Origin of the sequence: Cohnella sp. GCM10020058 (assembly GCF_042683485.1) — a bacterium.
GTDB lineage: Bacteria > Bacillota > Bacilli > Paenibacillales > Paenibacillaceae > Cohnella.
In genome coordinates this window covers 460,578-507,213 of the sequence record NZ_JBHUJV010000004.1, presented here as the reverse complement: position 1 = coordinate 507,213, position 46,636 = coordinate 460,578, and the positions used below count along the sequence as shown (strand labels likewise).

General features: G+C 60.5%; 39 protein-coding genes, 1 other RNA gene, 1 pseudogene, 1 riboswitch and 1 other annotated feature (1 of these 43 running past the window's edge). Of the genes and pseudogenes, 10 read left to right on the top strand and 31 right to left on the bottom strand.

Translation table 11 applies throughout. The features are described from left to right. Positions 1-315: 315 nt before the first annotated feature. From ACFSR7_RS08600 to rpoE, 16 genes and pseudogenes are all read right to left on the bottom strand, one after another. A complete protein-coding gene (locus tag ACFSR7_RS08600; protein ID WP_378160539.1) occupies positions 316-582 on the bottom strand; it encodes a pro-sigmaK processing inhibitor BofA family protein in 267 nt (88 codons plus the stop codon). After that, positions 579-869, bottom strand: a complete 291-nt coding sequence (locus ACFSR7_RS08595) for a DUF2508 domain-containing protein (protein ID WP_378160537.1) — start codon at positions 867-869, stop codon at positions 579-581. The genes ACFSR7_RS08600 and ACFSR7_RS08595 overlap by 4 nt, the downstream gene beginning before the upstream one ends. A gap of 165 nt (positions 870-1,034) precedes the next feature. Then, positions 1,035-1,634, bottom strand: a complete 600-nt coding sequence (gene recR, locus ACFSR7_RS08590; RefSeq protein ID WP_378160535.1) for a recombination mediator RecR — start codon at positions 1,632-1,634, stop codon at positions 1,035-1,037. A 16-nt stretch (positions 1,635-1,650) separates the two neighbouring features. After that, positions 1,651-1,962: a YbaB/EbfC family nucleoid-associated protein gene (locus ACFSR7_RS08585; RefSeq protein ID WP_378116509.1), complete on the bottom strand. Its 312-nt coding sequence runs from the start codon at positions 1,960-1,962 to the stop codon at positions 1,651-1,653. A 13-nt stretch (positions 1,963-1,975) separates the two neighbouring features. After that, complete coding sequence (gene dnaX, locus ACFSR7_RS08580) at positions 1,976-3,781, bottom strand: DNA polymerase III subunit gamma/tau (RefSeq protein WP_378160533.1); 1,806 nt, start codon at positions 3,779-3,781, stop codon at positions 1,976-1,978. Between the two features lie 36 nt (positions 3,782-3,817). Continuing rightward, positions 3,818-4,996, bottom strand: a complete 1,179-nt coding sequence (locus ACFSR7_RS08575; protein WP_378160531.1) for a two-component system sensor histidine kinase NtrB — start codon at positions 4,994-4,996, stop codon at positions 3,818-3,820. Between the two features lie 157 nt (positions 4,997-5,153). Further along, positions 5,154-5,417: signal recognition particle sRNA large type (ffs, locus tag ACFSR7_RS08570), an RNA gene on the bottom strand. A gap of 92 nt (positions 5,418-5,509) precedes the next feature. Continuing rightward, positions 5,510-5,929 (bottom strand): hypothetical protein, encoded by a 420-nt coding sequence (locus tag ACFSR7_RS08565; protein WP_378160529.1) that lies wholly within the window; start codon positions 5,927-5,929, stop codon positions 5,510-5,512. A 72-nt stretch (positions 5,930-6,001) separates the two neighbouring features. Beyond that, entirely contained in the window at positions 6,002-6,199 is a 198-nt protein-coding gene (gene rpmE, locus ACFSR7_RS08560) for a 50S ribosomal protein L31 (RefSeq protein WP_090117667.1), read from the bottom strand. Positions 6,200-6,311: 112 nt separating this feature from the next. Beyond that, positions 6,312-7,580, bottom strand: coding sequence for a radical SAM family protein (locus ACFSR7_RS08555; protein WP_378160527.1), 1,269 nt, complete (start codon positions 7,578-7,580; stop codon positions 6,312-6,314). Between the two features lie 1,458 nt (positions 7,581-9,038). Next, a pseudogene (gene rho, locus ACFSR7_RS08550) lies at positions 9,039-10,367 on the bottom strand (transcription termination factor Rho); the annotation flags it as partial. Between the two features lie 69 nt (positions 10,368-10,436). Continuing rightward, entirely contained in the window at positions 10,437-11,687 is a 1,251-nt protein-coding gene (locus ACFSR7_RS08545; protein WP_378160525.1) for a UDP-N-acetylglucosamine 1-carboxyvinyltransferase, read from the bottom strand. A 191-nt stretch (positions 11,688-11,878) separates the two neighbouring features. Next, positions 11,879-12,733: a class II fructose-1,6-bisphosphate aldolase gene (fba, locus tag ACFSR7_RS08540; RefSeq protein WP_378160524.1), complete on the bottom strand. Its 855-nt coding sequence runs from the start codon at positions 12,731-12,733 to the stop codon at positions 11,879-11,881. A gap of 192 nt (positions 12,734-12,925) precedes the next feature. After that, complete coding sequence (locus ACFSR7_RS08535; protein ID WP_378160522.1) at positions 12,926-13,324, bottom strand: response regulator; 399 nt, start codon at positions 13,322-13,324, stop codon at positions 12,926-12,928. A gap of 134 nt (positions 13,325-13,458) precedes the next feature. Beyond that, positions 13,459-15,066: a CTP synthase gene (locus ACFSR7_RS08530; protein WP_378160520.1), complete on the bottom strand. Its 1,608-nt coding sequence runs from the start codon at positions 15,064-15,066 to the stop codon at positions 13,459-13,461. Between the two features lie 298 nt (positions 15,067-15,364). Further along, a complete protein-coding gene (rpoE, locus tag ACFSR7_RS08525; protein WP_378160518.1) occupies positions 15,365-15,955 on the bottom strand; it encodes a DNA-directed RNA polymerase subunit delta in 591 nt (196 codons plus the stop codon). A gap of 465 nt (positions 15,956-16,420) precedes the next feature. Between rpoE and ACFSR7_RS08520 the strand changes: the two genes are divergently transcribed. Then, positions 16,421-17,620, top strand: coding sequence for a S8 family peptidase (locus ACFSR7_RS08520; RefSeq protein WP_378160516.1), 1,200 nt, complete (start codon positions 16,421-16,423; stop codon positions 17,618-17,620). Positions 17,621-18,166: 546 nt separating this feature from the next. Here the strand turns inward: ACFSR7_RS08520 and argS (ACFSR7_RS08515) are convergent. Continuing rightward, entirely contained in the window at positions 18,167-19,840 is a 1,674-nt protein-coding gene (gene argS / locus ACFSR7_RS08515) for an arginine--tRNA ligase (protein ID WP_378160514.1), read from the bottom strand. A gap of 4 nt (positions 19,841-19,844) precedes the next feature. Further along, positions 19,845-20,240, bottom strand: coding sequence for a DUF1934 family protein (locus tag ACFSR7_RS08510; RefSeq protein WP_378160512.1), 396 nt, complete (start codon positions 20,238-20,240; stop codon positions 19,845-19,847). Positions 20,241-20,370: 130 nt separating this feature from the next. Further along, positions 20,371-20,624, top strand: a binding site (T-box leader). A gap of 62 nt (positions 20,625-20,686) precedes the next feature. On the opposite strand from ACFSR7_RS08510, the gene argS (ACFSR7_RS08505) reads away from it, so the two are divergent. Beyond that, positions 20,687-22,399, top strand: a complete 1,713-nt coding sequence (argS, locus tag ACFSR7_RS08505) for an arginine--tRNA ligase (RefSeq protein ID WP_378160510.1) — start codon at positions 20,687-20,689, stop codon at positions 22,397-22,399. Positions 22,400-22,874: 475 nt separating this feature from the next. Here the strand turns inward: argS (ACFSR7_RS08505) and ACFSR7_RS08500 are convergent, their stop codons facing one another. After that, positions 22,875-25,100: a methyl-accepting chemotaxis protein gene (locus ACFSR7_RS08500; RefSeq protein ID WP_378160508.1), complete on the bottom strand. Its 2,226-nt coding sequence runs from the start codon at positions 25,098-25,100 to the stop codon at positions 22,875-22,877. A gap of 190 nt (positions 25,101-25,290) precedes the next feature. Next, positions 25,291-26,118, bottom strand: a complete 828-nt coding sequence (gene speE / locus ACFSR7_RS08495; protein ID WP_378160573.1) for a polyamine aminopropyltransferase — start codon at positions 26,116-26,118, stop codon at positions 25,291-25,293. A 245-nt stretch (positions 26,119-26,363) separates the two neighbouring features. On the opposite strand from speE, the gene ACFSR7_RS08490 reads away from it, so the two are divergent. Then, positions 26,364-28,463, top strand: coding sequence for a transglycosylase domain-containing protein (locus tag ACFSR7_RS08490; RefSeq protein WP_378160571.1), 2,100 nt, complete (start codon positions 26,364-26,366; stop codon positions 28,461-28,463). A gap of 362 nt (positions 28,464-28,825) precedes the next feature. Here ACFSR7_RS08490 and ACFSR7_RS08485 read toward each other — a convergent pair whose 3' ends face one another. Both ACFSR7_RS08485 and ACFSR7_RS08480 read right to left on the bottom strand, forming a co-directional pair. Further along, entirely contained in the window at positions 28,826-29,341 is a 516-nt protein-coding gene (locus ACFSR7_RS08485; RefSeq protein WP_378160506.1) for a YwhD family protein, read from the bottom strand. Positions 29,342-29,850: 509 nt separating this feature from the next. Further along, a complete protein-coding gene (locus ACFSR7_RS08480; RefSeq protein ID WP_378160504.1) occupies positions 29,851-30,687 on the bottom strand; it encodes a hypothetical protein in 837 nt (278 codons plus the stop codon). 193 nt (positions 30,688-30,880) lie between these two features. Here ACFSR7_RS08480 and ACFSR7_RS08475 point away from each other — a divergent pair, with 193 nt between their 5' ends. The 3 genes from ACFSR7_RS08475 (at position 30,881) to ACFSR7_RS08465 (ending at position 34,781) form a co-directional block, all read left to right on the top strand. Continuing rightward, positions 30,881-32,995, top strand: coding sequence for a M1 family metallopeptidase (locus tag ACFSR7_RS08475; protein ID WP_378160502.1), 2,115 nt, complete (start codon positions 30,881-30,883; stop codon positions 32,993-32,995). A 16-nt stretch (positions 32,996-33,011) separates the two neighbouring features. Then, positions 33,012-33,830, top strand: a complete 819-nt coding sequence (locus tag ACFSR7_RS08470; RefSeq protein ID WP_378160500.1) for a hypothetical protein — start codon at positions 33,012-33,014, stop codon at positions 33,828-33,830. Positions 33,831-34,164: 334 nt separating this feature from the next. Continuing rightward, a riboswitch (cyclic di-AMP (ydaO/yuaA leader) is annotated at positions 34,165-34,308 on the top strand. Between the two features lie 5 nt (positions 34,309-34,313). Further along, positions 34,314-34,781, top strand: a complete 468-nt coding sequence (locus tag ACFSR7_RS08465) for a C40 family peptidase (RefSeq protein WP_378160498.1) — start codon at positions 34,314-34,316, stop codon at positions 34,779-34,781. Positions 34,782-34,967: 186 nt separating this feature from the next. Here ACFSR7_RS08465 and ACFSR7_RS08460 read toward each other — a convergent pair whose 3' ends face one another. From ACFSR7_RS08460 to ACFSR7_RS08435, 6 genes are all read right to left on the bottom strand, one after another. After that, positions 34,968-36,269, bottom strand: a complete 1,302-nt coding sequence (locus tag ACFSR7_RS08460; RefSeq protein WP_378160496.1) for a hypothetical protein — start codon at positions 36,267-36,269, stop codon at positions 34,968-34,970. Then, positions 36,266-37,387: a DUF58 domain-containing protein gene (locus ACFSR7_RS08455; RefSeq protein WP_378160494.1), complete on the bottom strand. Its 1,122-nt coding sequence runs from the start codon at positions 37,385-37,387 to the stop codon at positions 36,266-36,268. The genes ACFSR7_RS08460 and ACFSR7_RS08455 overlap by 4 nt, the downstream gene beginning before the upstream one ends. Before the next feature lie 3 nt (positions 37,388-37,390). Beyond that, positions 37,391-38,353, bottom strand: a complete 963-nt coding sequence (locus ACFSR7_RS08450; RefSeq protein WP_378160492.1) for an AAA family ATPase — start codon at positions 38,351-38,353, stop codon at positions 37,391-37,393. A 475-nt stretch (positions 38,354-38,828) separates the two neighbouring features. Beyond that, on the bottom strand, positions 38,829-39,689 hold the full coding sequence (locus tag ACFSR7_RS08445; RefSeq protein WP_378160490.1) for an ABC transporter ATP-binding protein: 861 nt from the start codon (positions 39,687-39,689) through the stop codon (positions 38,829-38,831). 101 nt (positions 39,690-39,790) lie between these two features. Continuing rightward, the gene (locus tag ACFSR7_RS08440; RefSeq protein WP_378160488.1) at positions 39,791-40,594 is read right to left on the bottom strand and encodes a polysaccharide deacetylase family protein; all 804 of its coding nucleotides are present in this window, start codon (positions 40,592-40,594) and stop codon (positions 39,791-39,793) included. Between the two features lie 74 nt (positions 40,595-40,668). Continuing rightward, complete coding sequence (locus ACFSR7_RS08435; protein WP_217595695.1) at positions 40,669-40,875, bottom strand: DUF1657 domain-containing protein; 207 nt, start codon at positions 40,873-40,875, stop codon at positions 40,669-40,671. A gap of 197 nt (positions 40,876-41,072) precedes the next feature. Between ACFSR7_RS08435 and spoVAC the strand changes: the two genes are divergently transcribed. The 3 genes from spoVAC to ACFSR7_RS08420 are packed head-to-tail and all read left to right on the top strand — an operon-like array spanning position 41,073 to position 43,453. After that, positions 41,073-41,546, top strand: coding sequence for a stage V sporulation protein AC (spoVAC, locus tag ACFSR7_RS08430; protein ID WP_378160486.1), 474 nt, complete (start codon positions 41,073-41,075; stop codon positions 41,544-41,546). Between the two features lie 10 nt (positions 41,547-41,556). Next, entirely contained in the window at positions 41,557-42,588 is a 1,032-nt protein-coding gene (gene spoVAD / locus ACFSR7_RS08425) for a stage V sporulation protein AD (RefSeq protein WP_378160569.1), read from the top strand. A gap of 4 nt (positions 42,589-42,592) precedes the next feature. Beyond that, positions 42,593-43,453 carry a DUF421 domain-containing protein gene (locus ACFSR7_RS08420; protein ID WP_378160484.1) on the top strand — a complete coding sequence of 287 codons (861 nt, stop codon included), beginning with the start codon at positions 42,593-42,595 and terminating at the stop codon, positions 43,451-43,453. Between the two features lie 29 nt (positions 43,454-43,482). On the opposite strand, the gene ACFSR7_RS08415 is transcribed toward ACFSR7_RS08420, so the two are convergent. From ACFSR7_RS08415 to ACFSR7_RS08405, 3 genes are all read right to left on the bottom strand, one after another. Further along, a complete protein-coding gene (locus ACFSR7_RS08415; RefSeq protein WP_378160567.1) occupies positions 43,483-44,478 on the bottom strand; it encodes an ABC transporter ATP-binding protein in 996 nt (331 codons plus the stop codon). Between the two features lie 70 nt (positions 44,479-44,548). Further along, positions 44,549-45,340, bottom strand: a complete 792-nt coding sequence (locus ACFSR7_RS08410) for an ABC transporter permease (protein WP_378160482.1) — start codon at positions 45,338-45,340, stop codon at positions 44,549-44,551. Further along, complete coding sequence (locus ACFSR7_RS08405; RefSeq protein WP_378160480.1) at positions 45,337-46,113, bottom strand: ABC transporter permease; 777 nt, start codon at positions 46,111-46,113, stop codon at positions 45,337-45,339. Before ACFSR7_RS08405 ends, ACFSR7_RS08410 begins: the two co-directional genes overlap by 4 nt. Positions 46,114-46,578: 465 nt before the next feature. On the opposite strand from ACFSR7_RS08405, the gene ACFSR7_RS08400 reads away from it, so the two are divergent. Beyond that, positions 46,579-46,636: the beginning of a DUF975 family protein gene (locus ACFSR7_RS08400; protein ID WP_378160478.1), read on the top strand. The gene runs 575 nt beyond the window's last position; the window shows 58 of its 633 coding nt (coding positions 1-58); the start codon lies at positions 46,579-46,581; the stop codon falls past the right edge of the window.

The window sequence follows — 46,636 nt, the reverse complement described above, 5'->3', positions numbered from 1 at the left end:
AGGGTAGTTCGACTTGCTCAATTCAATGCTGGTATAACTTTTGCTTCCACCCCGAAAGGCTTCAGCGTCCGTTTGTTTTAACGCTCGATGTTCAGTTTTCAAGGAGCAATCTCGTCTTCGCTCTCGGCCTCGTTCTCGGCGGCCTCTCAGCGGCGACTTGAATAATATATCACACTCGCCTAATCCGTTGCAACCCACAATTTCTGGAATTTTGCTTTCTTTCCGACGGCCGCTTGGCCGCCGCTCTTAGGCGCGAGAATTAATTTAACATATCCAAGCACAGCTCGTCAATGCGTTTCTCGATTTTTTTTACATTTATATGACGAGCATGTGCTGCAGGCCGAGTACGAGCGCAACGCCAGGCAGTCCGAGCAGCGTCACTGCACCGATCGTCGCCGGATTCAAGGGCACGTGCCATCCGCTGATCCAGCCCGAAAAATTCAGCGCATAGATCGCAAAGGCCGCCAGTCCCAGATGGGTTCCAAACCTCAAAAGCCAGCCTCCCGGCGCGCTCCTTCGCAATAGAAGCAGCAGCAGGGAGACTGTTGAGACGATCAGCACGGCGAGCCATACCGTCTTCACGCGCCCTCGCCCCCGACTACAACAGATTCCATGCTAAACTCAGGCAACTGCGCGGTCGGGTCCGCATGCCAGTGCATGCGCGCGCGCCGCAGCGTCATATCGAGCTTCTGCTCAGCCGCCTCAAGCAGATAGATGGCATAGTCGACTTGGTCCGCTCCGAGCGCATCGTCAAATCGCACGCACGCCTGTCTCCACTCCGCCTCGGCCAGATGAACCTCGTCCACGAGCCGTTCCCGTTCGGACTTGCGCTGCTCCGCCGCCAACCGCTCCCGTCTCCCCTTTAGCATTGCTCACCGCTCCCTCTCCTGTGTGGTCAAGCGCCCGCAAGGGACAACCCGATACCATTTATATGTCACAGAATCGGCATTCAGAATCAGGCGGCATAGAAAAAGCGCCCTCTGGCGCTCTTCTGCTAGATGTATGGATAGAGAATCTTAAGATAAATAGAGACGTCAGAAAAGTTCGCGGCGCCCTTCGAGCGCCTTAGAGAGCGTCACTTCGTCCGCGTACTCCAGGTCTCCCCCAACCGGAAGCCCGTGCGCGATGCGCGTAACCTTGATGCCAAAAGGCTTCACCAATCTGGACAGGTACATCGCGGTCGCTTCTCCCTCGATATTGGCATTGGTCGCCAAAATCATTTCCTGTACGCGTTCGTCGCTAAGGCGCTGCACGAGCTCTTTGATTCTAATATCGTCGGGACCTACGCCATCCATCGGCGAGATCGCGCCGTGAAGCACATGGTAATAGCCGCCGAACTCGCGCGTGCGCTCCATGGCAACGAGGTCCTTGGGCTCCTGTACGACGCAGATCGCGGAAGGATCGCGCGTCTTGTCGGAGCAAATCCGGCAGGGGTCCGTATCCGTTATGTTGCAGCAAATCGAGCAATAAGTCAGATTGCGCTTGACGCTGACCAGCGCCTTCGCAAAATCGATCGTATCCTCTTCCTTCATCCGAAGCACGTGGAACGCAAGCCGGGCCGCCGTCTTGGGACCGATGCCCGGCAGGCGGGAGAAGGACTCGATCAGCTTGGCGATCGGTTCAGGATAGAACAAGTATCAGGCCCCTCGTTTAGAACAAGCCCGGAATCTTCATTCCGCCCGTATACTTGCCCATGTCCGCATTCGCCAACTCATCCGCCTTGGTCAGGGCGTCGTTAACGGCGGTCAGCACCAGATCCTGCAGCATCTCGACGTCTTCGGGATCCACGGCCTCAGGCTTGATCGTCACGTTCAGCAGCTTCTTGTGGCCATTCATGGACACCGTCACGACACCGCCGCCGGCCGTTCCATCGATCGTCTTGTCGCCTAGCGCCTCTTGGGCCTTCAGCATTTGCTCCTGCATCTTCTTCACTTGCTTCATCATTTGGTTCATGTTGTTCATCTTATATTCCTCCTCAGTCTTCTCTAATGACAACCAATTCTTCTCCGAAAAGCCGAAGCGCCTCGTCGATCAAAGGCTCGCTCTGCGGCCCTGCACCGTCGTCCGGCACGAGCTGCAGCACTTCGGGTTCTTCCCTGCCGGCTCCAGAGGCGTCCGCGGAGGCTAACGCTTCCTGCCATTCCTTTTGAAGAAGCGTAGCAAGTTGGGTAGGTTTGCCGAGCACCGCGCTAAGCACGCCTTCGATCACCTGCCGGTTGGCAGGCTTCTCCGTCGTCTCGCGGTGGATCGAGTTGCGGAAAGCGACGAGCACCGTGTCGTCCGCATAAGATACCGGTTCTCCGTCGACCAGCCAGGCATGCACGGTCACGCGCTCTTCCTTGACCCGCTGCATGGCCTGTGGCCACTTGCCGAGCGCCTGCAGCACGTCCGGCGAACCCTTGACCGCAAGGAACGGGTCGACCTTGACGCGCGCGCGGAGCGGCGCCTTGGCCGCTCCGCCCGATGCCGCGGCAGCCCCTGCGGAGCCGCGAGCCGAGCCGGCGCCCCCGACGCGGTTGCCGCCGGCGTCGCCAGGACCGCCGGTACCTGCGGCCCCGGCCGGCACGCCTGTGCGCGCCAGCTCCGCGAGCTTGCGCTCGAGGCCGGCAACCTGCTGCTGAAGGCGCTGCAGGTCTGCGCCAGCGGCGGCGACAGGGGCCGCACCGGCCCCTGCTTGTCCGCCGGCGGCCGTCGCGCCGCCGTCCGAGCAAAGCTTGAGCAGCGCGATCTCGAACATCGTCTGCGGATGCGCCGCGTACTTCATCTCCGTCTGATAGCGGTTCAGATGGTCGATGACGGCGAACAGCCGCTCCCGGCTGAATCCGGATGCCGCCTGCGCAAGCGCCGCCGGATCCCCGGCACGGCCCGTCGCCCCCTCGGCATCCGGAGCCAGCTGCGCCAGCAGCATATCGCGGAAATAATGCATCAGCTGCTCAAGACACTTGTCCGCGCTCTTGCCGGCCTGCATCATCTCGTCGATCTCGCGAAGCTCCGCAGCGGCATCCTGATCCCTGATTGCTGTCGCCATGCGCACGAACTGATCGGCCGGCAGTCCGCCCGTCGCGTCGACGGCGCCCTGAAGCGTGACCTCCCCGCCCGTGAACGAAGCGATCTGATCAAGCAGGCTGACCGCGTCGCGCATCCCGCCATCGGACAGCCTGGCAATATAGCCCAACGCATCCGGTTCGGCCGCAATGCCTTCCTCGCCGCAAATCTCGCGCAACCGCTCGACCTGCTCCGACAGCGGCACGCGGCGGAACTCGAAGCGCTGACACCGCGAGATGATCGTCGCAGGCAGCCGATGCGATTCGGTCGTCGCCAGAATGAACATCACGTGCGCCGGCGGCTCCTCGAGCGTCTTGAGCAGAGCGTTAAAGGCCTCTGTCGTCAGCATGTGCACTTCGTCGATAATATACACTTTGCGCCGAACTTCTGTCGGCGCATACTTTACTTTGTCGCGGATGTCGCGAATCTCCTCGACGCCCCGATTGGAGGCGGCGTCGATCTCGACGACGTCCATCACTGCGCCGGACGTAATCCGCCGGCAGGCGTCGCATTCGTTGCAAGGCTCCGTCGCGGGGCCGCGCTCGCAGTTGACGGCTTTGGCCAGAACCTTGGCCGCCGTCGTCTTGCCGGTTCCCCTCGGACCGCTGAAAAGATAAGCATGAGACAGCCGGTCTTCCCGGATGGCGTTCTGCAGCGTCTGGACGATATGTTGCTGCCCGACCATGTCCTTGAACGTCTGGGGACGCCAGGCACGGTACAATGCCATATGGGCCATTCCAAGTCGCTCCTGCCTGTGGTGTATTGCTATTTATTATACATCATCGCGGGGAAACGCTCCACCGCCGGATGCATGGTTGCCGGTACCGGAAGCGGCGCAAGGGATCAGAACGGTGAACACCGTGCCGGCTTCCGAGGAAGAGACCGCGATCCTCCCGCCCAAATCGTGAACGATCCGTTGGCAAATGGACAACCCGAGTCCCGTCCCGCTTTCTTTTGTCGTATAAAAGGGGTCGAATATGCGGTCTAACGCAGCTTTGGGAATGCCAGGCCCCGAATCGCACACCTCGATGGCGACGAAACCGGGAATCGCGGGACTGCCGTGCCGCTCGCGAATGAGCAGACGGCCGCCCTTTCCCATGGCCTCGATCGCATTTTTTCCTAAATTGAGAATGACCTGCTTGAGCATCTCCTTGTCCGCGAGCACAGGCGGCAGATCTGGCTTGGTCTCATACAAAAGGACGATGTCGTGGAGGGTGGCTTCATTGCGAAGCATCGGCATCATCTCGCGCATCACATAGCCGAGTCGCATCGACGAAAGCTTGGTCTCCTTTGACTTGCTGAGCAGCAAAAATTCGCCTACCAGCTCCTGCACGCGATCCAGCTCGGACAGCACGATATGCGCATACTCCTGCTCCTTGGTCATCCGGTGCTCGTCGAAGGACTTTTTCATCAATTGGACGAAGCCCTTGATCGCCGTGAGCGGATTGCGAATCTCGTGCGCGGTCCCCGCCGCGACTTGTCCGATCATCTTGAGCCGGTCCGAACGGCGCACCTGCTCCTCGAGCATCATCCAGGGCGTGACGTCGTGAAAAAGCAGATAGGCTCCGATCACCTCTCCGCCGGAGACCAGCGCGTCCCCGTCGACGACGACTTCCCGGGACGCCCCTTCTTTGGTCCATGCCAGCCTGCGGTTGCGAAAAGCTTCTCCCTGTAGAAGGGACCGGCCGAAGGGCAGCGGCAACCCCAGCGTTTCGGCCCAAACGTCCGCCGGCTGCCCGGACCACGCGGACCGGTCTCCGCCGAATATGTCGCCCGCCATCGGATTCGCCTCGACGATCCGAAAATCGGCATCGACGAGCAAGACGCCCGTCCATTCGTCAGCCAGCATCCGATTCGCGAACAATCGCACGAAGTGATCCCGGCGCGCGCGGGAATCTCCCCGCCACTGTGCGACAGCCCTCACTGCTCCCTGCTGCCCTTTGTCCCCCATGCTTCCCCTCCACTCTGACACCTTGACCGCTCGCGCCGCCCGCCCTCTCGCGTTGGAATACGCTTACGCAGAAAATAAAAAAACACACCTCGACGCAGCTCTGTCTACGCTGAGGTGTGTTGATATTGAGATATGATTATCGTCATCAAATGAAGAACCGTGCACCTGCCCTCGATCGATACCATCCAGCCGTACTTCGTTCGTACGCTCCCGAAAGGCTACCCTTCAGCACAAGAACGTGACCACTTACGGCTGCTTCCTTCCGGACCTGACCGGGTTCATGGGCGTCCCTCGCGAAGGACCCTGCGATCAACGCGCCGGGACGAAGCCGGAACTGCGTGGCATGACCTCAAACAGGAATTCGATCTCGCTATAGCGGATTGCGAGTGACAGGGCACCGCTACCTCCCCATCTAGCACGGCATGACCTAGTATAACGAATATCGTCGTCAGGCGCAACTAACTCCGGCATAACATTTCGCGGGAATCGTTCCCTGGCCCACGAATGCCGATATTAGCGGCCGCCGACCGTGCTAACGTGAATGTTGTATCTCGGAAAATTGAAACGAAGCACGGTCGTCGCCTGGCTCTCCACCGTTTGCCGCTGCTGCGCATCAAGGCCCGGCTTCAGCTTGACGGTCACGTAAGCATCGGCGCCGTTGAAGGTGACCTGCGAACCTGCAACGCCGTTCAGGTTTTGGATTGTCGTCGACATCATCTTGTAGTCGTTGTCGTAGTTGAGCGCCATGTGGCGTCCCGGAATGCGCGGGTAGCTGCTGGTCCTCCCGAGCAAGCCGTCGTCTGCGTAGCTTTGCTGTTTGATGGAGCTGCTGTTCGAGCCGCCCGAAACGCCGCAGCCGGCGATCGGAAGCGCGGCCGCGAGGAGCGCGGCAGCCAGCAGCATATTAAGGCGGATCCCCGTTGGCTTAATCATAAAAAAACCTCCCTTCGTATCCGTTAGGATGCGGAGGGAGACTGCGCTCTATTCGTGGTTATACGGCTTGAATTAGATGCCGTACTTCTTCTTGAACTTGTCGATCCGGCCGCCGGCGTCCAGGAACTTCTGCTTGCCGGTGAAGAACGGATGGCACGCGGAGCAGATTTCAACCTTGATGTTCGGGCGAACCGAACCGGTCTCAAACGTGTTGCCGCAAGCGCACGTAGCCGTCGTGACGGAGTACTTCGGGTGGATGGCTTCTTTCATCTTAGAATTCACCTCTTCTGCCCTGGAACACATGCGGCTCCAGAGTTAATGGACATACCTGCACATTATATCACCGATGCGAGCGCCCCGCAATGGGAATCGAATACGATGGTCAGACGCGTGCGGCGACCCGGTTCTTCCGCGATGGCGGGATATGCGTATAGGAGCCGATAACGACGCCCGGCAGCTCTTCTCGGAAGATCTCGAGCAGCGTCTTCATGCCGTAAATCTCACCCTTTGCCTTCGGAATAAGGTTCAGGTAGGCGTCGGGATCGATGTTCAGGTTGCGCATCTGGATAAGCTTGAGCTTGGTCCGGCGCGCGAACTCGATCATGGCCTCGATCTCTTCTTCGCGGTCCGTGACGCCCGGGAATATCAAGTAGTTGATCGAGGTGTAGACGCCTTGGCTTTCCGCATACTTCATCGTCTTTTCTACGTTGGCGAGCGTGTAGCCCCGGGGCTTGTAGTAAGCGTTGTAATGCTCGTCGATCGCACTGATCGTGCTGACGCGCATCAGATCGAGTCCCGCATCGGTGATCGCGCGCAGATGGTCGCTGAGACCGGCATTCGTGTTGATGTTGATATAGCCGTTTGACGTGCGCTCGCGCACTTTTTTGATCGCTTCGATGATCGTCTTGGCCTGCGTCGAAGGCTCGCCCTCGCAGCCTTGACCGAAGCTGATGATCGTATCGGGCTTTTTCAGATGCTCGAGCATAATATCGACCACTTCGTCTGTCGTCGGCTTGAACTTAAGACGCGTCTGCGGAGACACGAAGCCGCTGTCGTCGGGCTGTTCGGAGATGCAGCCGAAGCAGCCTGCGTTGCAGGCGAACGATACCGGCACGGCTCCCTCAAGGCGCTGGAGGAACGTATTGGACGACGTCAGGCATTCGTAACCGAGTGCGCAATGGGACAAGTGCTGGTAAAGCCGATTGTCCGGGTAGGCGGCGAGCAGCCTGTCCACCTCGACCTGAAGCTCCTTGCGGTCGCAATTGTCAGGATTCCAAGGTTCGGGATCGTCCGTGGCGGCAGCCGCCACGTAAAACTCGCCATCCTTCCATACAACCGCCGTGTATCCGAACAAGGGAAACATCTGCGTCTTGTCCGTCTTGGTGTAGCCCGGGACATAAAATCGGGTGAAGCCCTGCGGCAGCAAAGCGCCGACCGCCTGGCTGCCTGCGGGCAGCGCCTTCATCTCGCCGGTCTTAGGATTCATCCCCACCGCGCGCGTGTGCGGCAAGCCGACCAGCGTAGCGCCGGCGGGAAGCGGAATCAGTTCGTCTTCAAGCAGCTCGACCAGCCTGTCGCCGCTCCGCGCAACGGCATGAAGTTTATCGTGATCGTATACATTGCCGTGCTCGTCGGCGTAAACCAGGTACATGGCGTATAGCTCCTTTCGTGACTTGGACGCGCCCGGACGATGCCGGGCGCGTCCTGTATCGCTTGGGCGGACTTATTCGCTCGCCGGGTTGTTCTTGGTCGTGCGCCGCTGGCGAGGCGCCTTGGCTGCAGGTGCTTCGGCGTCTGCGGGCGCAGCAGGCGCGGCTGGAGCAGGCGTCGCGGGCGTATCGCTCGCGGCGCTGTCCGCCGCCTTGGCGGCGCGGGCGCTTGTCTTGGTGCCCGCGGCGGAAGCGCGCGTGCGCGGCTTGGCCGCGGCTGGCGTAGCTGCAGTCGGCTCTGCCGCCTGCGGAGCGGCGGCCGACTCTGGCGCCTGCGCGGCAGGCGCGTCTTCGGCCCCCGCTTTGGCAGCGCGGCTGCTGCGGGTGGTGCCGCGCGGCGTCGAAGACGCAGCGCGCGTGCGCTTCGCGGGAGCCGGCGTGTCGCCGCCGGTTGCCGGCGCCTCAGGCGCCGCTGCGCTTGGCGTAGCAGCCGGGGCAGAGGCCGCCGGCGTTGCTGCGCTTGGTGCGGCGGCCGGGGCAGAGGCTGCCGGCGTCGCTGCGCTTGGTGCGGCGGCCGGGGCAGAGGCTGCCGGCGTCGCTGCGCTTGGCGCGGCGGCCGGGGCAGAGGCCGCCGACGTCGCTGCGCTTGGCGCGGCGGCCGGGGCCGTCGGCGCAACTGCTGCCGGCGGCGTTGCTCCGTTAGCAACCGGAGCCGTCGATGCCTGCGTTGCCGCGGCCGGTGTCGATCCCGTCGGCGCAGCAGCCGCGTTGGACCGCGCAGCCCCCGATGCGGCGCCGGCGCCGCTTGATGACGGCCGGCTGGATGCCGCGGAGGTGATGCCGGACGCCGGCCTCGAAGTACGAGCTGCCGCTCCCGGTGAAGAAGCGGCCGGGCGTGCTGAAGATCTCGCCGCCGAAGATGCCGACGGCGACGAAGATGAAGTCGTGCCGCCCGTTCTGGACGACGCGCTCGTACGAGGCGCCGCTCCCGCCGGTGGCACGCCGCCGCCCGTCGTCGAGGACGTGCCTGCGCTCGCGTTCCCAACGTTCGGGGTCGTCGCAGCCGAAGGCGCGATCGGCGTACCGTTCCCCGTTCCCGAGGCTGCGCTTGGCGGGTTCCCGGCCCCTGCGCCCGTCGACGACGATCCCGCAGCCGAAGACGGCATCTGCGATGCCGGTGAACCGCCGCCCGCGGACGGCGAAGTGGCGTTAGGACGCCCACCATAAGAGGACGTACCGTTCGAGTAGGTCGGACGGCTGCTTGAATAGCTGCCGCCGCGCGGCCCGGCATTATAGCTGCCCGGACGGGACTGCGACAGCGGCCGGGAGCCTGAGGCCCCGGAATAACGCGAACCGCCGGTCGATCCGGACGAAGCCGAGCCGTAGCCCGCCCCGGTTCCAGAAACGCCGCCGGAAGCCGCACTTCCGGAGGAAGAGCTAGCGGAGGCGGAGCTGCCGCTAGCCGGCGAACCGCTCGAAGCTGCGCTGCCGGAAGCGCCGGAAGTTGTCGTGCCTCCGGTCTGTCCCGGACGCAGCGGACCGCGGCCCGGTGCATTCGTCGCGCTGTCCAGCACGGCCAGAAACTCCACGTTGGTCTTCGTGCCGCCCAGCTTGCGCAGGAATTGGTCCACGAACTCGATCGAGTCGTTCATGCTCTTGCGCAGCGTCCATACCTTATCGAGCTCTTCCTTGGAGAGAAGCATCTCCTCGCGGCGCGTGCCGGAACGGCGGATGTCGAGCGCCGGGAAAATCCGGCGTTCGGCGAGCTTGCGGTCAAGATGCAGCTCCATATTGCCCGTGCCCTTGAACTCTTCATAGATAACGTCGTCCATTCGGGACCCCGTCTCGACGAGCGCGGTCGCCAGGATGGTCAGGCTGCCGCCCTCTTCGATGTTGCGCGCCGCGCCGAAAAACCGCTTCGGACGGTGAAACGCAGCTGGATCCACGCCGCCCGACAGCGTACGGCCGGAAGGCGGCACGACAAGATTGTAAGCACGGGCAAGGCGGGTGATGCTGTCCAGCAAAATAACGACGTCGCGTTTCTGCTCGACCAGACGTCGCGCGCGCTCGAGCACGAGCTCCGCTACCTTAATATGGTGTTCGGGCACTTCGTCGAAGGTCGAGGCGACGACTTCTCCTTTGACCGAACGCTGCATGTCAGTCACTTCTTCCGGACGTTCGTCGATCAATAGGACGAACAGGTAGATATCCGGACGATTGATCGAGATGCTGTTGGCGATTTCCTTGAGGAGGAGCGTCTTGCCTGCCTTGGGAGGAGCGACGATGAGACCGCGCTGGCCGAGTCCGACCGGGGCCAGGAGATCCATGATGCGGGTGGACAAGCGATGGGGCGACGACTCGAGCACGAGCTTTTGATCCGGGAACAGAGGTGTGAGTGCAGGAAAATGCAGGCGCTCCGCGGCCACTTCCGGCGTGTCGCCGTTGACGAGGTTGACCTGCAGCAAGCCGAAGTAACGCTCGTTTTCCTTGGGCGTCCGGCACTTGCCGGAGACGAGATCGCCGGTTCGCAAGTCGAACTTGCGGATCTGGGAAGCGGAGATATAAATGTCCTCCGCGCTGGGCAAATAATTGATCGGGCGAAGAAAGCCGTAGCCTTCGGGCAAAACTTCCAGCACGCCTTCGAGAAACATGTGTCCGCCGCGTTCGGCCTGCGCGCGCAGGATGGCGATCATGAGCTCCTTTTTAATCATCTGGCTGTAGCCAGCGATCTGAAGGTCCTTTGCCAGCTTGTAGAGCTGGGTCAGGCCGAGGCCTTCAAGATCGGACATTTTAAAATCCGTCAATACAATCCCCACTTCATATTAGGATGTGCGGAACGCCAGAGCGGCTGTCGCCGCTCAAGCTTCGCGCCATACGTCCGCGCCGAGGCCTCGCAAATGCTCTTCGAGTCTCTCGTAACCGCGGTCGATATATTCCAGACCGGTGATCTCCGTCACCCCTTCTTCGACGGTCAGCGCAGCCACGACAAGCGCAGCTCCCGCGCGCAGGTCGGATGCCCGAACCTTAGCGGCGTTAAGCTTGCTGCCTTCGACGATTGCCGAACGGCCTTCGACGCGGATCTGAGCGCCCATCCGCGCAAGCTCGGGGACATGCTTGAACCGGTTGCTGTACACGTAATCGGACAAAATGCTGACGCCGGTCGTCTGGGTAAGCAGGCTCGTCATCGGCGACTGGAGATCCGTGGCAAACCCTGGATAGACGAGCGCCTTGACGTCGACTGCCTCGTAGTCTTGCTGGCCGACGACCCGGATGGATTCGTCCATCTCGTAGACGTGAACGCCCATTTCTTGAAGTTTGGCGGTGAGTGCTTCCATGTGCTTGGGAATGATGTTATCGATGAGAACGTCGCCGCGCGTCGCGGCGGCCATGATCATATAAGTGCCGGCCTGGATGCGGTCGGGAATGATGGAGTGTCTGCAGCCGTGCATGCGTTCTACGCCTTCGATGCGGATCGTCTCGGTGCCCGCACCCTTGATCTTGGCGCCCATAGAATTGAGCAGCGTGGCCACGTCGATGATCTCAGGTTCCTTCGCGGCATTTTCGATGATCGTGGAGCCCTTCGCCCTGGCCGCTGCCAGCATAATATTAATCGTGGCGCCTACGCTGACGACGTCCATATATATTCTAGCTCCGCGTAATTCGTTAGCTTTGATGCGGATAGCTCCATGTTCGTTGGTTACGATTGCGCCCAGGGCTTCGAAGCCCTTGATGTGCTGGTCGATCGGTCTCGGCTCGAAGTTGCAGCCGCCCGGCAGTCCGATGGTGGCTTCGCCGAAGCGTCCGAGCAGAGCGCCCATTAAGTAATAAGAAGCTCTTAATAGCTTGACCCGGCCGTTAGGCATGGGAATCGATTGAATGCCTGTAGGATCAATGGATAAGGTTTCCTCTTGCCATGAGACCCGGCAGCCCAGTTCCTGTAGCAGTTCTTTATAAATCTCGACGTCGCTGATATGAGGCAGGTTGTCGAGCCTGACCTCGGATTCGGCGAGAATGGCGGCAGGGAGCAGCGCGATCGCGCTGTTCTTGGCACCGCTGATGGAGACCGTTCCGCGAAGCGGACGTCCCCCGCGTATCATCAGTTTTTCCATGAATGCATGGTCCTCCTAGTAGATGCTTCATCTACTCCGGGGGCGCTTGGCGACCGCGTTCGATGAAGGAAAGGAAAGACGCCCGGCGAGGCGTCTTGTCCGTACGTAAGACAGAAGCCGCCGTCCGTACGGGTCACCGGTTGCGGACAAGCCGCGGTGCGGCGGGGACGGATTGCGGCGACGATCTTCGCTTAGGCTTGGTTGCTGCTGCCGAAAAGACGGATCTTCTCTTGAACGACGGCCTTCATCGCGTTGCGCGCAGGCGTCAGATACTTGCGGGGATCGATGACGTTGGCATCCTTGCCGAGCACTTCGCGGATCGCTGCGGTGCAAGCCACTTGGTTTTCCGTGTTGACGTTGATCTTGCCGGCGCCCGCTTGGATCGCCTTGCGGATCATGTCGTCTGGTACGCCGGAGCCGCCGTGCAGAACGATCGGCACAGGAATCTTGGCGACGACTGCTTCAATGATATCATAGTGAATCTTGACTTCGCCCTTGTACATGCCGTGAGCCGTACCTACCGCAATAGCCAGCGCATCGACGCCGGTCTCTTCGTAGAAACGGATCGCTTCTTCAGGCTTGGCCAGCGAAGCGTCGGCCTCGTCCACGCTCAGGTCGTCCTCGACGCCGCCGATCGTGCCCAGCTCGCCTTCGACGGAAACGCCCATCGCATGAGCAGCTTTGACGATCTCCTTGGTCAGCTTGATGTTCTCTTCATACGGATGGTGCGAGCCGTCGAACATGACGGAGGAGAAACCCGCGCGGATACACTTCATGGCGATGTCGAAGGTGCTGCCGTGGTCGAGGTGCAAGGCGATCGGAAGGCCGGATTTCTTCGCTGCCGCCTCCGCGATGGCAACCGTGTACTCGATGCCCATGTACTTCAATGCGCCTTCGCTGACGCCGAAGATAAAGGGGGATTTTTCTTCCATGGCGGCTTCGGTGATCGCTTGGGCGAATTCAAGATTGTTCATGTTGAATTGGCCTACCGCGAACTTGTTCGCCTTCGCCTTGGGAAGGAATTCGTTCATTGATACGAGTGGCATTGTGATTCCTCCTGCGCTCTGAATAAGTCGTGTGCTGTCTTATTGCCCGACTTGCATGCGACGTTATTATATCACAAATGAAAGAAGGATTGTAAAATGCCTAAGTCCTCCAAATCGCCCGCTCCGGGGCTCGAAAATCAAAAACCGCCGGACGTCTCCGGCGGTTTCGGAACCTGATATTCCAAGCCGTCCTCAGGTACCTGCGGCGAACCTCGGCGACGGGCCTTCCTCCACAAGCTGCATATTGACGGCTACCCGCAGCTCGTCGATATCGAACGGCTTCGTAAAATGCATCAACGCTCCCAGATCGGTGGCTTCCTTGATCATGTCCAGCTCGCCATAGGCCGTCATCATGATGACCTTGACGTCCCGGTTCATTTCCTTGATCTTTTTCAAAATCTCAAGCCCGTCCATGCCGGGAATCTTCATGTCCAGCAGAACAAGATCCGGGGTATGCGTACGTACGATCTCCAGCGCCGCGCGTCCGTTCGCCGCCTGGAAAGTCTCGTAACCTTCGACGCTGAATACCTCTAGCAGCAAGATCCGAATGCCGATCTGATCGTCCACAATTAGCAATCTCTTCTTGGCCACCTCATGATCCTCCTCTTCCTGTTGGTTCCTTCTTCCCGTATTCGCGCCTCGACCGGGAATTCCTTCCTAACTTCTGGCAATTGCAAAAAAAAGCTCCGGCTTTTGCCGAAGCTGGAATACCTATGTTGAAATAATCAAGATTCTGCGCCGACCAGCGCCGCCTTGACGAATTCGCGGAAAAGCGGCTGCGGACGGTTCGGACGCGAGATGAACTCCGGATGGAACTGCACGGCCAGGAACCAGGGATGACCCGGCAGCTCGACCATCTCCACCAGTCTGCCGTCCGGAGACGCGCCGCTGATCTTGAGACCCGTCGACTCGATGAGATCGCGGTACTCGTTGTTGAACTCGTAACGGTGACGATGGCGCTCGTAAATAAGTTCTTCGCCGTAGCATTCGGCCGCGAGCGTGCCCGGCACAATCTTGCAAGGATAGAGACCGAGACGCAGCGTGCCGCCCATGTCTTCGATATCCTTCTGGTCCGGCAGCAGGTCGATGACCGGATACGGCGTAGCCGAATGGAACTCGGAGCTGTGCGCGCCGTCCAGACCGGCCATGCTACGTGCAAACTCGATGACGGCCACCTGCATGCCGAGGCAAATGCCGAAGAAAGGCACCTTATTTTCGCGCGCATACCGGATCGCCGTGATCTTGCCCTCGATGCCCCGATCGCCAAAGCCGCCCGGCACGAGGATCCCGCCGACGCCGCCCAGCAGCTGCTCTACATTGGCAGGCGTAACTTCCTCGGCATTCACCCAGCGGATGTTCACTTCGGCGTCCGCATCGATGCCCGCATGCGCGAGCGATTCGACGATACTCAGATAAGCGTCGTGCAGCGCGACATACTTGCCCACGATCGCGATCTCCGTCGTACGCTTCAGCGACTTAACACGGTTCACAAGCTCGATCCACTCGTCCATATCCGGCTTGTCCGCTCCGCCAAGCTTGAGATGGTTCACGACATAGTCGTCGAGACCTTGCTCCTGCAGCATGAGCGGCACCTCGTACAGCGTCGAAGCGTCGCGGCACTCGATGACCGCATTCGCGTCGATATCGCAGAACAGCGCGATCTTGCGCTTGAGGTCTTCGGCCAGCGGATGCTCCGTACGGCAGACGATGACGTTCGGCTGGATGCCGATGCTGCGCAGCTCCTTGACGCTATGTTGGGTCGGCTTGGTCTTCACCTCGCCGGCAGCTTTGATATAAGGAATCAGCGTCACGTGGATGTACATGACATTGTCGCGGCCGATGTCGCTCTTGATCTGGCGGATCGCTTCAAGGAACGGGAGACTCTCGATATCGCCGACCGTTCCGCCGATCTCGGTGATGACGACGTCGGAGCCGGTCTCGCGTCCGGCACGGAACACGCGGTCCTTGATCTCGTTGGTAATATGGGGGATGACCTGCACCGTACCGCCCAGATACTCGCCGCGGCGCTCTTTGCTGATGACGGTGGAGTAGATTTTGCCTGTCGTAACGTTGCTGTTTTTAGAAAGATTGATGTCGATAAAGCGTTCGTAGTGGCCGAGGTCGAGGTCTGTCTCCGCGCCGTCGTCGGTAACGAACACCTCTCCGTGCTGATACGGGCTCATCGTGCCCGGGTCAACGTTAATGTACGGGTCGAACTTCTGGATCGTTACCTTCAGGCCGCGATTCTTGAGCAGACGCCCCAGCGACGCCGCCGTGATTCCCTTGCCGAGCGAGGAAACGACGCCGCCCGTCACGAATATATATTTGGTCACCCTCTGTCATACCTCCTGCATGTGCCCCTGGCATCATGTTAATGGTCTCCAAAAAAACAAAAAAAGTGACACCCAATTAAATGGGGGCACTTTTAAAAATAACGCTATTGAAATGCCTGCTTGAAAAGCCCAAGCATAAGTTTACCCGCTGACTACAGTGGTGTCAAGCCTCCGGAGCCCGCCGCGATCACGGCAGATCGAGCCTCGAAACGCCTGGAAAAAGACCCGAACCAAGCCGTGCGCTCGCCGCAGCCGGTCGCGGAAAGGGACGCCGATTCGGCGTCCCGCACGGCAGGAATTAACGTTCTTCTTCGTCGTCCTCTTCTTCTGCGTCTTCCTCGTCCTCATCCTCGTCGAAGCCGTCTTCCTCGTCGACTTCGCCTTCGATGCCTTCCTCTTCCTCGGACTCCTCGTCGATTGCGACTTCTTCTTCGGACTCGCCCGCTTCTTCGCCTTCTTCGAAGATCTCCTCGCGGTCTTCGTCGAACAGATCAAAGCCGCCTTCTTCCGCCTCCGTGAAGGTCTCTTCCTCGTCCTCGCCGTATAGATCCTCGTCGTCGAGATCGTCGTCGTCGTTGATGATGCGCGGACGCTTCGCGCCGCCCGTCACCGGATCGTCGGAGCGGTCGACCGGATACCAGCGCTTCAGGCCCCAGACATTCCCGCCGACGCATGCGAAGCGGCCGTCGATATTAATCTCTGTATACACCTGCGCGATAAATTCATTGATCTGCTCGGGAGAGAATCCCCGCAGCTTGGCGATCTCCATCATGAGATCCCGGTAATAGAACGGCGTATTGGCCGCCTTAAGCACCTGGAAGGCCAGGTCGACCATCGGCATTTCCCGGATCTTCTCGGCGTCGAACTTCAGGACGTAATCAGCGCTCACGCTCTATGTCCCCATCCTCTCTGTATGTTAAACGTTCTTATACCCCTCGGGCGTCAACCTTTAGTTAACCGCATTTGCCGTTAAAATGCAAGTACAACGGCCTGTGCAGAAGGCTTCGCACGGATCGCCCTTATATGCTTTTATTCGTCGTTTTCCGCAGGAACGAAGCGTCAGATGAAAGTTTCCGCGATCCGGGCTTGTCCTCCGCGACGCAGACGCCATTAAGCGAAGGCGCCTCGGAGCCGCGCCTTCGCTTAACCGACTGTACCCTTCCGCGCTCCTCGGGAGGAGGAACCTACATGGGTGCGAGAGTCTCTCCGGGGAAACTCCCACTTCATACTATGTGCCGGGATTCGAAATGACACCGCCTGTCGCCCAATTTAAACGGTTCCGGGCCATACTCCCAAGCTTTGCTCCGCCGGTACACATAGTATGGGGAATCTAAGCCGGGAAGGAGACCAGCACATGGACTCGAGCGCTCTCCTTCGCCTCCTCCGCCGCCTGCTCGCCGGCGGCGGAGAGCATGGCGCCAAAACGATCGTACGTTTCGCGAGCCACGAGGACGGCCGCAGGTTTCTCGCCAAGCTGGCCGCAAGGCGGTCTCGCGGTAAGGCGCTGCGCGCCGCTCGTCCGATCCGGGTCATCGGCGGCTTCAGCCTGCCGCTGCGCGCCGCCGCTCTTACGCCCCTGCTGAGTTACGGCTGTGTGTTGGAGGAAGACCGCAGCGTCAAGATTAGCCGCGCGCTGCCGAGGCCGTTCGTTCAGACGGACAGCAAGATGGACATTCCCTGGGGCGTGCGGCGCATCCGCGCACCGCAGGCCTGGAGCCGTACGACAGGACAAAGGGTAAAGGTCGGCGTAATCGACACCGGCGTCGACTTCAGCCATCCCGACCTTCGCCACGCCTTAAGCCGCGGCATCAATCTCCTGCAGCGGGCCTCGCTGCCGCATGACGACAACGGGCACGGCACCCACATCGCGGGGACGATCTCAGCCGCGAATGCTTCGCGCGGCATGATCGGCGTCGCGCCGCGGACAGAGATTTACCCCGTGAAAGCGTTCGACACCGACGGTTCCGCTTACGTATCCGACATCATCCTCGGCATCGAGTGGTGCGTCCACCACGGCATGGACATCGTCAACATGAGCTTCGGCATGCCGAACCGGAGCGAAGCGCTGCTGAAGGCGGTGGAGAGCGCGTACAGGGCCGGCGTGCTGATCGTCGCCTCGTCGGGCAACGACGGCAGGAAAGGCCGGATCGACTATCCGGCCGGCTTCGGGCACACCGTCGCCGTCGGCGCGCTCGACCGGCGCGGACGGATCGCGCGCTTCACGAACCGCAGCGCCGCCATCGACATCTACGCCCCGGGCGCAAAGGTGGAATCCGCCTGGCCGAACGGCCGCCGCCGCGTCATGAGCGGCACGTCGATGGCGACCTCGCACGTGACCGGCGCGGTTGCGCTGCTGCTGGCGCTCCGGCCGGGGCTGTCCCCGGGCCGGATCAAGGATATCCTGCGCCGATCTGCCAAGCCGCTCGGATACGACAAAGCTCCCCAGGGAGCTGGGGAGCTCGATGTGCTGCGCATGCTGGAGATCGCGGGCGAGTCTTCCGGCGGAGCCGGGGGGCCGCCGGGGGATCGCTCGGCAAAGTCGAAGGTACTGTAGCGAGAGCGGACCTTCGCTAACTATGCGTTTATGCGCAAGCGATGCGCTTTGAAGCTTAGCGGCATCAAATGCCGCTAGCGCTTATCTACACTTGGCCTCCGCCGCCCTTAGCGGCATGAAATACCGCTAACGCTCGCAGCTCGCCGTCCCGTGTAATTTTAGCGGCATGAAATGCCGCTAACGCCTACATACATTGGCCACAGTCCGCCTTAACGGCATGAAATGCCGCTAAAGTTTGCAGCTCGCCGTCTCAGTCGCCTTTAGCGGAAAAAAGTTCCGCTAACCGGCACTCTCTCACCATTAAAGGAGCTTTAAAGGAAAATACTTCCGCTATCGGCGGCAAATTCACCATCTCAGGAAACGTTAGCGGAAAATACTTCCGCTATCGACGGCATCTCCACCGCCCCAGGGGCCGTTAGCGGAAAATCATTCCGCTATCGACTCCTCCCCCACCGCCTTAGCTGCCCTCGGAAAATACTTTTTCCATTACCCACTATTCCAATGCTCTATCGGTGCCCAATAGCGGCCGCCTGCCGCCAAGCCCTACTACATCTGCTCCGGCGCGGATACGCCGATCAGGCGCAGGCCGTTAGCAAGCGTGTGACGCAGCGCGGCCAGCAGTTGCAGACGCGCCTGGCTCTGCGCAGCATCCTCCGTGATGACCCGCTCGGCGCGGTAGTAGCTGTGGAACAACGCCGCCAGCTCGTACACGTAGCGCACGATATGGTGCGGCGCGTAGTCCTTCGCCGAGTCGGCGACGACGGCGGGAAACTCGCCCATTTTACGCAGCAGATCGTACTCGTGCTCGGCAGCGAGCAGCTCCAGGTTCGCCTCGGCCACAGGCAGCACTGCGACGCCCTGCTCCTCCGCCTGGCGGAATATACTGCAGATGCGTGCGTGGGCGTACTGCACGTAGAATACCGGATTCTCGTTGGACGTCGAGACGGCCAGATCCATATCGAAGTCCAGATGCGTGTCCATGCTCCGCATCGTGAAGAAGTAGCGGATCGCGTCGACGCCAACTTCGTCCATCAGGTCCTCGATCGTGATCGCCTTGCCCGTACGCTTGGACATTTTAACCTTCTCGCCGTTCTGGAACAGACTGACCATCTGCGCGATCAGCACGGTCAATTGCTTCGGATCGTGGCCGAGCGCAGCCATCGCGGCCTTGACGCGCGGGATGTACCCGTGGTGGTCGGCGCCCCAAATGTTGATCAGCTCGTCGAAGCCGCGCGCGAACTTGTCCATGTGATAAGCAACGTCCGGCGTCAGGTACGTGTAGCTGCCGTCGTTTTTAACGAGCACGCGGTTCTTGTCGTCCCCGAACGCCGTCGTATTCAACCAGACTGCGCCCTCTTCTTCATACACGTGACCTTTCGCGCGCAGCGCTTCAAGTGCGGCTTCCACCTTGCCCGTCTGATAAAGCGAAGTCTCGCTATACCAGCTGTCGAAGCTCACGCCGAACCGGCCGAGGTCACGCTTGATCTTGTCCAACTCGCGCTCGAGGCCGTAGCTGCGGAAATAGTCGAAGCGCTCTTCCTCCGTCTTTTCCAGCAAGCGCGCGCCTTCGCGCTCTGCAAGCTCCTTGGCGAAGCCGATAATATCTTCGCCGTAGTAGCCGTCCTCCGGCATCGCCGCATCCTCGCCGAGCGCCTGGCGGTAGCGCGCCTCGATGGAACGGGCCAGGTTGTTGACCTGGTTGCCCGCGTCGTTAATATAGTATTCGCGCGAAACGTCGTAGCCCGCAAACGCGAGCACATTGCACAACGCGTCGCCGACCGCGGCGCCGCGCGCGTGGCCGAGATGCAGGCTGCCCGTCGGATTCGCGCTGACGAATTCGACCTGCACTTTGCGCCCGTTGCCTGCGTCCGTACGGCCGTAACCGCCGCCCTGCTCCAGCACGGATGCGACGACAGGCAGCAGATAGCGCTTGTCCATGCGGAAATTGATGAAGCCCGGACCCGCGATTTCCGCGGACGTGACGTTCGCCTTCGCCTTGTCCAGGTGCTCGATGATCGCGGTGGCGATCTCGCGCGGATTTTTCTTCGCAATGCGCGTCAGCTGCATGGCCGCGTTGGTGGCCAGGTCGCCGTGCGCCTTGTCGCGCGGCACTTCGATGACGATCGCCGGCACCTGCTCCCGCTCCACGACCCCCGCGTTGACCGCGGCTTCCGCGATCGCTTCTTTTAACACCTCGTATGTCTGCTCCAGCACGTTCATGAACTTATTCCTCCTGTATATCCAGTCCGATCTCGAACCGGCCCATCTCCTGATCCTCATTGCGCATATCGTAGCGCCAGAACAGCGTACCGCCGGCATCCGTTAACGCCGCCGTCAGCTCGTGCGTGAAAGCCTCCACGGCCATCGAGCCCTGGGGCAAGCGCACCGCGCCCGGCGTCGCCGCGCCCAGCCGAAACGTCTGCTCCACGCCGACCTCTCCCTGCCGGACGACGCGCACGTCGCCTTTTAGGATCGAGACCGTCATCGCATCCGGGCAACGCAGCACCCAGCCCGTCGCCATCCGGAACCACTGCCCCGTCAGCCGCTCCTCCGACCATACGCCGGATTCGCCGCCGTGCCGGCTGCGGAACACGACCGTCACGCGCCTGTAGTCCGGCATTCCGATCCGCTCCCGTCTGTCCGATTGTCTGTTATTACTATATACACAACGCTCTTTGAATTCAACGACGGAGGGCGCTCGCCCCTCTTGCCCCCGCCGCCCTCGGCATGCTATGATATGGGCCAATATCCGATCGACGATGAACGGGAGAGTACCGGATCGTATAGCCGTACCAGAGAGCCGGAGGGGTGGAACCCGGCACGGCGGGATCTTCGGGAAGCGGACCCGGGAGTCGGTCGCCCGAACCGGCGAGGCGTCATGGCCTCAACTCCGGCAGTAGGGCGATCCGGCCATGCGGCCGTTATCCTATCGAGCGGCGTCCGGCGCAGACCATCTGCCCGGGCGCTATAAGAGTGGTACCGCGGACTAACCTCCGTCTCTTGATGAGACGGGGGTTTTTTGCGTTCGGATTGTGCGTCTCGAATAAAGCGAAGGAGGACATCGACATGCTGTTAGAACAAGCCGCAGCACTGCTGCAACCCCACGTACCGTTAGAAAAGGAGGCGCTGCTCCGCCGGCTCGAAACGCCTCCGGAGCCAAAGCTCGGCGACGTCGCATTCCCTTGTTTCGTCCTGGCGAAGCAGCTTCGCCGCGCGCCGGGCGCAATCGCCGCGGAGCTCGCCGATACGCTGTGCGCCGCCGGCAAAGGCGTCCGCGCCGAGGCAGCGGGCGGGTACGTCAATCTGTTTTTTGATCCTGCCGTCTGGTTGGATCGAATCGTCGACGCGGCGATCAAACCCGACTACGGGCGCAGCGACGAAGGCCGCGGTCAACAGGTCGTCATCGACATGTCTTCGCCCAACATCGCCAAACCCCTCGGCGTCGGCCATCTGCGCTCCACAATGATCGGCAATGCGCTGGCCAACCTTTACAGAGAGACCGGGCATGCCGTAACGACCGTCAATCACCTCGGCGATTGGGGCACCCAGTTCGGCAAGCTTATCGTCGCCTACCGCCGCTGGGGCGGCAAGGCAGCGCTCGATGCCGATCCGATCGGCGAGAGCCTGCAGCTTTACGTCCGTTTCCACGAGGAAGCGGCAGCGAATCCGGAACTCGAGGATGAAGCAAGAGAAGCGTTTCTGCGACTGGAGCAGGGGGATGAGGAGACGACCGCGCTCTGGCACTTTTTCGTCCAAGCGAGCATGAAGGAGTTCGAGCGCGTCTACGCACGGCTCGGCGTCCGATTCGACGCGGTGCTCGGCGAGAGCTTTTATAACGACAAGCTGGAGCCTGTATTGGAACGTCTCCGTACGCTGGCGCTGCTCGAAGAGAGCGACGGGGCGCTCGTCGTCAGGCTGGACGAGGAAGGGCTGCCGCCTTGCCTGATTCTCAAGAAAGACGGCGCCACGATCTACCCGGTCCGCGACCTCGCGACCGCGATTTACCGCAAGCATGCGATGAAAGCGAACCGTCTGCTGTACGTCGTCGGTGCCGAGCAGCAGTTGCATTTCAAGCAGGTGTTCGGGGTACTCGGGAAAATGGGAGAACCGTGGACGGGAGACTGCGAGCATGTGCCGTTCGGACTCATGACCGTGGAGGGCAAGAAGATGTCCACCCGCAGGGGAAAGGTCGTCTTCCTGGACGAGGTGCTGGACGAAGCGGTGCGCAGAGCGCGCGAGATCATCGCGGCCAAGAGCCCGGATCTGCCGGATGCGGACGAGGTCGCCGAGGCCGTAGGCATTGGCGCGGTCGTGTTCGGCGATCTGAAAAACCGCAGGCAACTGTCCATAGACTTCAAACTTGAAGAGGTCGTCAGCTTCGATGGCGAAACGGGACCTTACGTGCAGTATACGCACGCGAGGATCGCCAGCCTGCTGCGCAAGGGCGGCTTCCTGCCCGAACCGCCGCTCGGGGAAAAAGGCGCGAACATCTCGGTAGAGGGCGTCGCCATGGCGGAGGCTGCTTGGGCTTGCGCCAAGCGACTCACGCAGTGGGGCGTTGCAGTGAGCGAGGCGGTGCGGGACAACGAGCCGTCGGCCGTGGCCCGTTATCTGCTGGAGCTGGCGCGTGACTTCAATCGCTTTTACCACGACGGAAAAGTAATCCAGCCGAACGACGAGCCCGGCACGCAGGCGCGCTTGCGTCTGTCGGCGGCGGTCGGCTCCTTGCTGGGCCGCGGCTTGAAGCTGCTGGGCATTGCCGCGCCGGAGCGCATGTAAATGTAGCCGGCAAAAGGACGGATGAGTGCGTTTCGGCGGGTGCGTTAGCGCCCAAAAGCAAGCCACGGACTCACCAGCTGCCTCACCCGGCGACAAATGTCCGAAGATAGCCGATCCGCAGGTGCCGCCTTTAGCCGAAAAATCCGGCTATCTCGCGCCTTGCCGAGCCCCAGGCACCGACGTTAGCCGGAAAAACCGATTATCTCGCGCCATATTGCCGACGTTAACGCCCATATGCGCTTATCTGCCCAGTCTGGCGTGCTGCGGAGTTGGCGTTAATGCCTAATTGCGCTTATTGGCATCTTTCCGAATGTTGCGAAGGCGGCGTTAGTGCCCATGCGCACTTATCTTCAGCCGCAGGGCACGCACAGCAGGCGTGTTAGCGCCTATACGCACTTATCTCCAGCTGCAATGCCCGCAAAGCAAGCGCGTTTGCGCCGCAAACGCGCTTATCTCCGCGGAACGCCCTCCACGACTAACGAACCCGCGTCTCCGTCAACTGGAACTGTCCGACCAGTTGCCGCAGGAAGGCGGTGATGCCTTCGACGCTGTGCGACGTATGCCGCACGCCGAGGATCTCGCCGAGCAGCGCCTGCACCTTGGTCTCGACCTCGGCAGAGATGGCGCGGTTCTCCTTGCTGACGTCGGCGATCTTCTCCATCAAGGCGACGACCTCGTCCACGACCTGCGTCTTCATCGCTTCCTCCGACTTGGCAGCGACGAGCGTCTCGGATGCAACGGCGACAAGCTCCGTGCCTTCCTCAACCACGCGGGTGCCCTCTTCCATCGAGGCGGAGGCAAGCTTCGCGTGGTCGTATATTTTGGCCACGATCGCGTTGACTTCTTCCGTCGACCGCCGCGTCGAGTCGGCCAGCTTGCGAATCTCGCCTGCGACGACGGCGAAGCCGCGCCCGTGCTCGCCGACGCGCGCCGCTTCAATAGAAGCGTTAAGCGCGAGCAGATTGGTCTGTGCATTGATCTCCTCGATGACCGAGAGCACGCTGCGGATCTCGCCTGCCGTATCGATGAACAAGCGGATCGTGCCGTTCGTCTGCGCGACGCGGTCCGAGATCTGCGACATTTTGCCGCCGATCCGTTCGACCTCGCCCTGCGCGACTTCGATCTGCACCGCAGCCTTCCGTTCGAGCTTGGCCAGCGTCTCCCGCATCTCGCCGGCCACGTCCTTGGCGACGTCGATATCCTTCAGTTGGCGGCGGAGACTGCGGATCATATCGTGGATGCGCTCGCTGACCCGCTCCGTCGAACCGGCCGTAGAAGCGGCGGTCTCGTACATGAGCCGCTGGCTGCTGGATACATCGGATGCGGCAAGCCGCACCTGCAGCATGATGCCCTCGAGCGAGTCGATCATATTGTTAATCCATTTCGCCAAGTCGCGAATTTCATCGTCGTCGTATTCTGCCGTTCGTATCCGCTGCGTCAGGTCGCCTTTGCCTTCGGCATTGATCCGGATGAACTTGCTCAGGCTTCGCAGCGGCTCGGACACGCGGCGGTCGCTCCTGCGATTTACCAGCGTGATGCCACCCCAACCGGCGGCCAACGTCAAGGCAAGCTCGCATAAGGCTGTCCATACGGGGGACAACTCAGATGAGAGATAGCCGACAAACGCCGCCGATAATACCGAAAATGCGACGACTCCGAACCACAACGGCTTCGCAAGCCGCACCGACACGCTGCGAATCCGGTACACTTCCTCCAGATCTCCCTCGCACATCATGCCCCACCGGTCCGGACAATGCGGCAGCTCGAAGGTCACCCCTTTGCCGATGACGGGAATGTGACGGTAATCCGAGTAGCCGGGAAATTCGACGAACAGATTGCTGCCGTTGCGGATCGTGCTGGCGACCCCCGGATGAAGCTGTCCGGTGGCCGGATCGGTGAACACAAGCTCGAGTTCGGTATGCTCCTTGACGGACACGATGCCCCAGTCGGTGGTGACGCCGTCCTTCAGGTTTTCGCCATGGGTAAAGGTCCTGTCCTCGAACCGGCTGCGCGACAGCGCGGTGCCTGGCGCAATGTGCGTGCTCAGCGAGGGCTTTGCCATGAACAGGTAGTTGTCCCCCGAATCGGGATAGACATGGCCGGATTCGCGCTGGATGAGGTCCCCGATGACGTCGTTCGGCACTCTTCCGCACAATGCGCCCTGCCACTCGCCATTTTCCGCGAACGGCAGAATGAAGAGCAGGGTCATCTTGTCGTGAAACGCGGATGAGCGGGCTCCGATCTCCGCCGTCATCGGATCGGGGTAAGGACCGTACAGGCAGGGACGCGCGCCGATGCCGCCGCCTTTCGCATAATCCATGCCTGCCGCGAATCCGGCGCCGCTCTTGTACGACCGCCCCTCGTGGGGCGGATGCGTCGAATAAACGACCGTTCCCGCTGCATCGGTCACAAAGATCTCGGTAAAATCGATCGCGCGCGTATATGCCGAGCCGATCAGCCTTTCCATCGCTTCGCGGGCGGCCCCGCTGCCGGCTGGCGACGAGCCGCTATCATGCGACCGAAGCTGCTCCAGCAGCCGGTCCAGGTGACGCCAGTAGTCCGTCGTCCAATCCTTCAAGAGCTGCATTCTCGTCTCGGCAATGCCTTCGAAGATCTCCTCGATGTCTCGCTTCAACCGCTTGTTGAGCCTGTACGACCACCATAACGGGAGTCCTTTTTTAAACCCGAGCCAGTCGAACATGCCGCCACCCCATTTATGTATATTATGTAAGTAATAATAACATTTAAAATGATGAATTTCCTCACATTTCCGAATGTTTGCGCTCAAAATATTAAATAATGTTAGTTTTTGTAACGCATACATGGTTCTGCACATACAAAAAGCCCAACTCCATATGGAGCTGGGCCCATCCTGCATCGTTGGCGCCGTATTATTTGGTCAGATCCTCAACGAACTTCGGCAGCGCGAAGGCTGCGTGGTGCAAGCGAGGCGTGTAGTACTTCGTGTCGAGCTCCGGCAGCTGGGAAGCGTCCACTTGGAGCGGATCGTGCTTTTTGCTGCCCATCGTGAACGTCCACAGGCCGCTCGGGTACGTCGGAATGTTCGCCGTGAACACGCGCACGATCGGGAACACTTCCTTCACGTCGCGGTTTACGCTTTGGATCAGGTCCGCTTTGAACCAAGGATTGTCCGTCTGCGCGACGAACAGGCCCTCTTCCTTCAGCGACTCGTAGATACCCTGGTAAAAACCGCGCGTGAACAGATGCGCCGCGGGGCCGACCGGCTCGGTCGTATCCGCCAGAATGACGTCGTACGTGTTTTTATGATCGAGAATATGCTTGAAGCCGTCGTTCACCTGTACGTCTACCCGCGGATCTTCGAGCTTGCCGGCGATCGAGGGCAGATATTGCTTGGAGTATTCGATGACCTTGCCGTCGATGTCGACGAGAACCGCCTTTTTCACCTTCGGATGCTTCAGCACTTCGCGGATGACGCCGCCGTCGCCGCCGCCGACGACCAGTACCTGCTCCGGATTCGGATGCGTGAACAGCGCGGGATGCGCGACCATCTCATGGTAAACGAACTCGTCCTTGACGGTCGTCATGACCATGCCGTCCAGCACCAGCATGTTGCCCCACTCTTCCGTCTCGATCATCGCCAGTTCTTGAAAATCGGTTTGCTCGTGTACGTATGTTTGCTTGATCTTCGCCGTGATGCCGAAGTTTTCGGTTTGCTTTTCGGTGTACCACAATTCCATGGAGGACATGGGATCCCTTCTTTCCTGTCGGATTCGACTAAACAAGTTGTATTATAGGGGATCGTGCGCAAAAAGCAATGCAGATTTGGACGGGTCTGGAATAAGAGAAAGCCGTCTTTTCCATAATAAGGGGTGAGTGTGTTCGGAATGTAACGTTTAACGTCGACCTGTGTCAGACGAAAAGAATCGCTCGGCGCAAAGCCCGCAAAATTCGCATACGGCGCAAAGGAGGGTTCGCATTGGATATGCAATCGGAAGGAAGGGCGGCCGGTCGGGAGGCCGGCGGCGCTCCCGTGCGCGCGGAGACGCCTCCGCGACCCGAACGCCCGGAGCGGGCAGGCGGGGGCAAAAGGCGCAGACTCGGTTGGCGGATGGCGCTCGCCATCGCCCTGCTGCTGCTCGCGGGCGGGGTCGCCGCTGCCGAGCTGGCGCTCCGGTTCGGCAGTCTGCCAATGGCCGAGATGCCGCAGTCGACCCGCATACTCGACATGAACGGCCAGGTGCTGTCCTCCCTGCAGGGCGGCGTCAACCGGCGGACGGTGACGCTGCGCGAGATCTCGCCCTGGCTGACGAAGGCGACGCTGGCGGTAGAGGATCGCCGGTTTTACTCCCATTCAGGCGTCGATCTGCGCGGACTCGCGAGAGCAGCCTGGGTCGACGTGCGCCATCTGTCCCGCGAGCAGGGGGCAAGCACGCTGACGCAGCAGCTCGCCCGCAACCTTTATTTGAGCCATGAGCGCACTTGGACCCGCAAAGCCAAGGAGGCTTGGTACGCGGCCATGCTGGAGCGCAAGTACAGCAAGGACAAGATTCTCGAGATGTATCTGAATCAAATCTATTACGGCAACGGCGTTTATGGCGCCGAGGCGGCGGCGCAGCTCTACTTCGGCAAGCCGGCCGCCTCGCTTACCTTGGCGGAGAGTTCCCTGCTCGCCGGCATTCCGAAGGGACCGCGCTATTATTCGCCGTATACGCGGCTGCCCCAGGCGCTCCAAAGGCAGCGCATCGTGCTGCAGTCGATGGAGGACAGCGGCGCGATCGATGCGCAGCAGCGGAGGCAGGCGCTCGCCGAGAAGATCGTCGTCCGGCCGATGCCGGACAACCGCGGGCAGAGCGCGCCGTACTTCGCGGACTACGTGCGGAAGCTGGCAGCCAGCAAGCTCGGCATCGAGGAACGGCTGCTCAACGAAGGCGGACTGCAGATTTATACGACGCTCGACAGCCGGATGCAGCGCGAGGCGGAAGCGGCCGTAGAAAAGCAGATGCCCAAGAACAGCCAGCTTCAGGCCGCCCTCGTCTCGATCGATCCCGCGACGGGATACATCAAGGCGATGGTGGGCGGCCGACATTACGTGGACAATCCGTACAATCGGGTCTTCGCGGCTACGCGCCAGCCCGGCTCTTCGTTCAAAGCGGTCGTCTATGCAGCTGCGCTCGAGAGCCGCGCCGTTACCGCCGCGACGACCTTCCGCAGCGAGCCGACCGTCTTCTACTACGACGACTATCGCAAAGTGTACCGGCCGAGCAATTACAACAACCGCTATTTCGGCGCGGACATCGGACTGCGGCAGGCGATCGGCACGTCCGACAATATTTTTGCGGTCCAGACGCTTATGAAAACCGGGCCCGAAAATGTCATCGCGATGGCACGCAAGCTTGGCATCGACGGCAAATTGGACGCGGTGCCGTCTCTCGCGCTCGGAACGTTCCCGGTGAGCCCGTACGAGATGGCCTCGGCCTATGCCGTGTTCGCTGCAGGCGGCGTAAAGCGGGAACCGACGGCGATCCTGCGCATCGCGGACAGCGGCGGGCACACGTTGTACGAAGCCCGGCCGAAGACGGAACAGGTCGTGTCGCCGGCGCTTTCCTATGTGCTGACCGACCTGCTGGGCAGCGTGTTCGAGCCCGGCGGTACCGCCCGGCGCGTTGCCCATCTGCTGCACCGCCCGACTGCCGGCAAGTCGGGAACGACGAGCTCCGACGCCTGGTTCGTCGGTTACACGCCGGACCTGGTCACGTCCGTCTGGGTCGGCTACGATAAAGGACGGGCGATTACCTCGAGCGAAGCGCACCGAGCTGCCCCTATCTTCGCCGAGTATACGGAGGCCGCGCTGGCGGGCGTGGAGCCGCACGCCTTCGCTATACCGGAAGGCGTCGTCTCGACGGATATCGATCCCGCGTCGGGGCTGCTCGCGTCCGTCGCTTGCCCAGCGCGCGTGCACGCCGCGTTTCTGGCCGGCACGGAACCGACCGGCACCTGCGGCCAAGGTCCCGAAGCAGCGGACCAAGACGGCGGCGGACCGAAGTCGCTCTGGAGCAAGATACGCGGTTGGTGGAAGAGCTAGTGTGCTAAGACGTTGTGGCATCGCTATTTCGAGCTTGGGACGATCATTTCGGCTGATAAGCCGATGGCGTATCGCTATTTCGAGCTTGGGACGACCATTGTGGCGAATAAGACGCTAGCGCATCCTTATTTTGACTCCAGGACGATCTTTCCAGCGAATAAGACGCTGGTGCATCGTTATTTGGACTCCAGGGCGATCTTTCCGGCAAATAAGACGCTGGCACATCGTTATTTCGAGCATGGCCCGCCTTCTCGGCTCCCTTCCCCAATACCGCAAAGACACTTAAGCTAACCAAAAAGACTGCCTACGCTCGTGCGGGATATCCCCGCAAGCAGGCAGTCTTTGTTTATTCCGCGAAACGATTAAGCCAGTTGATCCTTCAGTTCCTCCGGCGAGCGGTCCCACCACTCGTAGTTGTGCGATTGCAGCAACCGGCGGAGCGCCGCTTTGTCTTCATCGCCCAGATCCTCGAGCAGGAACTTGCGCTTGATCGCGCGGTCCATCCGGTTCACATGCTCGGCCAGCAGCTTCCAGCCGCGCCGCGCTTCGGTATCGATCAGCATCTCGCACGCCGAAGCGCCCCCATAGAAGCTGCCCCGCTCGTCGCGGTCGACAGCCACCCACACGATCCACACCTGGCGTCCGTTCGGGACGTTTTCCTTTTCCTGCGAGAACTTGATGCCCTTCTCCACCTTGCTCTTCGCATGCATCGCGCCTACGTCGATATAGGCCTCTCCGCCGTCGATGATGACGGGCGATACCTGGCTCAGATCGATGGTTCCCGCACCGAAGCCTTTATGTTCCTTACTGCTCACTACATTCAGCGCCAGCTTCTTTTTCTCCGGCTTCGGCTGCTGATCGTTCGCGTTCGTATCCACGACTCATCCTCCATCCTTTTCGCTAATCCTATTTTATCGAAAAGCAGCATAAAAAGCACCACGCGGCGCCGCTGCCCCCGGAACAGTCTTGCGGAAGAGCGTTAGTCGCGAGAGCTGCTGGAGCTGGGACAAACCATTTCCTTGCGTTAAGAAAAATCGCAATAAAGTTCGCCCTTAAGGTCTTTTTGGGTCTTGCGATACCCAAAGCTGCCGCACTGCCTGCAAATATACATCTATATTCGTCGATCTCGGCCCTTTTTAACAGGATAGATGCAAAAGCGCAGTCATTTTCATTCATCAGCCCCATTTCCAGCTTGAGCTTTGAATTTACCTGCACATTTGCATCTTTTCGAACGCTTGTCGTTGGCCTGCAGGAAATACATGTACAAATGCAATTTCTTCGACCCGCCAAACCGCGCTTCCTGCCCACGACCGCCTCCAAATTTATACTTTCCGATATGCAAAAAAACCGCTCGCCGCATCTTCCCGCGGCAAGCGGCTTCCATATCTTAAATATCGTCGTCCGGCGTCGTCGGTCCTTTGGATGCGAGCAAGTCCTTCTGCACGAGCGACTTGCCGCTCGCGTCACTCAGCGTCTCGAGCTCTGGCACGAACGCGCCATACCGGTACGTATAAGCGGTTGTCAGCCATCCGATTGCCGAACGCTCGCCGTCCGACTCTCCCGTCGATACGCGCTGCACCGCAACGATTTTTCCGGAGGAAATTTTATAAGCGGACACCGGATCCACAGCCGCTCCCTTAGCGCGAACGCCAGGGATGACGCCGCTCAGCCCGCTTGCCGGATCGGTCAGCTTGACGCCTCCGCCTGCGGTTCCCTTCAACTCGTAGCGCTGCGCCAGGTCTGCGATCGTAAAAGCAGGATCGGTCACGTCGAACAATAACCTGAAGCTATCCGCTCCGTCGTAGACGCTAAGCCCTGTTCCCGCCTCGACTTTCGCCGCTTTGCGGTAGATGAGCAGCTCCGGTACGCCGTCGCCGGTCAAATCCTCGAACTTGACCTCAGGCTTCTTTAAGTAATCGATCTCGGCCGCCTGCATGAAGGCGAACCGGAGCGAGCCGTCCGCCAGTACCCGCCATCTGATCGGACGTCCCGATTCGTCGAGATCGGCCTCAATATCAATTCCTTCCCGAAGGTTCAACGTCTTCGCCAACTCGGGGTCGTGATTCGTAAATACGGTTTCCGTGCGCGCGATCGGCAGCGTGCCGCCGTCGGATACGCCGCCGGCCAAGGGAGGCCCGGCGAGAGCTATGGATGGGATTCCCGCGAACGCGGCGGCAGCCGTGCCTGCCGCGATCAAGCGGAGCGTGCGATGAATGGGGTTCATGACCATCCCTCCTTCTAATATAGTTATACCCATTCTATGTAGATGGACAACCGGCTAGACCGGCTTGTCCTTCCGATGCCGGGCTTGCTGCTTGCGATGGCGCGCGAATTTCAATTGTTTGGGACAAAGATATAATCTGCGGACAACCCACATATACATCTGCTAGATGCTTGTCAACGGGAGGGTTACCGTCATGCCCCAACGCCCCATTTATCGTATCGCCGCGCTCGCCGTCTCCGCCGCCGTGCTGCTGAGCTCGGCCAGCTTCGGATTCGATGCCGCCTGGCAGTCTCAGTTCACCCTGCCCGCCTATGCCGCACAGGACCCGCTTGCGGCCGCCTCCCGGGACTCCGGCGATTCGGCCGGCGCGCTTGAAGCCGACGCTGCTGCCGATCCTGCCGGAGCGTCTGCCGACTCCGCCGCTTCGAACGCCCCGGATGCTTCGAACGCTTCGGAAGGGCAGCACAACGCCGCAGCGGCGCCGCAATTCCCGCCTTCTCCGATTCCGGCACCGCAGCCGTCCGTCGCGCTCAGCAACCGGATCGTCGACTACGACATCTCGGTCAAGCTTGTGGACGGCGGCCGGCTTGAAGGCTCCGAGACGCTGACTTGGAAAAACCCCGGTCGCAAGCCCGTGACGGATCTGTACCTTCATTTGTATCCGAACGCGTTCGCGCCCGGCAGTACGTTCCTGAACGAATCGAACGGCCAGCTGCGCGGCGTGAAGATGACGCCGGGCAAGGACGGCGCCATGGAGCTGAGCGAGCTGACGACCGAGGACGGCGAGACGTTGCTGCCGCGCCTTCGCTACGTCCAGCCGGACGACGGCAACGCACAGGACCGGACGCTGGCCTCCTTCCGCTTGCCGAAGGCCGTCGCGCCGGGTCAGACCGTTACCGTCCGCATGAAGTTCACCGTCAAGCTGCCCCAGGTATTCGCCCGCATGGGACAGGCGGGGGACTTCGTCATGGCGGGTCAATGGTTCCCGAAGGTCGCCGCTTACGAGACGACGGGCGTCCGGGGCCGCACCGCGGAGGGTTGGGACCTCCACCAGTACCATGGCAATTCTGAATTTTACGCGGACTTCGGCGTATACGGCGTCAAGATCGACGTGCCCGAGGACCGCACCGTGGCGGCGACCGGCTTCCAATACAAACAGCCCGTCGTCAAGGACGGACGGAAAACGTACCAATTTTACGCAGAAGACGTGCATGATTTCTCCTGGTCCGCTTCTCCCGACTTCGTGACTGCGGAGGATTCCTTCTCCTCGGCCGGCGTGCCCGGCGTACGGATCAAGCTGTACCTGGACCCGCTGCACGCGAAGCAGGAGGAACGCTACATGCACGCGGCCAAATCCGCGCTGGCCAAGCTCGGCGAATGGTACGGCGACTATCCGTACACGACGCTCTCCATCGTTGTCCCCCCTGCCGACGCGGAGGGCGCCGGCGGCATGGAATACCCGACGCTCGTCACCGGCGCGGCGGCGAAAGATGACAATCCGGGCTATGAGCTCGAGCGCACGCTTGTCCACGAGATCGCGCATCAATATTGGTACGGCATCGTCGCTTCGAATGAATTCGAGGAAGCTTGGCTGGACGAGGCCTTCACCTCCTATACCGAAGATAAGCTGATGGCTGCCATCTACGGCGTCTCGGCCCGCACGCCGATCGAATCCCTTTACATGACAAACCCGATGCCGCTCAAGCTTGACGCATGGGATTACGGCGGTTCGGATGCCTATGCGGAAAACGTGTATATGCGCGGCAAGCTCGTGCTCAAGGCAATCGAGGCCAAGACCGGGGAGAAAACGATGTCGAAAATCATGCGGACTTATTTTCAGAAATATCGCTTTAAGCATCCCGACAGCCAAAGCTTTCAGCGCGTCGTCGAGGCCGTTACCAGGGATGACTGGAAGGACTTCTTCCAGGCCTATGTGTACCGGGGAGAATCGGCCGACTTCGCGGTCGCCTCCATCCGCACGGAACCGGACGGCGAGGGCGGCTATCAGTCCATCGTCCTGCTCACGAGGACCCAGGGCAGCCCGCAGGCCGCGACGGTGCAATTTGGCTTCAAGGACGGCAAAACCGTCCGCAAGACATGGGACGGCATTCAGAGCCACATCCAGATCCGATTGCAGTCGGCATCACCGCTATCGTACGTAGCGGTCGATCCGATGCTCGATATCGTGCTCGATCACAGTCGTTACGACAACTATCTGAAGGCTGAAGCGCCCGTGCGCAAGCGGACCAAGCTCGACGTCACGCTGGGACAGCTGATCGACGCGATCGTCGGCAGCATGGCCTGGTGAAGGAGGGGGAACCGACATGAACGACGCGATCCGAAAAGGCTGGGAGACGACCAAGCGGCACAAATACGTGCTCGTCGCCTTGTTCCTTTACCGCCTGCTGTGGGGATTTTTCCTCTACCGGTTTATCGACTCGGTCGTGGCGCCGATCCTGACCCGGTACCCGGACGAACATCCGCTCGGCGCGGCAGCCAAGCAGCTTTTTGCGATCGAGGCCCAATTTCGTCTGCTCAAGACGGATCTCGCCGATCATACGCTGCTCTTGCTGGGCGGCATGCTCCTCCTCCGCATGCTGATCACGCCGGTGCTGAACGCGGGACTTTACTACTCCTTCGCCAACGCGGAAGATCAGGGCGGCACCCAAGTGCTCAAGGGCATCCGGCAGGCTTGGAAAAAAGTGTCGCTGCTCTACGGCGCCGAGAAGCTGATTGCCTTGGCTCCGGCAATCTGGCTGATTCCGTTCGGACGAAACGCATATATGGAAATGCCCGATGCCGCGTCATGGCTCGGACAGATGCTTCCTTACGCCGCGGGCTGGACGCTCTGGATGCTGGCGGTGCACCTTCCCTTTTTGTTCATGCAGTTCAGCGCCGCGGCCGGGGGCAGCCCCTGGCAGGGGGCGCTTCGCTCGGTAAGCCGCCTGCTCCCTCTGCTTGGCGTGACGATCCTGTTGCCCCTGCTCTCCCTGCTCGGTTCCGCCGCCGTATCCGGCGCCACGCTGATCTGGACCGGCCTGCTGGCGATCGCGCTGAACCAGGCATTCCACTTCGTCCGGTCAACGATCGCGCTCTGGACGGCGGCCTGCCAGCATCGCTTGTGGCAGCGCGAAGAAGCTTGAAACAACGCTTAAAAACAGCAAGAGACGGACGCGCCGTTCATCGGAAGATGGGCGGAGCGCCGTCTCTTTTTTTGCAGGCTATTAATATCGGTCGAGAGGGCGGCATAGACTACGATCATACTCTTGCGACTGCAGCCGTGTCGAAGACTTGCGCCCTCTTAATCTTTCTCATTTATTCATAGGCTTGGCCTTTCGCGGGCGTAAACCCCGCATCCCTTGCTGCGCTTGGGTTTGGAGATGTCGCCAGCATAGTCCTTTTAATTTGGGACATTAAGGATTTCTAATCTTGAAGGAGCAGGAGTTGGGGCCTAAAAATCGAATTTCTAAAGCTAAGGTGCGAAAACTGCCGAATTCCCGCGCACTGGGAAACGGGGGAACCAGTCTTTACCGGGTGAATTGGCTTTGCCTCGCGCAGAAGCCATAGGGAACCTTCAACCGAACCCTCCAGCTAACCTCGTAGGCACTTGGAAGGAGCTTCTTGTTTTGCGCAAAGTTACAGTACTTCTACTTGCTTTAACCTGCCTCCTGGCTTTCCAGTTGGGCAGCGCATCCGCAGCTTCCAAGCTCGACTCGACCGTCTCCAAGCTGATCGGCATCGATTACGATTACGGCGGCACGACGACCAGCGGCTTCGATTGCTCCGGATTCACGGCTTATGTTTTCAAGAAGTTCGACGTCAAGCTGCCTCACTCGTCCAAAGGCCAATTCGCCATGGGCGACAAGGTTGCTCGCGAAGATCTTCGTCCGGGAGACCTCGTATTCTTCAATACGAGCGGCGAAGGCGTGTCCCACGTAGGCATCTATGTCGGTGACAACAAATTTGCACACTCGGCTTCCAAGGGTGTTACGATCTCGGATCTGGATGAAAAGTATTATGCGAAGCGCTACGTCGGCGCTCGCCGCGTAATGGACTCCGACACCTACACGTCCGTGGCAATCGATCACGTGTAAACTCGGTTGAAGTGGAATGCTTAGGCAAAGACCCGCCCCCAAAGCGGGTCTTTGCTGCTGCTTGGAGTGAATGGAGAGGTTACTTAGGTTGTACCCTTGCTGTAAAGATTTTGAAACAGACCTGACGTAGAAATTTGCGCAAAAAAACGGGCTTTGGCGCCGTAAGCCAAGGCCCTCTTTTTTTCGTCATGCTTTCCAGGGAAATTCTGCGCCGAGGCGATCGGCTTCCTCCGGCTTTACCCGGCCGCCGTAGCGAGCTCTGCCGTACAGCTCGCCGAGCGGACGGGACACTTTCGCCAGCCAGCCTCGGGATGCCGCCTCCGATGCGCGGGCCTGCGGCGCTTGGTTTAATTCGCGCCACTTTTCGATTGCCCCGATCGTCTCCGACGGCGTCAGCGATTCCCGGTGAACGTATCCTTCCTTGACCGCATCGGCGAGCAGCGCGGCATACAGGCTTCTGACCCGGTCCTCCGCAGACATCGCCGTCCAGTCCTCTCGCCGGAGCGATCGCCTTGACTTCGACCTGTTTCGCGAGAATAGTCGGCTCAGCAACTTATCCCCCTGAAGCAAGCTCTCTCGCTCTTCGGTGTAGCCGAGATCCGTCTCGGCCGCGCGCCGTCCTGCAAGCAGCCTGCCGTACCACGCCTTCACGCGATCCGAGATGCGTCGCCACCAGACAGCGTTGAGCAAATATCGTCGCGCCAGGCGATATACGACGACAAGCGCCAGCAGCGCGAGTACGACATAAAGCGCATACTCTAACCATACCCACAGCCGTCCGGTGCCGGCCTCCTGCGGCGGGAATGCCGGCGGCTGCGCGGACGGCTCCGGCTGGGGCGTCTGCTCCGGAGCAGATTCGCCGGCGGGGACGAGCGAGAGCAGCCAGCGGATGAGCCGACGGACCTGCGGCCAGATCGGAAGTCCCGCGAACGGGAGAAAGACGAGCGCGACGACGATGCCCCACAATGCGAGATATCGCTTGCCCGCAGCAGCGAGCCGTCTCGTCACGAGGCCGGCGTGCAGGCCGGCTTCGCCCAGCGACTTGGCCTGCAGGAAATACAGCGCGGCTGCCAGCCAGACGATGCCCGCCGCGAGCAGCAGCGGCCTCGCGCCGTCCGCAATGTCGAGCTGCGACGCTGCCGCGAGAACGATGGCGTGGAGGCCGACCGCGACGGAGCAGCGCACGATGCGCGCCCAGTCGAAGCGGGCGATCCACGACAAGAGGCCAAGCGGCAGCACGAGCCACAACTGCCGCCGATCGGCTGCGCATGCGGCGGCGACGAATGCCGCGATGAGCGCGAGGTGGACGAGCGATGCGGGCAGCTTGCCGCGCAGCAGCGTGGGGAGCGCCCTCCCGACCGCGGCGCCAAGCCAAGCGAGCGCGATCCAGCCGACTGTCGGGAGGGCGAGACCGGATTGCGCGTGGAGTACCAACAGAAGCGGATAAGCGGCCAGCGCGTCAGCCAGACTACGGAGCATAAGCTTCATGGCGTTCCTCCTGCAGCTTGGCGTGATGTTTGCCTGTCCTTGTAGAGTAGCAAGAGCTCTACCCGGTTGCCCGCCTGTCGCAGCTTCCGCACGGCAAGCTCTTGCTTGGGCGTCAGGAAGGCGGTGATGAGCAGCAGATTCGCTCCGCGCATCCGCTCCTGGACGAGCTCGCCGAGCAGGTAGCCCAGCTCCAGCCGGACGGCAGGCTCGAAGCCGGCCATCGCTTCGAGGATCGCGTACAGTTGGCTGCGGCCGCGCGCAGGCTCGATTTGCAGGGGAACAGCTTCCCCTCCCTGTACGCGGCCGTTGAAGATTAGTCCCGCCCTGCCCCCGCTATCGAGCGTCTGCTTGGCGACGGACGCGGCGATGCTGATCGCTTCCTCGAACTGCTCGAGCCCAAGCCGCCTGTTCGTCGAAGCATCGGCAAGCTCTGCGTTGAGCAGCACGGTCACGTCTCCGCCGACCATCGTCTCTCTGCGGTTGACGAGCAATTCGCCGGTTTTTGCGGTGGCGTTCCAATTGACCTGCTTCATAGCGTCGCCGCCGCGATAGGCTCTGACGCCCGCGGTGTGGTAGTGATCCTCGCGGAAGGCGTCCGGCGAGCTGAGCGCGCTCTGCATCCATTCGCGGGCCGCGCGAGGCAGCTCCCTGCTGCCGAGCAGCCGCGGGTACACGGTGACCGCACAGTCCGACTCGACTTGCAGCGCCCCGCTTGTCATGCCCAAGAGATCCCCATGCGTGATCGTCAGCGTCTGGATCCGATACCGCCCCCGCTGCTGGCAAGTCACCTCATGGCGCCGCACGAGCCTCGTGTAAGGCCCGAGGGTAAACAAGCTTGCATGGTTTTGCAGCGTCTGCCCGACGCTTACCGCGAGATCCGACGTCTCCTTGCCGAATCTCAGCGCGGCAGGCATCTGCGTCTCGACCCGCAGCCACGGAAGCGGCAGCCATTTGGCGTTGACGAGCCGCTCTTCCATCCAGATCTTGTCCCCCGCAAACGCCCGAGTCGAATTGAACCTTCGTTCGTACCGGATCTTGCGCAATCCGAGCCAACTGAACAGCAGCCGTTGCGCCATCGCGAGGACGGCGACCACCACGAGCAATTTGATGATCGGCATATCCTAAGCGTAGACCGCGTCCTGCTCGGCAGGAACCGCAATTTGATTCACGATCTCGCGCACGATCGCTTCGGCGCGGGCGCCTCCCGCCAGCGGATCGTGAAGGACAAGCCTATGAGCGAGCACGGGAACCGACAGCGCCTTGACGTCCTCGGGGAGCACGAAGTCGCGCCCGCGAAGCAGTGCCCTTCCCTGCGCCGCGCGCATGAACTGAAGGCTCGCGCGCGGGCTCGCGCCGACGGCGGTGTCTTCGCTGTCCCGCGTGGCGGAGACGATCGCAAGCATGTATTGCAGCACGTCATCGTGGCAGCGGACGTTTTGCAGCGCGCCCTGCAGCTGCACGACCTCTTCCAGCGCGAGGACCGGCTCGGCCTTCGCCAGCGGATCGCCGCTCATGAACCGGCGCAGAATCTCGGCCTCTTCCCCTGCGGCGGGATAACCCATCGGGATCCGCAGCATGAAGCGGTCGAGCTGCGCCTCGGGGAGCGGGAACGTACCATGGCTCTCGACCGGATTTTGCGTGGCGATGACCAGGAACGGACGCTCGAGCGGATAGGTTTCGCCGTCGATCGTCACCTGGCGCTCCTCCATGCTCTCAAGCAGGCTCGACTGCGTGCGCGGCGTCGCCCGGTTCAACTCGTCGGCCAGCAGAATGTTCGTGAAGACGGGACCCTTTCTTAGTTCGAAGACGCCTGCCCGCTGATTGTAAAAGTTGATGCCCGACACGTCCGACGGCAACAGGTCCGCCGTGAACTGGATGCGTTTGAACGCGCAGCCGAGCGACCGGGCAAGCGACTTGGCGAGCAGCGTCTTGCCGGTGCCGGGCACGTCCTCCAGAATGATATGCCCGGAAGCAAGCAGCGCAATCAGCGCATACTCCGTCGCATCCGGCTTGCCAACGACGATCGCGGCGATCTGATCCAACACGCGGCGCGTCTTGTCCCTTACGTCTTCCAGTTGAACCATGGATAAGAGCCTCCTCTATCTCAAGCGCTTTCAATTGCCTCTATCTTCATATTACAGAGGCGTGAGCGGAATCACAAACGACGGTCGGATACAGGCCGGCGGAGTCACCGGGGCGGGGAAGCGCAGCTGCGGCGGCTTTCCAAAGGGCCAACTTATCATCGCAAGTGTCGTTCTTTGCCGCAATGCCTGCAAATATACATCTAATTTCGCCAATGTCTATACATTTGAAAAGAAAAGATGCAAATGCGCAGTTATTTACCTCCATCAGCCCGATTTCCGACTTGAGATTTGAAATTACCTGCACATTTGCAGGTATTTTATCAAGTGTCGCTAGTTAGTAGAAAATACATGTACAAAAGCAGTTTTTTCCACACGCCCTTCTCTACTTAGAAGATGAACGCTTCGCCGGGCACGCCCAAACTTAAAAAAAGCCGCCCTCCCTTATCAAGGGAAAGCGGCCTTCAACAGCCAATCGCTATACGACCGCAGCCGTCAAGCGGCCTTCTTCGCGAACCGCGGCCGACTGGCCTGCTGCCGGCGCCTGGCCGATGCCTTCGGCCAAACCGTATGGCAAGCAGAGCGGCGCGCCTGTACGCGGATCCGGGATGACGTCGGCGTCGATGCCAAAAACGTCACGAAGCATATCCGGCGTCATGACGACTTCCGGATGACCTTCGTAGAGTACTGTGCCGCGCTTCAGCGCGACGAGATGCTGGGAGAAGCGCGCTGCATGGTTGAGATCGTGGACGACCATGATAATGGTGCGCTTTTGCTCGCGGTTCAGCTTCTCCAGCAGGTTCATGACCTCAATCTGGTGCGCCATGTCCAGGAACGTCGTCGGCTCGTCGAGCAGCAGCACCTCGGTGCCCTGCGCAAGCGCCATCGCGATCCAGGCGCGCTGACGCTGGCCGCCGGAGAGCTGGTCGACGGCGCGGTCATGAAATTCGCTCATGCCCGTCGCTTGCAGCGCCCAATCGATCATCCGGTTGTCCTCGGCGGACAAGGTGCCGAAACCGCGCTGGTGCGGGTAACGTCCGAACGAGATCAGCTCCCTTACCGTCAGACCCTCCGGAGACGTCGGGTTCTGCGGCAGAATAGCGAGCTGCTTGGCCACTTCCTTGGTCGGCTGGCGGTGAATCTGCTTGCCGTCCAAGAACACGCCTCCGCTCTGCGGATTCAGGATGCGCGCGAGCGACTTGAGGATCGTGGACTTGCCGGATCCGTTCGCTCCCACCAGAGAAGTGATCTTGCCATCGGGTACGGACAGATTCAGATTCTCCACAATACGCCGGCTGCCATAGGCGAGAGACAGCTGATTCGTGCTTAACCGCGACATATGTTCACTCCTCCGGCGAACGGATTCGCCTTTATAGGTCTATGATAATCGTTATCATTATCAATTCATACTAAGAATGATAATGGTTCTCAACTCGTAAGTCAACGATTTACCATATTTGTTTTTGAATTTTTTAAGTGCAGCAGTTCGGATACCGTCACGAACCGGTACCCCTCTTCCGTCAGCTTGGGCAGGATCACCCGCAGCGCGTCGATCGTCTGCGTCTTCCCGCTCACGTAGTCGTGCAGCAGGACGATATCCCCGCTCCGCACATCGCCGAGGATTCCTTTGACGATATGGTTCACGCCCGGGCGCGCCCAATCGTCGGTCGGATGATGCCAAGACCAGAGCACGGTCATGAGCCCTTCTTCGCGCCCCACCGACAGCACCCGTGCGTTAAAAAAGCCTTCGGGCGGCCGGAAAAGAACCGGCTCCGTGCCGGCGGCCAGCGTAATGCTCTTCTGGGCCATCGCGATCTCGCCGCGAATTTGCGCGTCCGTGCAATGCAGGAGCATCTTGTGCGTGTATGTATGGTTAGCAACTTCATGGCCTTCCATCGCTTCCCGCTTCACGATGCCGGGGTATTGCTCCGCTTTTTTGCCCGTAATAAAAAAAGTCGCATGCGCCCCGTACGTCGCAAGCAAATCCAGGATCGCCGGCGTATCCGCCGGATCCGGTCCGTCGTCGAACGTCAGCGCGATAAACTTGCCTTCCAGCGGCACTTCCCAGATGGCCTCTCCTCTGGACTCGTAGTACGATCTGCCTTTGAATGCCGGCTTGTATCCGACAGCGTCCGCCTTCTCCATCGGCTGTACCGCCAGCGCGACCGGCGCGAACAAAATCGCCGCCGCAACCGTTTTTGCCGCCAAACGGCGAATGATGGCCGACACGTTTCCCTGGCGCATAGACTTGCCCCTTTCTAGCGAAGAAGGAGTCCCGGGCGAGCCGGAACTCCCAACCTCGAACAGAATTAGCGATTCTAGAATCCCTTGTACTGCGGCTCTTCCTGCTCCAGCTGCTGAACGCGCTGCTCGACCTGGTCGACGATTTGCTGCGTTTGAGCGGCTGCGTCCGTAAAGAGCTGCTTGGCCTGTTGATTTTGCGTGCTGATGGCGAATTGCTCCAGGCTTGCTTGCGCGCTTTTGAGCGATGCGACGGTGGTCTTCACTTGGGATGCTACGGTCATGTACGCTACGCCTCTTTCTCTTCGGTAATGTTCCCCGCAGAGGGACCTGTGTACTTTGCCCGATTGCGCACTCGTTCACAACTGTAAAAATTTGGAGTCCAATCGAATGCCGGCTCTATACGGGTAAAAATCCGCCCGGCGAGGCATCCTCAACCTATACTGCCCGACATTTGCTCAATCGTAGGAGGCGAACGTCATTGGCGAACAATAAGATTAAAAAGCTGACGCCCACCCAGCAAGAGTACCGCCAGCTTGCCTTGAAGCGTCAGCCAGCTCGCCCCGTCGCTTTGAACTGCCTCCGGGCCTTCATCGTGGGGGGCCTCATTTGTTTGCTCGGCCAAGGCATTCAAGAAGCGTTCATGCACTTCGCGCATATGTCGCAAAAGGAAGCCGCAGCCCCGACTGTCGCGGTGTTGATCGCGGCCTCGGTCGTGCTGACTGCGGCCGGCGTCTACGACAAACTCGGGCAATGGGCGGGCGCAGGCTCGGCCGTTCCCGTGACGGGGTTCGCGAACGCGATGTCGTCCGCGGCCATCGAGCACCGCAGCGAAGGCCTCGTGCTCGGCACCGGCGCGAATATGTTCAAGCTCGCGGGATCCGTCATCGTGTTCGGCACGGTAGCAGCGTTCATCATCGCGCTGCTGCGATTTATTTTCGGATATGGAGGGTGATCGAATGACGATTCTGAAGGGCCATCAGAGCTGGCTGTTCCGCGACAAGCCCGTCCTCTTGTCGTCCGGCACCGTCGTCGGACCTTTCGAGGGGCGAGGCCCGCTCGGCCATGACTTCGACATCGTGCACGACGACTCGCTGGTCGGCCAGGACAGCTGGGAGAAGGCGGAGCGCACGTACCTGGAGGAAGCGGCCAAGATCGCGCTGCAAAAAGCGGGAAAGACGCAGGACCAGATCAGCTTTTATCTCGGCGGGGATCTGATGAACCAGATTACGAGCAGCAGCTATGCCGCTCGTACGCTGGCTATGCCTTACATCGGCATGTTCGGCGCTTGCTCCACATCGATGGAGAGTCTCGCGGTCGCTTCTTATCTCATCTCGACGGGCGGCGCCAAGTATGCGCTGGCCGGCACCTGCAGCCACAATTCGACTGCGGAAAAGCAATTCCGCTATCCGACAGAATACGGTTCGCAGAAACCGCCATACGCGCAATACACGGTAACCGGCGCCGGTGCCGTCCTCGTCGCGGGCGAGGGAGAAGGCCCCCGCGTCGCGGCCGCCACAATCGGCCGGGTCGTCGACATGGGGATCACCGATCCGTTCAACATGGGCGCGGCGATGGCGCCGGCAGCCGTCGACACGATTATCTCGCACTTCCGCGATCTCGGCGTCGGCCCGGATCACTACGACCTGATCGTGACCGGCGACCTGGCGAAGGTCGGCCACGAACTCGCCAGCGACCTGTTCGAGAAGCATCGCATCCCGATGCACAAGACGCGTTTCCGCGACTGCGGCATGATGATCTACGACTATGACAAACAGATGGTGCAGGCGGGGGGCAGCGGCTGCGGCTGCTCCGCAGTCGTGACGTACGGCCACTTGCTGAAAAAGCTGAGCGCGGGCGAGCTGCGCCGAATTCTTGTCGTCGCAACTGGAGCGCTCATGTCGCCGCTGGCGCTGCAGCAGAGCGAGTCCATTCCGGGCATCGCTCACGCAGTCGCGCTGGAGGCGCCCGATCTCATTTTGCAGAAAGAGGGTTGACGTCATGCCGATGTGGGGTCAAATCATATTCCGATCGCTGGGCGCGCTGATCGTTCTGTTTATCATGGCCCGGCTGCTCGGCAAGAAGCAGATATCTCAGCTCACTTTTTTCGAATATATACTGGGCATCACGCTCGGGGAACTCGCAGGCTTCATCTCGACGGATATCGAGACCCACTATTCGCACGGTCTCATCGCGCTTGCCGTCTGGTTTGCGGTGCCCTTCACGCTGGAATACCTGTCAATGAAGAGCATCCGGCTGCGTCACCTGCTCGAAGGACGCGGCCGGGTCGTCATCAAAGAGGGCAAGGTGATGGAGGACAATCTGAAGAAGGAGCACCTGACGACGGACGAGCTGATGGAGCAGCTGCGCGGCAAAAACGCCTTTAATCTGGCCGATGTCGAGTTTGCGGTCATGGAGACGAGCGGAGAGCTCAGCGTGCTGATGAAAAAGGAAAAGCAGCCGCTCACACCGAGCGATATGGGCATGCCGAAGGTACACGAAGTCGAACCGCAGATCGTCATTATGGACGGTAAAATGATGAACGAGCCCCTTGCTACCGCGGGTCTCAGTCCAGGTTGGCTGGCGACGGAGCTGGAGAAGATCGGCGTTACCGTGGACAATGTGTTCCTTGGTCAGGTGGATGCGTACCAGCAGTTGTACGTCGACCTGTACGACGACAAGCTCCAGGTACCGGCGCCGCAGGGCAAGGCACTCCTGCTCGCCAACCTGAAAAAGCTGGAGGCGGACCTGGAATTGTTCGCAGTATCTACCCAGGATGCGGAAGCCAAAGCCATGTATACGCGCACTTCCGCTGCGCTGGCGCAGGTCATCTCCGATCTGAAGCCGATGCTGATGTGTTGACGTGCTGATACGGCGGAGCATCTTGCCCGTCAATAGATACGGCTGACGATCTCCTCGAACTCGGGCTCCTCCACGTGCACGTCCGCGATGTCTCCCCATTCGGACAGCAGCCGCAGCACCTCCATCACGCCGATGCGCTCGCGGTTGAAGCTCACCTCCGCTTCTCTTCCTTGCGCTTCTACCACGCGAACCTCGTCGGAGGCGGCCTGTCGGCTGCCTCCGATTCGCATGTCCGGCGCAAGCTTCGTGTCCTGTCCGTACGTCACGCGAACGGTCGTCGGCAGCCCGATTCGCTCCCGGAGCTTATCCAGCGCCCCATCGTAGAGCAGCTCGCCGCGGCTGATCACGATGACCCGCTTGCAGAGCGTCTCGATGTCGTCCATATCGTGCGTCGTGAGCAGAACCGTTTTGCCGAATTGTTCGTTGAGCAGCTTCAGATGATCCCGAATCTGCCGCTTCGCCGCGGCGTCCATGCCGATCGTCGGTTCGTCCAGCACCAGCAGCTCCGGATCATGGAGCAGCGCCGCGGCCAGATCGCCCCGCATCCGCTGCCCGAGCGACAGCCGCCTGACGGGCGTATCCCAGAAATCCCGCAGCTGCAGTACCTCCTCCAGCTTGGCCAGCTGGCAGTCCTTCTCCGCGGCGCCGAGCCGGAACATCGCGGCCAGAATGTCGAAGCTGTCCTTCAGCGGCAAATCCCACCACAGCTGCGACCGCTGCCCGAATACGACGCCGATGCGCCTCGCTACGCGCCGCCTGTCCCGCTGCGGGCTGAGCCCGCCGATCCGGACCTCTCCCGCGCTGGGGTGCAGGATGCCGCACAGCATTTTGATCGTCGTCGACTTGCCCGCGCCGTTGGGCCCGATGAAGCCGACGAACTCGCCCTCCGCAATCCGCATATCGAGGGCATTCACGGCCGTGACGACCTTGCGTTCGCGGGAGAACAGCGTGCGGACAGCCTTGAGCCTGCCCTCCTTGGGCAGCGTCGTCGTAAATGTTTTGCCGAGCCCTTTGGCTTCCAGCATCGTTATCATATCAATCCCTCCTCGATCGATTTATCTCCAAATTGTCAAAACAGAGCGGCGTGTAAAAGATTCAGGTACCCGTGCTTTGATACTTCCTCACCCCGATGCGCCACAGGACGAGCGCCGCTCCGAGAGCCATCGCCGCCACGGCTGCCGTCGCCGGAATCGTCCACCATCCCCATTCGGATCGGACGATGAACATGGCGGGCACGTAATTGATGAAGCCGAATGGAATGACGGTCAACAGCAGCGTGCGAAGCCAGTCCGGAAAAAGGCTGAGCGGCAGCTGACAAGCGGTCGTGGACGCATTGTCCGTCAAGACCGACAGGTCCTCGGTTCGCGTCGTCCAAAATCCGACCGCTGCAGTCGCAAGGCCGACGGCGAACATGATGACGGTCCCCGTGCAGACGATCAGCAGCGTTGCCGGGATGGCCGTCCAGCCGATCCGGCCGTCGCCGAGCAGCTTGCCGAGGCATACGCCGAGCACGGTCAAGCTCTGCAGCAGCTCGCCGCCGACCATCCGAGTCCGCGATGTCAGCACCGACAGCAGAAGCGGCATCGGTCGCAGCAGCAGCTGGTCCAGTTGGCCGTTTACGAGATACGGCTCAAAATTGTTAACGGCGGAGCCGAAGCCCCGGTACAAATATTTGGCCGTCATGAGCACGCCGTACAGGTAACCGATCTCCCATACGTTCCAGCCCCGGATGGCGCCGAACGCGTGCAGCACGACCGCCAGCCCGAGAAACTCGGCGACGGTGACGACCGATGCGAGCAGCGTCGTCAGCAGGAAGCTGACCCGGTACTGCATTCTCGCGCGGACGTTGATTTTATAGAGCATCCATGAGATACGCATCCAGTTCATCCGCCCTGCACCTCCACTTTGCGCCTTACGGCGGATGTCGCCGCGATGCAGGCCAGCGAGAGCAGCAGACACCAGAAGACCGGGGCGAGCAGCGCCGCAGGGGCGGCATTGCCTAGATAGGTACGGGTCGGAATATCGTTGAACACTGGATACGGCGACAGTCTCGAGATCGTCTGCAGCCAGCCGGGCATCCACGAGATGGGCATGAGGAAGCCGGACAGCACGAAGCTCAGCGAATAATTCAGCAGGCTGAACCAGCGGCTCTCCACCGTCCAGAGCGCCGTCACTCCGATGCAGTACGAGATGCAGATGCCTGTATAAGCCGCCATGACGAGCGCCGCAAGCGTGCGGAGCCAGAGGACGGGGTCCGACGGAACCGGCAGTCCGACGAACAGCGCATAGAGAACATAAAGGGGCAGCGCGGTGAACAACACATTGTAGATGATTGAGCCCGCTTCCCGTCCGGCTGAAAATACGAACAGGTGCACAGGGCGGATCAGGTCGAGCGCGATCTGGCCCGTCCGGACCCGATCCTCCAGTCCAAGCCCGTGCGAGGTGAACGTCAGCCACAGGATCACTTGATTGAACGCGATGTAAGCGACCATCCCCTCTCTGCCGTAGCCCTTCAGCGCGTACTGCTCGCCGATCCCCTGCCAGATCGAGATATAGATCATGCCGAAAATAACGCTGGCAACCGTGCGCACAGCGTGCGATGCCGTGTACTGCAAACGGCTCTCGTACGCGCTTCTGGCCAGCACCCATAGCACAGTCATTTGGACCCTCTTTTCCGCGTTAGAATGGCTCTCCCGGGAAGAGCATTCCAAATGATAACAAATTCAGAAAAAAAGACTAGACTATTCTTTTCCGGCGTGCTATTCTAATATTATAGATGTCGAGGAAACATATTTCTTTTTCGATCAGCCAACACTGATCCCCCTCACTTAAAATTTGCCTAAAATCCGCCTTCGGCGGTTTTTTTTATGCCTTTAAACGGTAATATGGAGTAAATCCACTGTTTGCGCTGTCCACGCCGTTCAAGTCTTTCCGATTCGATGCAAGCGGGGCTTCGGCTCGATCTTGAAGCATACCGACGGTGAGGCGAGGCATAGGATATAGGGGGCTTGGGACCCCCCAATCCAAAAAGTGGTTGTCGAAATGTGACATGGCTTGTAAAATCAGTATGGATTGGGGACAGGCTTCTGTACCACAACTCACGACGCAAAGGTGGAATTGAGCAAATGACGACAAGTTCGGAGCTTCGGTCACGGGCAAGAACGACATTGCAAGGCAAATGGA

Coding starts and splice junctions, on each gene's coding strand:
- ACFSR7_RS08445 (WP_378160490.1), bottom strand. CDS start 39,689: ATGTCGCGGTTAAGCACGAATCAGCTGTCTCTCGCCTATGGCAGCCGG.
- ACFSR7_RS08475 (WP_378160502.1), top strand. CDS start 30,881: ATGCCCCAACGCCCCATTTATCGTATCGCCGCGCTCGCCGTCTCCGCC.
- ACFSR7_RS08455 (WP_378160494.1), bottom strand. CDS start 37,387: ATGCCGATCATCAAATTGCTCGTGGTGGTCGCCGTCCTCGCGATGGCG.
- ACFSR7_RS08450 (WP_378160492.1), bottom strand. CDS start 38,353: ATGGTTCAACTGGAAGACGTAAGGGACAAGACGCGCCGCGTGTTGGAT.
- ACFSR7_RS08410 (WP_378160482.1), bottom strand. CDS start 45,340: ATGAACTGGATGCGTATCTCATGGATGCTCTATAAAATCAACGTCCGC.
- ACFSR7_RS08415 (WP_378160567.1), bottom strand. CDS start 44,478: ATGCTGGAAGCCAAAGGGCTCGGCAAAACATTTACGACGACGCTGCCC.
- ACFSR7_RS08520 (WP_378160516.1), top strand. CDS start 16,421: ATGGACTCGAGCGCTCTCCTTCGCCTCCTCCGCCGCCTGCTCGCCGGC.
- ACFSR7_RS08555 (WP_378160527.1), bottom strand. CDS start 7,580: ATGTACCTGGTTTACGCCGACGAGCACGGCAATGTATACGATCACGAT.
- ACFSR7_RS08460 (WP_378160496.1), bottom strand. CDS start 36,269: ATGAAGCTTATGCTCCGTAGTCTGGCTGACGCGCTGGCCGCTTATCCG.
- ACFSR7_RS08510 (WP_378160512.1), bottom strand. CDS start 20,240: ATGCCGGACTACAGGCGCGTGACGGTCGTGTTCCGCAGCCGGCACGGC.
- ACFSR7_RS08470 (WP_378160500.1), top strand. CDS start 33,012: ATGAACGACGCGATCCGAAAAGGCTGGGAGACGACCAAGCGGCACAAA.
- ACFSR7_RS08440 (WP_378160488.1), bottom strand. CDS start 40,594: ATGCGCCAGGGAAACGTGTCGGCCATCATTCGCCGTTTGGCGGCAAAA.
- ACFSR7_RS08480 (WP_378160504.1), bottom strand. CDS start 30,687: ATGAACCCCATTCATCGCACGCTCCGCTTGATCGCGGCAGGCACGGCT.
- ACFSR7_RS08500 (WP_378160508.1), bottom strand. CDS start 25,100: ATGTTCGACTGGCTCGGGTTTAAAAAAGGACTCCCGTTATGGTGGTCG.
- dnaX (WP_378160533.1), bottom strand. CDS start 3,781: ATGGCCCATATGGCATTGTACCGTGCCTGGCGTCCCCAGACGTTCAAG.
- rpmE (WP_090117667.1), bottom strand. CDS start 6,199: ATGAAAGAAGCCATCCACCCGAAGTACTCCGTCACGACGGCTACGTGC.
- ACFSR7_RS08405 (WP_378160480.1), bottom strand. CDS start 46,113: ATGACTGTGCTATGGGTGCTGGCCAGAAGCGCGTACGAGAGCCGTTTG.
- speE (WP_378160573.1), bottom strand. CDS start 26,118: ATGGAATTGTGGTACACCGAAAAGCAAACCGAAAACTTCGGCATCACG.
- ACFSR7_RS08420 (WP_378160484.1), top strand. CDS start 42,593: ATGCCGATGTGGGGTCAAATCATATTCCGATCGCTGGGCGCGCTGATC.
- ACFSR7_RS08490 (WP_378160571.1), top strand. CDS start 26,364: ATGCAATCGGAAGGAAGGGCGGCCGGTCGGGAGGCCGGCGGCGCTCCC.
- ACFSR7_RS08545 (WP_378160525.1), bottom strand. CDS start 11,687: ATGGAAAAACTGATGATACGCGGGGGACGTCCGCTTCGCGGAACGGTC.
- fba (WP_378160524.1), bottom strand. CDS start 12,733: ATGCCACTCGTATCAATGAACGAATTCCTTCCCAAGGCGAAGGCGAAC.
- ACFSR7_RS08595 (WP_378160537.1), bottom strand. CDS start 869: ATGCTAAAGGGGAGACGGGAGCGGTTGGCGGCGGAGCAGCGCAAGTCC.
- ACFSR7_RS08435 (WP_217595695.1), bottom strand. CDS start 40,875: ATGACCGTAGCATCCCAAGTGAAGACCACCGTCGCATCGCTCAAAAGC.
- argS (WP_378160510.1), top strand. CDS start 20,687: ATGCTGTTAGAACAAGCCGCAGCACTGCTGCAACCCCACGTACCGTTA.
- ACFSR7_RS08565 (WP_378160529.1), bottom strand. CDS start 5,929: ATGATTAAGCCAACGGGGATCCGCCTTAATATGCTGCTGGCTGCCGCG.
- ACFSR7_RS08585 (WP_378116509.1), bottom strand. CDS start 1,962: ATGAACAACATGAACCAAATGATGAAGCAAGTGAAGAAGATGCAGGAG.
- ACFSR7_RS08575 (WP_378160531.1), bottom strand. CDS start 4,996: ATGGGGGACAAAGGGCAGCAGGGAGCAGTGAGGGCTGTCGCACAGTGG.
- argS (WP_378160514.1), bottom strand. CDS start 19,840: ATGAACGTGCTGGAGCAGACATACGAGGTGTTAAAAGAAGCGATCGCG.